The sequence below is a fragment of the Pseudomonas sp. NPDC077451 genome, from assembly GCF_044543345.1.
Classification (GTDB): Bacteria; Pseudomonadota; Gammaproteobacteria; order Pseudomonadales; family Pseudomonadaceae; genus Stutzerimonas.
Genome location: NZ_JBITVX010000006.1, coordinates 115,343 through 173,013, shown reverse-complemented (window position 1 = coordinate 173,013; position 57,671 = coordinate 115,343). Strand labels below are relative to the sequence as shown.

Below are 57,671 nucleotides of genomic sequence, written 5' to 3'. Positions count from 1 at the left end.
ACTTCCGCCTCGATCAGCGTCGAGTCCATGTCGAACACCGCCAGCCGGCGATTGCGGCGGAAAACCGAGTCACGCTGAAAAGCGATGTCGACGTTGAGCTCCTGCGCCACGCTGAGAAACTCAGCGCGCAACGCTGCGGTATCGGCAGGCTCGCCGCGAACCGAAAACTCGATGCAACCCTTGCCCAGCTCTTCCGGCATGTCCAGTGGCTGGCGACCCGAAAGACGATCTATGTGATCGATGTTCAGGCCGTACTTGGCGGTGATCGAGCTGACCCGCTGCAACTGCTCGGCAGTCACCTTACGGGTCAACAGGGTAACGATGTGCCGGGGCTTACCCTGCCCGGCCACCCACTGCTGGTAATCCGCCTCCGCAACGGGTGTGAAGCGCACCTGCTGGTCATGTTTGTAACCCATGAACAGCACATCCTTGAGTACAGAAGAAGCACGTTCGGTATCAGGTATTTCCACCAGAATGCCGAACGACAGGGTATCGTGGATCACGGCCTGACCGATATCCAGGATATTCACACCACCTTGAGCGAGTACGCCGGTGATTGCCGCGGTCAACCCAGGGCGGTCTTCCCCAGTGATGTTAATCAGGACGATTTCGCGCAAGGCGTAGCTCCTATGCAAAGAAGACGGGCATTCTATATCAGCAGGACGCCCGCTGAACGCAGCAGCGACACACCGGTTTCCAATCCATATCTGCTTTGGCGCGCCTGCAATTCGTCTGCTTTGACCGAGCGACCTTTAGCCCCCACAGCGCTTTCCGTATACTGCGCGCCACTTTCCTAAAGAGTAGAGCCGCGCTCTGTGAACCGGCCCGCATCCGTCAAGCCCGACAATTTCTTCCTGCTGATCTATCGTGCATTGCGCCAGCGTCGTGTTCCGCTGGTTCTGCGGGTAGCCAGCCACACGCTGCTGCTCGTCGCGCTGGCCTTGATCATCTACGCCTGGGTCATGGGCATGCAATTCAAGCATGCGATGGAGCAGCAGGCCGATGCCCTTGGCCAAAGCCTGATTACCCAAACGGCCGCCTCGGCGACGGATCTACTGGTGGCTAACGATATTCTTAGCCTCAATGTCTTGCTGAGCAACCTGGTGAAGAACCCGCTGGTGGCGCACGCGGCGATCTACAGTGTCGACAACCGCGTGCTGGCGGAATCGGGTACCCGCCCGCAGCGAAGTCTGTTGGGCGACGAGGAAGGCCTCTATTCCACTCCCATCAGTTTTCAGGAGGTGATCGCCGGACATCTGCGCATCAGCCTCGACATGCAGCAGTTCCAGCAGCCAATGACTATCAGCCTGCAAAGCATGGGGTTGCTCAGTCTTATCCTGCTAGCGCTAACCCTGACGCTTAGCATGCGCCTGGGGCGGCAGCTGTCCCTGCCTCTGATGCAGTTGCGACTGTGGTTGCGCGATCCCGATGACCCAGCGCCCGGCGCAGGCCGGCAAGATGAGATCGGCGAATTGGCGCGGCAGCTTCAGGCACGCCTGGTGCCCGAAAAGCCAGAGCCGGAAATCGAGCTAGACGACAGCATGCAGGATCTCTATTCGGCACATTTCGAGGTGCCTGCCCCGGCTGCGGTCAAAGACTACGACCGTTCCGATGTGGATCTTCGGGACCATCTCGACGAATCGACTGAGAGTTTGGTCACCGTTGATCATGCTTCCGATGAGTCATTCGACGATGACTTCGATGACGACCCTCCATTCGATGAGCCCAAGCCTGCGCCTGCCCAAGCTCCGGCAACCATCATTCCCGCAGCCCCAGCGATCTCGGGCAAAAGTGGCGTGCTGGCGATTCAGCTCGGCGCCCAAGAGCAATTGCGCCGTCTGCCACGCGCGCGGCTTACCGAGCTCCTGCAGCGCTATAGCGATTGCCTGCAGCAGGCCGCGACCCTGTATCAGGCCGAACTGCATACGCTCAACGATGGCAGCAGCCTGATGTTGTTTCACAGCCAGGACGATGAGCAGAACTACCTGACCCACGCGCTCTGCTGTGGCGAACTGATGCGCGCGCTTGGGCACGCGTTGCAAATCGAAGTGGCCGATAGCGGTATCACGCTACAGCTGCAGCTCGGATTGACCCAAGGTGAAGGGCTGTACGACCTCAGCCAGGGCGACCTTCTACTGAGTGAGCCCGCGCAAGCAGCGCTGGCCATGTCTCAACATAGCCGCAACCTGCTGCTGGTCGAACGAGGGATTGGCGAAGACAGTCTGATTCGCCAGCGTGCGCGTATCCGTCCCATTGCGAGCCCAGAAGGCGCCTGTTGCGTCGAGCGACTGCTCGAGCCTTACCCGTCGCTATTGGAGCGCCAGCTCGCTCGCATGCATGAGCTGCGCAACCGCATCAGCTGACACCGGCAATCATAACTCGGGCCCGTTTCGCTGCAGTGAGTCCGTACCTGACAACCGTGGTCGGCATCCGCGCGTCGGCGGGACCGATTGCCGGCAAGCTGCCCAGTGGCTCGATGGTAGCCGCGGTCAACGGACATGCAAGCCTCAGCCATGCTGGTCTGATATACGCCCGCGCGGCTCCTGGCCGCGAAAGATCTTCGAAATTGTGGGAACCGCGCGCTGCCACTAGGAAACGCCCCGGTCAGCGCAAGGGTATGCAAACAGACACTTTCAGCAAATCGCTTAGAAGCGAAACACTTCCAGGTCAGTCCTGATCGGTTCCACCGCCGGGATTGCCGGAGCGGCGGGCTTGCTCGGCGCTTTGTTGACGCTGTGTTTGGTGCGAGCCTTGGCCACCATCATCGGCTCAACCGCGCCCGCCATCATCTCGCTAAGTCGCTGCAGCAGCAGGCTCTGCGCCCGCACCTGGTCGGTTGCGCTGCCTTGATGCGCCTCTTGCAAGCGAACCAGTCGGCTGCTCTTGCGCTTACCCTGCCCGTCCAACAGGCGCCACTGAGCCTCCAGCACAGCAGGATGCTGAGGGCCGGAATCCAGGCGGGTGATCTCGAGTTCGACCTGTACCTCAGGGATGAACCCCTTGCTGCCAGGGCTCAGCTCCAGGCTCTGAGTCTTCAAGCGCGAGGCCAACTGGCGCAACAACAGCTGACTGACGTCGCCTTGCAGGCTTCCAGCCCAGCGCGCCTGCTGGCCGTCTGCAGCCAGGCTGCCGTCCGGCAGCCGCTGCAGCAAGGCGTCGTGTTGCAGATAATCGGCCAACTTGATCGGCCCTAGCAGAACTGCCGCGCCATCTGCTGCTTGCGCTGGCATTTCGACGCTGCCGTTGTCGAGTCGATACATTGGCACAGGCTGGGTGACACAGCCGGCCAGGCTGGCACAGGCAAGTAGCAAAACAGTTGTGAAGCGTTGCACGTTCATCTCTACCTTTGCACTGGGCTTGGGCGACGCGAAAAGCGGCTGGCGTCTGTCTGCGCCGCTGCCATCGTTTACCGTCAGCCACCGTGCTGATTGTCTTTGGCAGGCGACGTGGTCGGCAATTACCGGCGCCGCATTGCAAAATCGGAGAAATCGGAAGGCCGCTATCTTCCGCGAAACGCCCAGCAGAATCCAGCCTCTACGACCTATCCGGCCAAGCAACTTACTCGACTAACAGCGCGTCCACTCGCTGAAAGCCGCGCGGCAGCTTGTTGCCCCGCCGCCCGCGCTCACCCTTATAGTGTTCCAGATCATCGCTCTTCAGCGAAAGGGTACGTTTGCCAGCTTGCAAGACCAGCGTCGCCCCTTCCGGCAGGACGGCGAGATCTGTTAGATACTCCTCACGGCTGGCGACCCGGTCACCCGGAATGCCAATGATCTTGTTGCCTTTGCCCTTGCCCAGCTGTGGCAGGTCTCGAATCGGGAACACCAGCAAACGCCCCTCCGTCGTAACGGCGGCCAGCCAATCCTGGTCGCGGCTTTTCAGCGGCCGCGGCGCGACGACTCGCGCACCGGCTGGTAGCGACAACAGTGCCTTGCCTGCCTTGTTCTTGGCTTGCAGATCCTCACCCTTGACCACGAAACCATAGCCAGCATCCGACGCGATCACGTACAGCGACTCGTCATCGGGCAACAGGACGCATTCGAAACCGGCACCGGGTGGCGGCGTCAGGCGGCCAGTCAACGGCTCGCCCTGGCCGCGCGCTGAGGGCAGCGAATGGGCCGCGAGCGAATAGCTGCGCCCAGTCGAGTCGATGAACACAGCGTACTGGTTGGAACGGCCTGCTGCGGCGGCCTTGAAGCCGTCACCCGCCTTGTAGGACAGACCGGTGGCGTCGATATCGTGGCCCTTGGCGCAGCGTGCCCAACCCTTCTCCGAGATCACCACGGTGACGGGCTCGGAAGGCAGCAGTTCATTTTCCGACAGCGCGCGGGCTTCGGCTCGCGCAACAATGGGCGAGCGACGGTCATCGCCATAGGTCTCGGCGTCGGCGATCAGCTCCTTGCGCACAAGCTTTTTCAGCTTGGCTTCGCTGCCAAGCAGTGCCAGCAGCTTCTCGCGCTCCTTGGCCAACTCGTCCTGCTCGCCGCGGATCTTCATTTCCTCCAGCCGAGCCAACTGGCGCAGGCGGGTGTCGAGGATGTAATCGGCCTGTAGCTCAGACAGCTCGAAGCGCGCCATCAAGACAGGCCTGGGCTGATCCTCGGTCCGGATGATGTGGATCACCTCGTCGAGGTTGAGAAAGGCGACCAGCAAACCTTCCAACAGGTGCAGGCGGCGTTCGACCTTGTCCAGGCGGAACTGCAGGCGACGGCGCACGGTGCCGATGCGATAAGTCAGCCACTCGCTGAGCAGCACCTTGAGATTTTTCACCTGCGGTCGGCCATCGAGGCCGATGACGTTGGTGTTGACCCGGTAGCTGGATTCAAGCTCGGTGGTGGCGAACAAATGCTGCATCAGCTCGTCGGCATCGACCCGATTGGAGCGCGGGATGATGACGATCCGGCAAGGATGCTCATGATCCGACTCATCGCGCAGGTCAGCCACCATTGGCAGCTTCTTCGCCTGCATCTGTGCGGCAATCTGCTCCAGCACCTTGGAGCCGGACACCTGATGCGGCAGCGAGGTGACCACGATATCGCCGTCCTCGACGCGATAAACCGCTCGCATGCGCACCGAACCGCGGCCGGTTTCATAGATTTTCAGCAGGTCAGCACGCGGCGTGACGATCTCTGCCTCGGTCGGGTAGTCCGGTCCCTGCACATGCTCGCAGAGCTCTTCGACGGTGGTCTTCGGATCATCCAGCAAACGCACGCAGGCGGCGGCTACTTCACGCAGGTTGTGCGGCGGTACGTCCGTCGCCATGCCGACGGCGATACCGGTGGTGCCATTGAGCAAGAGGTTGGGCAGGCGCGCCGGAAGAGTCGCTGGCTCGTTGAGCGTGCCATCGAAGTTCGGCACCCAGTCCACAGTGCCCTGCCCCAGTTCGGTGAGCAGCACTTCCGAATAGCGTGACAGCCGTGCTTCGGTGTAACGCATGGCGGCAAAGGACTTGGGATCGTCCGGCGCGCCCCAGTTACCCTGACCGTCGACCAGCGTGTAGCGATAGCTGAACGGCTGGGCCATCAGCACCATGGCCTCATAGCAGGCCGAATCACCGTGAGGGTGGAATTTGCCGAGCACGTCACCCACAGTACGGGCCGACTTCTTGTGCTTCGAATCGGCGTTCAGACCCAGCTCGCTCATCGCATAGATGATGCGCCGCTGCACCGGCTTGAGGCCGTCACCGATATGAGGCAGTGCGCGATCCATGATCACGTACATCGAATAATTCAGGTAGGCCTGCTCGGTGAAGTCGGCAAGGGAGCGACGCTCCACGCCGTCCAGGCTCAGGTCGATAGTTTCGCTCATGGTCGATCCGTGGCGTGTTGGCGCAGCACCAGGGTGCCGGCGCGCTGGGTGAATTCGAGTTGTTTCAGGGCGCTCATGCCAAGCAATATCTGCTCACCGCCAAATCCGGGCGCCACGATGGCACGTACGTCGTGCAGCCGGATGTCGCCAAGGGCCAGGCTGTCCAGCACGGTGCGGTAACCGGTGGTCTGCCCATTGGCGGTCTGCAGCATCACCGGAGCACCGCGAGGCAGGCCGAGGCGGTCGCCCACTTTGGCGGGAACTGCAACATCGGTGGCGCCGGTATCCAGCAGAAAGGTCACTGTCTCGCCATTGATTCGGCCATCGGCCACAAAATGCCCCTGCGGGTTGCTATCCAGGAGTACCTCGATCTGCTCGCCTTGGATGACCGACACCGGCTCGCGGTTGGGGTTGAAACGGCTCTGCTCCCAATCAGAGAAAAACTGCGTGGCCAGAAACAGCCCCGCCCCCCACGCCAGGACCAGCATGATGCGCCCGGCACGACGCCCGGCAGGCTGGCTCACTGCTTGGCACTCCACCCACCCTTGGGCGCGGCAAAGCGCCAGACGACGGGACGCTTTTCGCCATCTGCACGGGTAAGCTCATTGTTGTCGATCCCGACCCATGCACCTTCCGCATCGACCCAGAGCGCTTCGGCATTGCCATACGGGGTGTCGTAGCGGCGCGGTTCAGCCATCGCCGTGTCCGCGTAGGACCAGCATGCCTCACGCTCCCCGTTTTCCAACTTGCGGCGACAGATCTGATGCGCCACTGGCTCGAGCGTGAACAATTTATCGCTATAAAACGTGAGCCCGGAAAAACGCCGCGGCTGGGTGGCTTCATCCATCGCGGGCGGGGTTGAATCGCGTCCGCCGCCGACCATCAATACGCAGCCACCGGTACAGCGCCAGCTGTTCTGATTGCGATGGGTCACCATCAGACCTCGGCGACTGTGCTCTGCCGCCAGCCACAGCCGATCGGCGCTAGGATCGACCGCCACGCCTTCGAACATGGCGTTGAACTTGAGCAGCATTCCGCTGGCCCGCGCTTGACGCACCACTGCAACAGGCAAGTTGAGCCACTCGGCGGTGCCTGCCGGGCTAACGCGCAGCACCGCCGCATGCGCTTCGCTGACCAGGTAGCGATTGCCCAGGCTGTCGCAGCTCAGGCCTTCGAAATCCATCTCTCCACCGCGCAACATGCCAGTGAAGGCGGAGCGCACACGTACGCCCCACGAAAGCCCGGTATTCGGCACGGGAGGCAACTCGAAACGCTCGGCCTCGGCCTGCCAGACGGTATCGCTGGCATCGAGGCGGTAGAGCACATTGTCCTCTCGGTCGGATACCGCCCAGAGCGCATCACCGCACCAGGCCAGCCCGGAGAGATTACCCGCAGCGATCCCTTCGACGGGATGCTCGCTGACCATTGTCAGTTCGGGCGCGGCGGCTGCCGAAAACGGCACTGCCAGAGCGACCAGCAGCGCCATCCAGCGAGCACTCAAAGCAGCACCTCCGCGAGATTGCCCTTGGACTCCAGCCAGCTCTTGCGATCACCTGCGCGCTTCTTGGCCAACAGCATGTCCATGATTTCGCGCGTGCCGTCGAAGTCATCCAGCGTCAACTGCACCAGCCGGCGGGTGTTAGGGTCCATGGTGGTCTCTCGCAGCTGAGGCGGGTTCATCTCACCCAAACCTTTGAAGCGCGTGACCTGCGGCTTGCCGCGGCGCTTTTCCGCCAGCAGGCGATCCAGAATGCCGTCACGCTCGGCTTCGTCGAGCGCATAAAAAATATCCTTGCCGAGATCGATGCGGTACAGCGGCGGCATGGCCACATAGACATGACCAGAATCCACCAGCGGGCGGAAATGACGAACGAACAGCGCGCAGAGCAGCGTCGCGATATGCAGACCGTCCGAGTCAGCATCAGCGAGGATGCAAATCTTGCCGTAGCGCAGCTGGGAGATGTCGGCCGCGCCCGGATCGACCCCGATGGCCACGGCGATGTCGTGCACCTCCTGGCTGGCCAGCACCTCACCGCCGTCGACTTCCCAGGTATTCAGGATCTTGCCGCGCAACGGCATGATTGCCTGAAATTCCTTGTCGCGCGCCTGCTTGGCGGATCCGCCGGCGGAATCACCCTCGACTAGGAACAACTCGGAGCGCGCCGGATCCTGCCCGGCGCAGTCGGCCAGTTTGCCAGGCAGTGCCGGTCCCTGTGTGACACGCTTGCGTTCGACCTTCTTGCTTGCCTTGAGCCGTCGTCCGGCGTTACTGATAGCCAGCTCGGCCAGCTGCAAGCCCAGCTCGGGATGGGCGTTGAGCCATAGACTGAAGGCATCCTTGACCACGCCGGAGACGAACGCCGCCGACTCTCGCGAAGACAAACGCTCTTTGGTCTGGCCGGAAAACTGCGGTTCCTGCATCTTCGTCGAGAGCACGAATGCGATCCGCTCCCAGACGTCCTCGGGCGCGAGCTTGACGCCGCGCGGCAGAAGATTTCGGAACTCGCAGAATTCGCGCATCGCATCCAGCAACCCCTGGCGCAGGCCGTTGACATGGGTGCCGCCTTGCGCGGTGGGGATCAGGTTGACGTAGCTTTCCTGAACGCTGTCGCCGCCCTCGGGCAGCCACAGCAGTGCCCAGTCCACGGCTTCCTTGCTGCCGGCCAGACTGCCGCAGAAGGGCTCATCCGGCAGCCGGGCAAATTCACTGACAGCATCGACGAGATAGGAGCGCAGGCCGTCTTCGTAATGCCACTCGACCTTCTCGCCAGTGCTTTTGTCTTCGAAGCTGACGTTCAGCCCCGGACAAAGCACGGCTTTCGCCTTGAGCACATGCTTGAGCCGGCTGATGGAAAACTTCGGCGAGTCGAAATACTTGGGGTCGGCCCAGAAATGCACGCTGGTGCCGGTGTTGCGCTTGCCAACGGTTCCGATGATGTCCAGCTCACTGGCCTTGAAGCCATCGGCGAACGCCATGCGGTACTCACTGCCCTCACGCTTGACGGTCACCTCGACACGGGTCGACAACGCGTTAACCACGGAAATACCGACGCCGTGCAAACCGCCGGAAAACTGATAGTTCTTGTTCGAGAACTTGCCGCCGGCGTGCAGCTTGGTGAGGATCAGCTCGACACCCGAAACCCCCTCTTCCGGATGGATGTCCACCGGCATGCCACGACCATCGTCGATCACCTGTAGCGAATTATCCTGGTGCAGAATCACCTGGACCGAGCTGGCGTGGCCCGCCAAGGCTTCATCGACACTGTTGTCGATGACTTCCTGGGCGAGGTGGTTGGGCCTCGAGGTGTCGGTGTACATGCCTGGTCGCTTGCGCACCGGATCCAGGCCGGAGAGGACTTCAATGGCTTCGGCGGTATAAGACATGTGCGTCTCGTGATGTCCTTATAAATCGGAAAAATCGACGTCTGCAAACAGCACCGGATCGAAGCCGGCAAACGCCAGCAAGGCAGGAAGCCGCTCGGAGAATCCCTGGAAACCGTGATCACCGCCGGCCTGGATGCGCACGGCACAGCCCCTATAGAAATCGGCCGCATGGCGGTAATCCAGCGTCTCGTCGCCTGTCTGCAACCAGACCTGATAGCGTTCGGCATCTTGCGGCGACGGCACTTCCAGCTCAGCTAGCGCCGTGACATGGTCTTCAGTCAGCTCCCAGACCTCACCGCTATAGAGGTTGGTCTGAGGCCCGAGATAGCCATCGAAACGGCAATGAGGCGTCACGGCCGGATTAATCAGCAGGGCCTTCAGCCTGTAGCGTTCGGCGAGATGGGTTGCATAGTATCCGCCGAGGGAGCTGCCGACCAGCAGTGGCCGCCCCAACTCGGCGATGGCCTTCTCGAGCTGCGCAATCGCCTGACGGGGGCGATGATGCAGCGCCGGCACCTGCAGCGAGGCGGCCAGGCCCAGGCGACTCAGCGCCGCCGTCAACTGGCTGGCCTTTTGCGACAGCGGTGAACTGTTGAGGCCATGCATATAGAGAATGGTGGGCTGGTCGCGGGTCATGCTGATTCGCTGGGCTGACAAAGGATGGGAAGGCTACTAGGCGAGGCGCGCAAGCTGCAAGCTGCAAGCTGCCAGAGAAGCGGGAGGCCGCCTGGGAAACCGGAAGCAGATGAGTATGGGGTTGATTCAGCGCCAAATGCCTTAGGGCTTTGAACTATCAATACCCTTTAACGCTGTAGTCGACTACGAAGTCGGTGCCGACCACTCGCGAGACACCCGTCTCGAGCTTGCCGTCGGCATACAGCCGCAGCCAGCGGTATCCCGGTGCGAGTGTATCGACCTGAAAGTCCTCGCTGCCGGGCGTGAACTGCACCCCTGTCGACGGGGTGGCTAGCAAGCGAACACCACGACGCTCGCTATCGAATGCCTGGTGAATATGCCCCCAGAGCAACGCTTTGACGCAGCTGAAACGATCCAGCACTTCGAACAGCGCCTCACGGTTGTGCAACCCAATGCTGTCCATCCAGCGACTGCCAATCGAAACGGGGTGATGATGCAGGCAGACCAGGTGAGGCCGTTCCGGTGACTGCTGCAGGGTTCGCTCCAGCAAGTCCAATTGATCGTCACGCAGCATGCCGAAAACCGCGCCCGGGACCAGCGTATCGAGCATGACGACCCGCCAAGCACCGATATCAAGCACAGGCATCATCATTTCGCTGCCACGGACGGCCTCTTGCATCGAGGTCAATTCATCATGGTTGCCCGGGCACCAGCGCACCGGCGCATCGATACGCTCGGACAACTGGCGAAAACGCTTATAGGAGGCAAGTGAGCCGTCCTGAGAAAGATCCCCTGTCGCCAACATCAGGTCGATACGAGGGTGCTCATCGAGAACCAGATCGACGACACGCTGCAGACTCTCAGCCGTATCCATGCCCAACAGCTTGCCGCCTGATTCTGCGAACAGGTGGCTATCGGTCAGTTGTACGAGCAATACCGAGTCGTTTTCAACAGTGAGCGGCGCAGCAGCCAAGACCCGTCTCCTTTGGCGAAATCGCATCAGAATTATGGTGGCTGGGAGTTGCAGGGGTAAACCGCGCGATGCGGGCATGCATCACAGAACCGCTTGGGAGCACCATCGATGCATAGCACAACGCCAGCACGCATTCAGACGTGCGCTGCTTCGCTTAAAGCACAGACTCCAGCTCATGGCCACAGGCCAGGCAGTGGCCGAGCCATTCCCCGAGGAACAGATTGAGCTGATTCTTCTCGTCAGGCTGATGCATCTGCGCGTTGGGATAGCTGTAAATTCCGCGGAAACGCCGAGCGTTTTCGGCGCCGATCACCTCAGCCATACGCGCATCGTGATAGACCCGCACGTCCATCTGCGGCACTGGTAACCAAGGCAGGCAGTCCTGCTGGCTGATGTGGACTGTGGTGGTGTATGGGCAGCTCTCGGTCACTGTCAACACCAGCACGCCGAGCAGCCGGTCGCCCTGGCTCATGGCGATCCGGCGTGTATCCGGGTGGTTGCGCATCGCAGGCAGCAAGCGCATCAGACGCATGTAGTTCGCCTCGCAGGCCGCCTGCAACTCCAACAGGTCGACGCGGTATCGCTCGCGGGTTCGCCTCATATCCACGCCTCCCTGATCTCGCTGCGGTTCAAGGCCAGCCACTGCAGGGCAATGATCGTAGCCGCGTTATCAATCCGGCCGTCGCGCAGCGCCTCCATTGCATTATCAAGAGACCACACTGCGGCACGGATATCTTCCCCCTCTTCTTCCAGCCCGAACACACCGCCCGCACCGACACTGCTGCAGCGTCCAACGTAGAGATGGATGCGCTCGGTGCTGCCCCCCGGGGACGGATAGTAAACAGACACCGGCCAAAGCTCGCCGAGCTCCAGGCCTGCTTCCTCGATCGACTCTCGGCGCGCCACCTCTTCAGGCTGCTCGTCCTTATCGATCAGGCCGGCCACCGTTTCCACCAGCCAGGGGTTATCGCCATGCGCCATGGCGCCGACACGAAACTGCTCGATCAATACAACCTCGTCGCGCTGAGGATCATACGGAAGCACGCAGACGGCATCGTGACGAACAAACAGCTCGCGCTCGATCTCAGCACCCATGCCGCCTCGGAACAGACGATGGCGAAGGCGGAAGCGGTCAAGGTTGTAAAAGCCACTGAAGCAGCGCTCGCGGCTGATGATCTCGACATCGTCGGCGCCGGCTTTGAAAATATCGTTCATGCACTACTCACATATCGGTTTGTTCCAGCACCTGCCGGCGTCGGAAAAAGGCTGCAACCGTCACTGCGTGAGCGGTCTTTCTGCTGCCATCCTAGCGCGCCGCTTGCTCAGGCGCAGCCCTTAGCAGACCATTCGCACGACGGAAGATGCCCAGCTGGCAATTCTCGAACTTCGCTCCGCTCATGCACTCGAACCCGCACTGAAACCGCCGCAGGAGCCAACCCATTGATGCCAATCCGCAATGCCATCGCGTTAATAGCATTCAGCCTGCTCATTGGAGGCTGCCAACACTTCGGTGGCGAACCGCCTGTGGAGGTTCGACAGATTCTCAGCGAGCAACGTCCAGCCGGCTGTCCTGCACAAGACGATAGCTGCCCATTGGTGAACATAGATACTCAGCTGTTTGAAAACGAGCCCGCACTGAACGCGCTGATCGACCAACGGTTGCGCGAGATGACGGTAAACAGCCCGGATGTAGAGGTCCCAGCCTCCCTCGAGGGCTATCAACAGACCTTCCTGCGAGACGCGAAACCAGGGTGGAGCAGCTATCTTCAAGCCAAACTGCGTGAACAACATGGGCCGCTACTGGTGGTAGAGCTGTCCAGCTATATCCACACGGGCGGCGCTCACGGAATGCCCGGACGCGGCTTCATCAATTTCGACCGAGCGCAGGACCGTGAGCTGAAGCTCGCCGATGTACTGCTGCCGGGCAAGGAAGGCGCCTTCTGGCGCGTTGCCGCGAAGGCGCATCAGCAATGGCTACTAGCCAACGAGCACGATGCCGCTTTCAGCCGCCAATGGCCGTTTCAGCAGACCTCAAACATCGCCTTCCTGCGCGACAAGGTCTTGCTCAAATACGACGTTTACAGCATCGCACCGTATTCGAGCGGTCACCCTGAGCTGGAAATTCCGCATGAGGCGCTGAAAGGCATAATCCAACCTGATTACCTTTAAGCCCCGGCACGCAGATCTGACCTAACCCGCAATATATGCTCAATCCTCGCACCTGCATGTGCACCCAATAGATTCGCGTGAGCTATCGGAAACGTAGGCTAAGTGAGTGGTTTGCCTTCCCGTTGTCGGTAGACCCAGTCGACGATCTCCTCGCGCGGGGAATAGCCATCAACGGTCGCACGCATCACCCCTCGGACTTGCTCGAAGTCATCGCGTTGTAAACCGTGAATCAATCTGTCCAGCACATCGCAGAAATCTCCCCAGGGAAGGCAGGCTTCGTTGGCAGAAAGGATCATCGGATGCTGCGTCGGCGTGACGTTATCGCCAATAAGCAGCTCCTCGTAGAGCTTCTCGCCTGGCCGTAGGCCAGTGAACTGTATGGCAATATCGCCACCAGGATTTCGTTCACTGCGAACTGACAGCCCGGAAAGATGGATCATCTTCTCGGCAAGCTCAGCAATTCTCACGGGGGCGCCCATGTCCAGCACGAAGACATCCCCGCCCACTCCCATAGACCCCGCTTGCAGCACTAGCTGGGCGGCCTCCGGGATGGTCATGAAATAGCGGGTGATCTGGGGGTGAGTGACTGTCACGGGCCCGCCACGGCGTATTTGCTCACGAAACAGCGGTATCACCGAACCGGAGGAACCCAGCACATTACCAAATCTGACCATCGTAAAACGGGTGCGGTTGACCTGATTGACGCTAGCCGGTTGGCCATACAGCACCGGAGCCGCTTCCTGACTGAGCGCCTGCAAGGCCATTTCAGCGAGGCGCTTGGTACTGCCCATGATGTTAGTCGGGCGCACCGCCTTATCAGTCGAGATTAGGACGAAATGCGCAACACCAGCCTGGATCGCCGCTTGAGCGCAATGCAGCGTACCCATCACGTTGTTCGTGACGCCTTCGGCAATGTTGTGCTCCACCATCGGCACATGCTTATAGGCTGCGGCATGGTAGACGCTGTCGACATTCCAGGTCCGCATGACGTCCAGCAACCGATGCGGGTTTCCGACCGACCCCAGGATCGGAATCAGATCAAGTCGAAGCGCCTGTTCACTCACTTGTTGCGCCAATTCGCGGTGGATTGCGTAAAGGCTATATTCGCTGTGATCTAGCAGAATCAGTATCGCTGGCGCTAGCTGCACAATCTGCCGGCTTAGCTCAGAGCCAATCGAACCGCCAGCGCCAGTCACCAGAACCACCTTCCCCTGAATGCATCGCGCTAAAAGGGTTTCATCCGGGGCCACACTGTCACGCCCCAATAGATCGGCGATATCAACTTCCTGCAGATCCTCGACCTTGACTCGACCACTGGCCAGATCCATAAAGCCGGGCACCGAACGAATATGCAGCGGATGGGATTCCAGATCGGCCAGAACCTCGCGCCGACGCGCCCGAGTCGCTGAGGGAATCGCCAGCAGTATTTCGCTGGCGCCCGTATCGGAAATCATCTGGGCGATATGCTTGGGCTTGTACACCTTAAGCCCTGCGATGACCCGGTTGGTGATGTCCGAATCATCGTCGATAAACGCGACAGGCCGCATCGCACGACCCATCCGCAGCGCTGCAGCCAACTGGTTACCCGCGGCACCCGCGCCGTAAATAGCTACGCGCGGTAGACCATCATCGCGCCCAAACGGAGCAGCCAGCATCCCGCGGTACCAATCGCCCAGCACGTACTGCCTCAGCAGCAGGCGCAGACCGCCGAGCAACATCAGGCTGATCCACCAATAGTTGAACACCAGTGAACGCGGAACCAGCGCCGGCGCGTCGCGGTACCAGTAGATCGCCAGAGCCAACAGCAACGAAGAGAGCGTGACCGCCTTAGCGATAGTCATCAGCGCATCGTTGCCCAAGTAACGCATGACGGCGCGGTACATGCCGATACGGATGAACAGCGGGATCGCCAGCACCGGGGCGAGCGCAAACAGCCAGGCGTGGCCGCTGAGCGGATCCACCTCGTCGAAGGAACCCAGGCGGACCACGAACGCCAGCCACAACGACACCCAAACGAGAAACACATCAGCCAAGACCTGTAACAGGCGCTTGTAGCGTCTCGGCAGCCTTAATAGATAGTCACGCAGCATCAAAAAACCTGCCTGATTGCAAACCGTAGGAGCGGGCCACGCCCGCGAACCCATACCCCAATTCGCGGCCACGGGCCGCTCCTACAAAGATCCACCACACCCTCGTAGGGACGGGCCATGGCCGCGAACACTGCACCTACCACCATCACTCCGCTGCGCCTGCACGAAGCCAAACGCAGAGGCCTACCAATGGTGTATAGGCGACGACCAACGCCAAGCCCCCATCGACCAGGCTAGCAGCCACACCGACCGCCCAGGGCAGAAGCCAACCCAACGTGATAAGCGCCACCGCGACAGTTACCGGAACATGCCCGGCCACTCGCCGTGCGGCCGACTGATAGGCATGACTGCGATGCGCCTGATATGCCGCCTCGCCACGCAGCAGACGGTGTAACAGCGTGAAAGTTGCATCGACAATGAACGCCCCGAGTAATATCAGCCAGCTCCACAGCAATTGTGGCGCTACCCAGGCGGCATTCAGCGTAAGAATCGCAACGGTGATACCCAGGAAGCCGCTTCCTGCGTCGCCCATGAATATCCGTGCGCGAGGAAAATTCCAGCAGCCAAACCCGGCCACCGCGGCGACCAACAACCACTCGACCTGACCCAACGCATTCGGGCCGCTCTCGGGCATCGCGATGACATAACACAGCAGCGCGCCAAGACAGGTGCCTATCGCCTCTGCACTGGCGATTCCATCGATGCCATCCATGAAGTTATAGAGGTTAAGCATCCACACCAGAAACAGCAGCGCCAACAGATGCCCCAGCCAGCCCAGATCCAGCGTCGAACCGAAGACGGTTAACCCAGGCAGCCCGCCCAGCCAAAACAAGGCCCAACCCGAAGCCAGAAAATGTCCCAACAACCGCCAGCGAGCAGCGATATGCCTATGGTCGTCGGCGAAGCCAACCGCTGCGACCAACAGCCCTGCCCCAATAACAGCGCACATAAGCGATATGCTTGCCAGCCCTGCAACTGACAGCACGGGCAATACAATGGTGACTACCGCAACGATCGCCACGCCGCCGCCCCGTGGCGTCGGCACGGTATGGGAGCTACGTGCGTTGGGCACGTCGATCAGACTTCGGCGCAGCGCATAACTCCGCAACCCAGCGGTGAGTACAAAAGACGCGACGAATGCCAGCGGCAATATCCACCAGAGCATCACGGTCTGCTCTGATATAGATAGTCCCGAGCCGTTTCCGCCAAAGCATCGTCCACCCGTACAGGCGGCGTCCAACCGAGCAGTTCCCAGGTCTTGCTCATGTCCACCTGCAACGATCCACAGAGCCGCGCATGGACATCCTCGCGCCCCAGCAACCGCGCCACCATAGCTAGCCAGCCATTGGGAATCGCCAGCAATCTCGCTGGACGCCCCAGGGCAGCTGCCAGGCGGCGCAATAGCTCGCTGATCGACAGATCTTCCCCGTCACAGACCATCAATGTTTGATTGGCCGCTGCCGGATGATCAATGCAGGTATCGATCAAATCGACCAGATTGCCCAGCGCCACCAGGCTGCGCTTGTTATCCAGGCCTCCTAGCGGCAGCGGCAGTCCCAACGAAAGCCAACGCATCATGCTGCGGAAATTTGCTCGCACCCCAGGCCCGTACACCAGCGGCAAACGGATGATCACCACCTCGAGACCGGTTTCGGCGCTGATCTTGCGCAACCCGACCTCCGCCTCGTACTTGCTCAACGCATACGGCCCGATTGGCGCGGGAAGATCAGCAGCAGTAAAAGGCCGCCCGGGTGCCGTGGCTTCGCCATTGACCTTTATGGAACTAATGAAAATGAACCGTCGCGCACCCGCTTCGACAGCGCTACGCGCTAGGTCCAGGGTCAGGTCGACATTGACCTTGCGAAACTCCGTCAACGGATCGTTGGCCTTGTCATCCATCACATGGACCCGTGCCGCGCAGTGGATGACTGAGTGAAGCTCCTCTGCCTGTGCTCCCGCAGCGAATGTACGGCTGTGTGAGAGTGGAACAGGAATGACCCCGACCGGGAGCAGCGCATCCACCCGACGCACCCACGCTAGGGCCCGAACGTCGGGCCGGCAGGCTAGACGCGCCAAAAGCGCGCGCCCTACAAGGCCTGTCCCGCCAGTTACTAGAATCTTTTTCTTCGCGCTCAACATAGCCTCCGACATACGCAGCCCTCCATAGCCGCCCGAACGCAGATTCTACGCGCCCAGTCATTGATCGTGCTCAGATTCCTCCGCCCACAACGATGCCGCCAAGCCCGGACCGAAACGAAGCGGCAGTTATTTGGCTGAGGGCAGCGATCCGGTTCGCCTTTCATTCAAGGAGCAAACGTTGATCATTCGTCACGGCATGCTGACCAGCGAGAATGACCACATTGGCGTTATCGAGACGTTGTCTGACATAAACTGGGCAGTGAACGGCAGCGCAACCAGGCCATTGAGATGTGCGTTCATCGATTGGCAAAAGCTATTGATGAAACCGAACTGACCCTGCGGCACGGGCAATGCGAGGAAGCTTGACCAGGTCGATTCAGGGCCGATTAATGTGCCTCTGAGCGATAAGGACGACGTCACCGAGCGGCCGTATCAGGTACTGGTCAGGCCTCCCACCGCGCGAAGACATGAAACTGAGCGCTCAGCGAAAAAGGTCTCGGGACTCGCCCGCTTGCTCTGCAACCGGACAGCATGAGCGAGTCAGTCAGACATCAGCCGACCAGCAATCTCAACCCGCTTGCAGCAAGCAGACAGCCGATCGCCATGTTGAGCCACTGAACCGCTAGTCGCTGACTCAGCCAGACACCAATCAGCACGCCCGGTATCGACCCGGTGAGCAAAGCGGCCAGAAGCGCCCAATCAACTGCCCCCGTCATCCAGTGCATTGCTCCAGCCACAAGCGCCAGCGGTATGGCATGCGCCAAGTCTGTCGCCACCAGCCGAGCACCTTGCAAACGAAAGGGATATAGATAAAGCAAAACAACGGCACCCAGAGCACCGGCGCCAACGGAGGTCAGGCTCACGGAAACGCCAATGAATGCCCCGGCAGCCACCGTGAGCCCACCCTGCCAGCGCTTGAACTGCTCGGCGTGCGCCAAGCGCAATGAAGTCCCCAGCCGGTGCAGCTGATCACGGCAAAATATCCCTAACGCTGACAGTAGAAGCAGCCAGGCCATCGCGTCACGTATCAACAGGTCCAGCGCACCTGGCCCCCCCTCCCTCCAGTAGCCCAGGCTCACTCCGACGAGCAGCGCCGACGGCAAGCTTCCGATCAACAAGCGGCGCAGCACCACGCGGTCGATCGTTCCGGCGCGGTAATGAACCGCGACGCCGCACGTCTTGGTCACAGCGGCGAACAGCAGGTCGGTCGCCACGGCGACACCTGGGGCGTAGCCGAACAGCAGGACCAGCAGCGGTGTCATCATCGCTCCACCGCCTACCCCGGTCAGCCCGACGAGAATACCGACGCCCAGCCCTGCGAGCATCAAAGGATCAAGCATTCACACCCACCGCTGCACACGCAGAGACACATGCCAGTTCAATGGCCGACGACGCGATTGTCCAGATACTCAAGAATCTCGTTGACCACCTCCGGAAGGCTTCGGTCCAGTGTCTCCAACCGGATCTCCGGATTCAGCGGCGCCTCGTAGGCGGAGTCGATCCCCGTGAAGTTCTTGATCAGCCCCGCGCGCGCCTTGCCATAAAGGCCCTTGGGGTCTCGACGCTCGCATTCGGCCAGTGGTGTATCGACGAATACTTCGATAAAGGCATCACCACCAATGATGGTGCGCGCCATGTCTCGATCAGCTCGAAACGGCGAAATAAACGCGGTGATCACAATCAGCCCGGCATCGACAAATAGCCGTCCCAGTTCGGCTATCCTGCGAATATTCTCCTCTCGGTCCGCATCGCTGAAGTCCAGGTCGCGACACAATCCCATCCGCACGTTATCCCCATCTAGCAGATAGGTATGCCGTCCGCGCTCGACAAGCGCGACCTCCAACGCATTGGCAATGCTGGATTTACCTGCCGCGCTGAGCCCGGTGAGCCAGATGGCGACGGGCGTCTGCCCCTTCAGCCGCGCACGCGTCGTGGCGTCGACATCTACCCGCTGCTGCACGACGTGCGAATTCCCGTTTTTCATGTTCATTCCATATCCTGCTCAACGTAAGCGACACGCATGACCTCTTCGATGCTGGTCAGGCCTCGGCTAGCCTTGATCAGTCCATCCTCAAGCAGGCCGCGATGGCCTTGCTTGCGGATCAAAGCCTTCATTTCCTGCAGCGGAGCCTGTCGGTTGACCAATTGCTGCAACGCACCAGTCAACGGAATCAACTCGTAGATCCCCATCCGGCCGCGATAACCTGTGTTATGGCAATGAGAGCAACCGACCGCACGCCTCCAGTCGCCCTGCCCACCGCCGCCCAGCGCATGCCACTCGGCCGGCAGCACTGGCGCCTCGTCCGGCTCTGCACAGTGCCCGCACAGCTTGCGCACCAGCCGCTGAGCCTGAACACCGCGAACCGAAGCGGCCACCAGAAACGGCTCGAGCCCCATGTCGACCAGACGAGTGAAGGCCGATGCTGCGTCGTTGGTGTGCAAGGTCGACAGAACCAAGTGACCAGTCAACGCTGACTGGATCGCGATTTGCGCCGTGTCCAGGTCACGAATCTCGCCGATCATGATGGTGTCCGGATCCTGGCGGAGAATGGCGCGCAACGCCCGTGAAAAGGTATAGCCGATCTCGGCGTGGGCCTGGATCTGCGTCACGCCTGGCACCTGATACTCGACCGGGTCCTCGACCGTGATGATCTTGTTGCTACCGTCGCGCATCTCGCCGAGTGCGGCATACAGAGTCGTGGACTTACCCGAACCAGTAGGGCCGGTCACCAGCACAATGCCGTTCGGAAAGCCCAGCCACTGCTTGAGCATCTCCAGATGATCGGTTTCGAACCCAAGCCCCCCCAGCGACAGCTCTTCCCGATTCTTGGGCAACAAACGCATCACGATCGACTCGCCAAAAATGCCCGGAGCGGTTGAGACACGAATGTCCATGTCCTTGCCGCTCAAGCGCAGCGTGATACGCCCGTCCTGAGGGAGGCGCTTTTCTGCAATGTCCAACCCAGCGATTAACTTGATACGCGAGCCAACCGCGGGGTAACGCTCGAACGGCTGGACCATCCGCGTATGCAGCACGCCATCCACCCGCATGCGCACCGTGAAACGGATTTCCTCCGGCTCCACATGAATATCCGACGCGCCCGAATCCACCGCCTGCGCCAGCAGGTTGTTCACCAACTCGACGACGGGGGCCTCTTCGATAAGGCTCTTGAGTGTCTGGCTATCGTCACGAAACAGATCGGACACCGCACTCTCGCGACGGATCTGCCCGACCAGGTTATCGATGTCCTGAGCTCTTGCCAGGTGTTGCTTGTGGGATCGATCGGGAAAGGTATAGGTCACCAGATCGATGACGCGCGAATCAGCCAGGTCCCGGGCGATCATGTGCAGATCGCCCTCGGCCTCCCATAGCACCAGATTGTTATCCAACAGCCAATCCAGCCGAACCGGAAGCTGAGCCATGAAGGCATAGGCATCACTGGGCGCAGGCATGGCGGCGGCGGCCATCAATGGCAGCCCGGACTGCTCGGCGAGTACGGCCAGCAGCGCATCTTCGGACAAGGCACCCATACGGATGAGAATCGAGCCCAGCCGGCCGCCAGTCTGCCGCTGCAAGTTCAGCGCTCGCTGCACGTCATCTTCACTGACCATGCCCGCCAGGACCAGACGCTCCCCCAACCTCATCGCAACTCCTCGGATCGCCGGCGCAGCGCGCCGAACGATCAAACGTTCTCAGAGGGCGCATTCTAGCGACCATGCCAGTGCTTTCACACAAAAGCTCATGACCGGGTGAAAACAAATACGGACAGCCGGCACTGAAGAATGAAACGGCCGAGCCGACAACATCCGAATTAATCCCTACAATGCGCCGCTTGCCTGCACTAACTGAAACAGGTTTTACACGATGAAATTCGCCTATGACGGTTTCGATGCTCAGGGTGAGCGCCAGACCGGCCTGCTGGAAGCCGCCAACAAGGTCGACGCCTTGCGCGAGCTGCAACGCAAGGCGATCACGCCCATCGACCTCAAGGCAGATGAAGGCAAAAAGGCCCCCGGCCTGTTCACGCCTCGATTGACGCGACAGCACATCACCCAGGCGCTGCATGAACTGACGCGCCTGATCGAATCCGATGTGTCGATTGCTGAATCGATCGAGGCCATGACCGACGCCGGTCATCACGAACGGATCGACCACGCGTTCGCAGGCATAGCGCGCGCTCTGCAACATGGCGAATCCTTTTCCGAAGCGCTTGCAGGCAGTGGCCTGCCACTGCCCGACTACCTTCTCCACTTGGTGCGTGCCGGAGAGCTCACCGGCGATCTCGCCGGAGCGCTCAAGCGCGCCCAGGAAAAAATGGAATATGACGATCGCACGGCGAACGAGCTCCGCAACGCCTTGACCTACCCCATCATTCTGGTGATCGCCGGCATCGCGGCGGTGCTCCTGATGTTCATTGTGGTGGTCCCGAAATTCAGCGGCATGCTGGACAAAAACAGCGCCACGGACATGCCATGGCTGGCGACCGCCGTGCTGAGCAGCGGCACCTGGTTTAACGCCAACTGGGAGGTGCTCCTCGGCGGGATCGCCCTCGCCGTATTTGCGGGCCTTGCGGCGCTTCGCCAGCCAGCCATGCGCGCCAGCCTTACCAACTGGCTGACACGGCTGCCCGTGATCGGCAGCTGGCTCACTGAAACCGACATGGCGAGCTGGTCCTATACCCTGTCCGCCATGCTCGCCTGCAAGGTCGAGTTGCTCGCGGCGCTGAGCCTGTCTACCGCCTCGATGCGCATCCCCCGCCGGCGTGCCGCCATGCAGGAGGTGATCCGCCAGGTGCGCGCAGGCAAGAGCGTCTCCTCTGCCCTGGAGGAAACGCACACCCTCAACCGCACCGGCATCAATTTGATAAAGGTCGGCGAGCGGACAGGCCGGGCGGCGGAGATGCTCGCATCGCTTGCCAACCTCTACGAAGAAAACAGCAAGAACCGGATGAAAAAGCTCATGGCGCTCATCGAGCCCGTGGCCATCCTGCTGATCGGCTCGGTGATCGGCGTTATCATCCTTGGCATCATCCTGGCCATTACCAGCGTCAACGACATGGCCATCTAACCTCGGAACCCCTATGAAGCTGTCATCTTTCGCCACCCGCCGCAGCCGTGGATTTACCCTGATCGAACTGTTGGTCGTCCTGGTCATTCTCGGCATGCTCGCCGGCCTGGTCGGCCCCCGGCTGTTTTCCAACGTCGACAAATCCAAGGTCAAGACGGCCGACACCCAGGTCAAGATGTTGCGCGGCTCGCTTCAGACCTACCGTCTGGATGTGGGCAGCTACCCCAACACCGAACAAGGCCTCGCCGCGCTGATGCACAAACCTGCGGATGTTGCCAATTGGCAAGGCCCTTACCTCGAAGACGAGCTGCCCAAGGACCCGTGGAACAACCCCTACGTCTACAAGAGCCCGGTCGATAATCTTCAGGGCTTCGCGTTGTATTCCCAGGGAGCCGACGGCAAGCCAGGCGGGGACGGCCTGGATGCCGAAGTAGGCTATCTGGAAAAGTAGCCATGCGAATGCCGGTACGCGGCTTTACCCTGATTGAGTTGCTGGTGGTGATCACCATCATCGGCCTGATTGCTGGCGTCGTTGCGCCTCGCTTCATCAACCTGGGCGACAAGCTGACTGTGAAGAACCAGCTGCAGGAGGTCCGACAGAGGGTCAATGGCCTTCCGCTTTTGGCCCTGCGCAACGGCACCCAGTTGCGCATCGGGGCAAAAGGCGCCCCACTGGATCTGCCAGACGGCTGGCGCGTCCTCGCCAAAACGCCGGTGATTTACCAGAGCAACGGCAGCTGCCTGGGCGGCGAGATCGAGATATGGCAAGGCGACAGCAAACGGGACAGCATCAGCCTTCAGGCACCGCTCTGCCAGTGGCGCTCGTGACCGTATGAAACCCATCTACATCCGACAACAGGGCTTCTCGCTGCTCGAAGCCATCGTCGCCCTGGTGATACTTGCTGGCAGCTGCATGGCGCTGTTCGCCTGGATCAACGGCAGTCTGGTGCAACTGCAGCGCGCCGAACTTTACGTAGAAGCCGGCCCGGCAATCGCCAGTGCCAGCCAGTACCTGAAAACCGTGGACCTGGCCCAGCGCCCCGAGGGTGCATTCAATTCCGGCAACATCACTGTCGACTGGCAGGCGAACGCCATTGAGCTTGACGTATCCCGAACCGCATCCTATGGCGGCAGCAATTTCCTGCTGTCGCTGTACGCGGTCACACTGACCCCGCACACAGCCAACCGCTCCCTACCCCCGCTGCATACCCGCATCGTCAACTACCGGCTCAAGCCAGGCCTGCCCGAGCCTACCGATGGCTTTTGAACGACGGCATCGCAACCAGCGAGGCATGACCCTGCTTGAGCTGCTGGTCGTTATGACGATACTTGCGCTGGTGACCAGCCTGCTGATGCAGGGCTTCGGCACCGCGCTGAGTACCTATGAGCGCGTGCAGCGTCGCCAGAGCGAGGGCATGCCGCTCGAACTGGGCTATCGCTGGTTCTCCGAAACGCTAGCCGGCACTCAGGCCGAACTTGACGCTCCGCGCCATTTCAGTGGCGATGCGCAACGACTCGGTGGCGTCACGCACCAGCCGTTGCAAGGGAATAATGGCCGGGTGAGCTTTTTCAGCTGGCAACTGAGCGAGGCAGAAACCGGCGAATTGAAGCTGTCCTACAGCCAGCCAAATGGCATCGACTGGGAGATCGTACGTTGGCCGGCAGGCAGCCGAGGCCGCTTCATCTATCGCGCCCCAAATGGCTCGGCCGCGGAGCGGTGGCCGTTGCCATCGGACAATGCCATGCAAACTGCAGACGACGGCAGCATTCCGGACGCCATCGCATTGGAAGTAACACCTGCCGACGGCCCGACCCTGCGCTGGTATGCCAACCTGCCCGGGCGCACCTATCCTCGCCTCGACTATCGCGACTTCTGATGATTCCCACCCCCCCTTCAACAGAAGCAGGCTATGCCTGCGAATCGCTCCCTCAGAGTGAGCCGATGCTGCGCGGCGGGGCTGCCACCTCGAGTTCGCGGGCATGGCCCGGCCATGCAGCGGGGAAGCGCAGCCAGGGCTTTGCACTGATCGCCGTGCTGGGTCTGTTGATGGTGCTGTCGCTGGTCGCCGCGTTCATCTCCAGTTATGCGGAACAACGCCTGGAGCAGACCTTCCAGCTGCGACAGCAGCTGCAGGGCCGCTTGGACCGGGATGCCACGCTCGCCACGTTGCTGCATGTGGTCGCTACACGCCCCCTGGTCCAGAACGCCTATCTGCTGCGCAGCCCACCACCTGCAGAAAGCAGCTATGACCCTTTTTCCAATACGGCAGCCGACGTTGATATCAGCGCCTACCCGCATCTGTTCGTCGATGGCCGACGCTATCAGGGCATCGGCAACAGCAGCTTCGCCCTTCAGGACGAAGGCTCGCTGTTAAGCCTGCTCGACCCGGATCGCGAACGCTGGACAGCGCTGTTCAGGCAGAACGGTCTGACGCCGCAGCAGGCCGAACGCTTTCTCGACCAGCTCCAGGATTACACCGACCAGGACGATCTGCGTCGCCTCAATGGCGCCACCTCGAGCGACTACCTCAATCAGGGACTGGCGCCGCCTCCGCAGCGCCTGATGATCAGCCCCGGCCAAGTGTTCAACCTGCTCGACAGTACCGCCCTGCATGGCCCGCTGCTGGCGATGCTCCCCTTCGCGACCACACGTAGCGGCCAACTGCACAACCTCAACACCGCGCCCGCCGCGGTGTTGCAGACCATCCCTGGGATCGATGAAAACCTGGCCGAAGCCCTTGTCCAGGCGCGGCAAACCAGGCCTTATGCGGACCTGGCGGATGCCAACGAGCGCCTTGGCCGGATCATTCCGCTCGACCCTCTCGCAGCCCCCAGCCAGGCCTCGCCGTACCTGAGAATTAAGCTATGGACGGTCATGGCCGATTGCAGACAGCCGATATGGCTTGGGCTATCATCCACGCCCACTTCCAGAACCACCCCTTGGGAAATAGATTATCTCTTCTCGCTTGACCACGAGCAGCCTTGCCGCACGCCTCAGCCAGTGGCTTTCCCGCCGCTGCTCGAGTCAGCAATGGACGGTTGACCGACGCGACATCCGGCAACAAGCCCACGCAGGCTTGCGGCCTCGCGTTCTGCTGTCGAGAGAGTTAAGTCTTTTTTTCAATCTGGATTTCAGCAAGATTCCTGCAAGCAAACGCCCCCAAGCGCTCCAGCAACAATTACTGCTGCTATCCCCGTTCAGCGAGCCTGGCCATTACGCGAACTGGCAGGACGGGCGTGCTCAGCTGTGGATCTGGGACCAGGCCGCGCTGCTGCAGCGCGCGCCGCAAGCCGCGCGCTACAGCATCCTGCCGGATTCCGCGCTGAGCCTGACCAACTCGCTCACCGACGGCGAACGCATGGTGTCAGGCATCAATGGGCTTGAATGGCAGCGCTGGCGAGACGGCCAGCTGATCGACAGCCGCTGGACAACCAACGCCACATCCGAGCTGCCGCAACTCGAGCTCGACCTGACCCAACGCAGCCCGCTGCAGGCAGCCGATCGCCAGCTCGTGCAACGCATGGCCCTGGCGGGCGTCGCCGCCATTCTGTTCGCGGCCCTACTGATCCAGGCCGGTGCCTGGCTGGATTTGAGCCGCCAGCAGGAACGGCTCGCCAGCCAACTGTCGGACCTCGAAGAAGGCAGCCAACTCCAGGCGCAAGCGCGGCGGCGCGTCCTACAAAGCCGTGACCGCTGGCTCACCCGTCAAGCACTGTTCAGCCACAGCCAGGGCGAATTGATTGCGCGTATTGGCGAAGCATTACCATCCAGCGCCAGCCTCTGGCAGCGCTACGACTACCAGCCCGGCCGCCTGCAGATTTTCCTCCTCGACCCGAGCCCGGACCCGCGCGACTACGTCCGCCGCCTGGATGAAACCGGGCTGGTCGATAGCGTCCAGGTACAACCCGAGCCGCGTAACAGCATGGTCACGCTGCAGGCCGTCCCCTTTGCTGGCGGAGCCAATCGATGAGCGCCTGGCTGCAGCGTGAATGGGCGCAGGCGCGCGAACAACTCGAGGCCAACCCGCGGCTGCGCCTGGGCGTGTTGGCGATCCCACTGATCGCCCTGCTGTATTTGAACCTGCTGCTGGGCGATGCGCGCAGCGAGCAACAGCAGGCCATTCGCGATCTCCAGGAACAACTCCTTGATGCCGGCCAGCTGGCCGGGCAGGACGAATGGGTCGAGCGCCTTGACCAGGCGCATGCCCGGCTCGACGATCAGGCCAAGCGCCATTTCGGCAGTGCCGACAGTGAAGCCTTTGCCCGCGCCGACATACAGGCCAGCGCCCAGGCGCTACTTGCCGAACAGAACCTCGAACAGATCCGCATCGAGGTTTCGACCGCGGGCAAGGCCGACCCCGCAACCGGACTGATTCCGCTGCAACTGCGCCTGGCGGGCAATGCACAGGGCGAACAGCTCTATGCACTGATCACTGCCATGGAGACCGGCAAACCCACCTATCGCATCGACAACCTGAACGTGCAGGCACAGCGCGACAGCCACTTGGTCTTCTCGTTAATCGGCACCGCTTGGCACCGCCCTTGGAGCAGCGCCGAATGAATGCGCGACTGATCCTGGCTGCACTGACACTGGTGCTCGGCCTGCCGCTGATCGGCTACCTCTGGCCACAGCCGACGCCCAGCGCCCTGCAGGATACCGAAGAAGGCTGGGCTTGGCCTGAGGCCGCCAGCGAGACGCCACGCGCCGAGCTGCCGGAAAACCTTGCCAACTATTGGCCGGGCAAAAAGCCGACCAACAGCACTGAAGCGGACCCGGCGTCAGCCGATAGCCAGCGTGGGGCGACACAGCATGACTGGAAGCTGATCGGCGTGATTCGCCAGGGCAGCAGCCTCAGCGCCCTGGTGCAAGACCCGCAGCAGAATATCGTCACGCTCAGGCCCGGTGACCGGCTGGATGAGCAACGCCGCGTAAGCGAATTGAAGCCGACGTCCCTGCTCTGGCGGGATGACGAAGGCGGCACTGGCGAGTTGCCGCTCTATCCCGAACCCGCCGCAGAATAGAACAACCCCGGAACATACCGGGGCTGCCGACATCATGAGAACTCACATGAAAATCAACGCTCACGGTCAGCTCCGCTGCCGCCTCTCGCGCTTCCCTCTCAGTTTGCTCACGCTGGCCGTAATGCTGAGCGGCTGCGCCATTGACCCCAGCCCCACGCCACTGCCCGAACCCATTCGCCCGCCGCAGCAACTGGAAGCCTACGATGCCAACCTGCAGCAGGGCTCGGTGCGTGACGAACAGACGCTCAAGGCACAACGCTTCCAGACCACCCCCGGTCAGGTGCGAAAGGGGCCGACCTATGTCGAGGCCAGCGCCGATGCCTTGGGCCAGCATCTCACTGGCCCGGCGATCAGCCTCAACCTGAACAACTTTCCGCTGCCGGCCTTCATCAACGAAGTGTTCGGCAACCGCCTGGGGCTGTCCTTCAGCATCGCTCCGGCGCTTCAGAGCAAGAGCGACCTGGTATCGCTGCGCCTGAACGAACCCCAACCCCCAGCGGACATTTTCGCCACTGCTCGCTTTGTGCTGAATGATTATGGCGTTGCCATAACCGAGCGCGAAGGCGTGCTCTATTTCCAGGCAGCCGACAACACCGCCAATGACAGCCTGCCGCTGCTGGTCAGCGGCAGCGCCCTGCCCGATGTCCCTATGTCGCACCGCCCGGTGTTCCAGCAAATCCCGATGCGCGTAGTGCGCAGCGACTCCATGGTGCTCTGGCTGAAAGATATGTTTACCGGCACCAGCCTGCAGATCAGCAGCGACCCACTGCGCAACGCAGTCATGCTGCGCGGCCCGATTGAACTGATACGTCAGGCCAGCCAGGCCGTCGAGCTGTTCGACCAGCCGGCGCTCAAGGGCAGCTACAGCATGGCGATCAGCCCGGTCTACTCGGAGGCCGAGGCCCTTGGCACTGCGCTGGTCAAGGTGCTACAGGCCGAAGGCTATGACGTTTCTGAAAATCCACCGCTTGGGGGCGTTGTCGTGCTCAAGCTCAAGGAACTGCAACGCCTGATCGTTTTTGCCGCCGATCCCGCCATTCTCACGACCGCACGCCACTGGGTCGAACTGCTTGACCGCCAGAGCCAGGAGCAGGTGGAAAGCGGCCTGTTCGTCTATCAGGTACGCAACACCCAGGCCGCCGGCATCGCCACCATGCTCGGCGCGCTCGGTTATAGCGCCAGCATTCCAGACACCGGCCTGAACAACAGCAATACCAGCAGCGCCACCGGCACCAGCGCAGGCAACCTGACCGGCAGCACGGGCTTTGGCAGCTCGGCCAGCAGCGATACTGGCGGCAGCCGCAACAATGGGGCACGGACCATTGAAGGCAACTCAGGCCAAGGCAACGTGGTGGTGGATGCCAATCGCAACGCCATCATCTACAAGGGCAGCGGCCAGCAGTGGCTACAGCTGCGTCCACTACTCGAAGAACTGGACCGCCCCGTGCCCTCGGTGATGATCGACGTATTGCTGGCGGAGGTGAACATCAATGATCGCGAAGGCCTGGGCATCGACTGGCGCAACATCACTGCCAGCATCGGCGCGACGGACCTGATTCTCGGTACGGCCAACGGCATCGGCGCCAGTGGCCTGAACATTAGCGCCCTGAACAGCGCAGGCCAGACCAAGGCAGCGCTCAACGCGTTCTACGAAAACAAGCAAGCGGTGATCCGCTCCAGCCCCAAACTGATGGTTCGCAGCGGCGAAGAAGCCCACATCGAGGTGGGCAACGAGATTCCGGTAGTCACCGGCACAACGCAATCCACCGATACCGCCAGCGCGCCCATCACCCAGACGGTGCAGTACCGCAAAACGGGCGTGCTGCTCAGCATCAAGCCCACGGTGCAGGCCAGCGGCGTGGTTGATTTGCAGGTGAGCCAGGAGTTGTCCGAAAGCACCGACACCGGCACCGGCGCAAGCCTCACGCCCGTTATTAACAACCGCAAGGTTGAAACCACCCTGACCCTGCGCGACGGCGGCTCGGTGATGCTGGCCGGCCTGATCTCCAGCAATAAGGGCCGCGGCGAAACCGGTGTACCGTTACTGGGCGATATCCCCTGGGTGGGCAACCTGTTCAAATCCCAGAGCGCCAGCGAAAACCGCACCGAGCTGATTGTGATGATCATCCCCTACATCATCCGCGACTTTGATGAGGCCCAGAGCTTGACGCGCAGCTACCGCGACCGCTTGCCGCTCAACAGCGCGCCGAACCTGGAGCGCCGGGGCTTCAACCAGCTGCCCGAGGCCAATCCCACCCCGCCAGCAGCCCCGGTCTCGCCTGCAATCATCCCCTGACCCTGCACATGCGCGGCCCGAGGCCGCGCACCGGGGCCTTGCCGTGCGGTACCGCGCTGGCCCCGCCCCCCGACACGCCCCTGCGCCCGCAGGAGCGGCCACACCACACCTGCGAACCAATCCGCCTACCCCTCCAGGCATTACCCAACCCACCTGGACGAGCCCCTCCCGTAACAACCCACCCCAAACGCAGCCCCTTGTAGGAGCGGGCCACCCCCGCGAACTGAGGCGCCTGCCTGCTCCCCTCCGGCCAACCGGCACCGCATATAACGTTCTGCGATGCTCGACCTTGTAGTGGCACAGAGAATTAATCCCAAAACAGCGACAACGAATAACAGGCGTCAATCTACAAGCGGCCGCCCCTGAGTCGCCGACAAACGGCCATAAACTAGGAAAACCCACGTAAAATCAGGGTTTCAAGATATTTCAGCCGCGAAGTTGACGACAAAATCTAGTCGATTAAAGCGCACGGCTAATCCTTGTGCTTGCACTTTGATACCGGATCGATATCATCCACCTCGGCCAACCCTTGGGGGGAGACCCACCCGCCGAATGCCGCTCGTTCCCTTCCGGAAGAGAGCGAGCACCCGTAAACGGCAGGTGAAAGGACGGTTCGAAGGACTTCGAACCAACACAACATTTGGAGTGACTCCGCATCATGAAAAAGACACTACTCGCCCTGGCAGTTTCTGCTCTGAGCGTTAACGCATTCGCAGCTAACGTTGACTTCACCGTTACTACTCCGATCGTAAACACCATCGCGACCGAGTTGTCCCTGCCGGCAAACAACTTGGTTACCACCGCAGAAACCTTGACTTGGGACCTGGGCTTTTCGGTTACCACCGCGACTCAGCGCTACATCAAGGTCTCGCTGACGAACGGTGCCAAGTTCACCGCCGCTCCGACTCTGCAGGTCAATGATGGTGTCAATCCAGCAGTCGACGGCGCACTCTCCCAAGGCGGAGCTGGTCAGAACTTCGTTATCATGGAAGTCACCCCCGGTAACAACCTGGCACCAGCCGCCGACGTAGTATTGTCCCTCAACAATCTGACCCTGACTGGCAAAAACGAAGTCGGCGTTAGCTATCAGCTTTTCGAGACCGCTGTTGATGCCGTCAATGGCACCAATGCACTGGTCAACGTAGCTGCCAAGCCTTACATCAAATTCGGCACTGGCCTGGTTGCTACCTTCCAGCCTTTCAGTGTCCAGCGTGTGATCGATGTTGCTGCCAACCCAACCTCCACCGCCTTCACTGGCGCTCTGGATGCTAACAGCGCCAAGATCGGCGCAGTGGCCATCGACGCAGTTCCTGGCCTGGTTAACTACAGCATGGCGCCCGTTGCTCTGGCCAGCCTCGTTGGTGCAGGCACCGCGCTGGAAGTTGAAGGCGACTTTTCGGCAGGTCTGAAAACTGCTGGCGCGCTGGTCCCAGATGCTGTGAAACTCGGCGGTGGTGCAATCGACATCAATGGCACTTCGGCTAGCTCGCTGACCGCTACCAAAGCAACCTTCGTCATCGACGCAGCAGTGCAAGGCAACCCGGCCACTCCGACTTATGTTGACGTTGTCTACCACGTTGCCGGCGGCGCAGCCAACACCATCGCACCGTCCAGCTACACCGCCAACTACAAGGTCGTTCCGGCTGCTAACACTACTACTGCTGGCGTAAACATCGGCAAGATTGGTGAGCTGGCCAAGAACGGCGCTTCCCAGTACGTTGACCTCGCTCTGAAGCCGGGTGGCGCTTACGAGAACTTCGTTCGCATCTCCAACAAAACCAACGTTGCCGGTAATGTTTACATCACCGTCATCGCTGACAATGGCGCCCAGCAGACCATCAACCTGAGCGACGTCGCTGGCCAGTCCGCCACTCTGGCAGCTCGCTCCTCCACCACTCAGATCAGCGTCAAGCAGATCTTCGACGCTGCCGCCGCCAAAGGGCTGGTACTGGCCGGTGAAGGCAAGCTGCGTCTGCTGGTTGACGGTGAGTTCCCGGCTACCGGTAACACCACCAATGCCAACGATTACGGCCTGAGCGTTCAGAGCTACACCGTTGCCAAAGACGGCAACAGCTTCGCCACTTTCTAAGCTTCATTTGAAAGCGGTTTAGCTGAATGAAAGGGCAGCCCTCGGGCTGCCTTTTCTATTCATCGGTAGTCCATTTCCATCCCCGCTTCACCCCCGCATCGACCAGCCGTCCCGAACAGGGTGACGCCCCTTCGTTCTGCCTCTAGAATCCCGCCATCATTTATTTGCGGCGCGCTGCCGCGTTGTGATCTATGTGATGGATGACTGGCCAGAGGGCCTCCAGCACATTCGTTGAAAGCCATTGCAGTAGTAAATATGGGACAGACCGCGTTTTCCATACCTTCCTTCACGCTAATCTACCGGCCCGCATCCCACGGGCAGTTCCATGCCCCGCCGTCCGCGCCTTACCCTACCTAATTGCCACTCCACCTGACCCAGCGCGGCAGCAATCGGCAGGTCTGCCTCGTTGCAGACGGAGACATCGCGATTTCCCTCGACTTGCTGCATGAATACGCGGGTAAAACCAACTGTGCATCCATGCCTATGTATTGATGGCCAATCATGTTCATCTGCTGATTAGCGCCTAACGTGCCGAGGCGCCGGGAGAACTGATGAAGCACTCGGGCAACGTACGTGCAGTATTTCAATCGCGCCTATCGGCGTAGTGGGACGCTGTGGGAGGGCCTGTATCGCTCCTGCCTGACACAGGCAGAGGGCCATATGCTGGCTAGTCCGCGTTACGTCGAGTCGAATCCGGTACGGGCCGCCATGGTGATGCAGCCTGCGGACTATCGCTGATCGAGCTATCGGGCCGATGCTCAGGGAGAGTTGAGTATGCTGATTCAGCCCCACTAGGTGTACCGGTACTAGGGTTTGATGCCCCTAGTCACCAGGCAGCCTACCGTGAACTGGTTCGCCAGGAGCTGGAGCTTGGCCTGGTGGACGCTGAGATGGCGCTCATGCTTGGCCGGCGAGTAATACCCGGGCAGGCTGGCTGGCCCCGCAAACAAAGCCCGTCAGCGTCGGCGGACTCGTTTGGCTGAGATCCGTCTGGGCGCTCTCATTCCCCAGATGAACATCAGCGTTTCTGCTTCAGCGACCGCAAGACCTGGTGCATAAACAGAGAAAACGGTTGCTGCTATCGGCCTACCGCAGTAAGCGCGCGAGCCCTCTTTGAAGTACGCAATCTCAGTACAGACAGGCGCACAGAGTGATGAAACGGGAGGGATCGTATCTCAGACTCAACCAGACACTGGAGTGCGCATTGGTTACAATCACCGCCCGCCCGCGCGTGTCAGCGCTATCAACTTCCCTGCATCTCGCACGAGCGTGCCATGCCTGCGCAGCCCAGCCCGCCTAGAAACCTGCCCGCCGCCGACGGCATCCGCGGCCTGGCCTGCCTGCTGGTGCTTCTGGTTCATGCGTTCAGCCACTTCTACCCGGCGACCTTTCCACTGACACGCGGAGCCGGAAAATACGGCGTCTGGCTGTTCTTTGTCCTCAGCTCCTTCTTGCTTACGCTGCGCCTGCAACAGCGCGGCTTTGGCTTGTCGAGCCTCGCCGACTACGCGCTCGGGCGCACACTGCGCGTTCTGCCGCTCTATTTTCTGGCCTGTCTGCTGTATTACTGGGCAGGGATCGGCATCACAACAGCCACCGAATTGAAAGCCGCCCTAACTTTCCAGCAAGGCTTCATTCACCTCTGGACGATTCCGGTGGAGTTCAAGTTTTACCTGCTGCTCCCGCCGCTGGCCTGGGCCGGCCTGTGGCTACTACGCCGATATGGCCACGCCACGCTGACCATCGGCGGATTGTCGCTGCTGCTCCTACAGCAGGTGTTATGGCCTTATTGGCAGACGCCCGAGAACTCGGCTGAAACTCGCTGGTATCTGCCTGCATTCCTGTTTGGCATCCTCGCCGCGCTGCTGCTACAACGCCTGCGACAACTGCCTCGGGCACGCGTCGCCACGCCCTACGCACTCGCCACATTGCTGATCCTGCTGCTCGCTCTGCCGGGTACCCGCCTGTGGTTATTTGACACGCCACCGTCAATGGCCCTCATGAACAAACACCTTTACCTGGGCCTACTGTGGGCGATTTTTCTTGTGCTGTTGGTCGACGGCCACGGGCTCGCTGGGCGTTTGCTAATGAGCAGGCCGATGGCATGGCTGGGCGCGATCAGCTATTCGACCTATCTGTTTCATTGGTTGGTCTTCAGTCTTCTGGCAAGATACTGGCAAGGTAGCCTCATCGCCATGCTCGCCGCAGTGATCTTGGCCTTGCTGGCCGGCATGCTGGGTTATCGGCTCCTTGAGCAACCCGCCGAGCAGTTTCGCCACCGTTTGTCCCGAGCCATTCGTAAACTCATCCAACGAGAGCCGGCTGTTCGTTAGCTCATACAACAAGTGGCACGATCTGTTGGCTGCCGCTGCCGCAACGCACATAAAGGTAGTTCAAATTGGCAGTCCAACAGACGACTGCGTTCTCAGCATTGCACCCTGCCTAATTGCCTGGCTATTTGCCCCAGTAGATCGCACTGCGTCGGGTTGACCTTGCCTGGCATGATCGAGCTGCCCGAAGGCTCAAGGATTCATACCCCTCTTTAAACAGCACGTCGCCGAACTGTATTCAGAACGGAAAGTTACTTATAACGTCGCTACACAGCGGCGCAGATGGCCTAATTATCGAGAGAAGGCAAGCTCATGGAACGAAGAATCAATTGGATCGATTCACTGAAATTCGTCGGCATTTTCTACATCTATCTTGGCCACTTGGGCGGCAGCGCTGGCAATTTGTACCCTTTCGTTTTTTCCTTTCACGTCCCTTTGTTCTTTTTCATCTCCGGATGCTTTGCGAGCACCCGCACGCGCACTTCGTTCAGGCAGTTCACGATCGATAAGTTCAAGCAGTTGATGATTCCCTACTTCGTCTATTCGCTGCTGTCCATCGTGGTGTATCTGCTCTGTATTCCGGCAACGGACAGCTTCAGCGTAGTTGCCAGCCTCGCGCTGAAGGCATTGCTTGGGGTACGAAACGAAACCCCCTATGGGCCAAGCCTCTGGTTTCTGCCCTGCATTTTCGTCACTGCGCTGATTTTCCGTGCTGCCTGCACCATCACCACCACCCGAGCCGGGCTGGCGTGCGTCTTCGTCGGTTTGTACCTGGCAAGCCTGTTCGCCCTGGATTCACCACCGGCCCAGACCCCTCGGATGTGGCTGAACGTGGACAGCGCCATGTATTACGGCTTGTTCTACTTTCTGGGCTGGCTGTCTTTCGGTTGGATCAAGCACCTGGACTTGCGCTTGCACATGAACAACCCAAGCGGGTTGCTACTGATCGGCTGCACCGGGGCGGTAGTCCTGATGACGTTCCTGAAAGGCATCAACTATCCCTACTCCGCTCTGGGATGGGATCTAGCCAATCCTGTCCGTCTTATCTTCAATCTGCCGTTGATTCTGGCACTGATCGTCTTTCACTTCTTCGTTGCGTATTCGCTCGCAGGGCTGCGGTACGCCACAGCCCTGGGCAAAGAGACACTGACGTTATGTGGGCTCGAAACCATTACCCGCACGGTGCTGATTTCGTCGATCACGACGGCGGGCCTGACGCTGAGCATAAACAATGCGTTTTCGGCGATCATCTTCACCGTCGTGACATTGTCGTTTTCGCTCTATGTGGTGATCCCCTTCAAGAACACGATAGTGAAGCACTACGCCAATGAAGCCAGGCGTCGCGAAGTAGACGAAATGCAACCGGTCATGGAACCGGCGTTGTCAGGCTTGGCCACTGAAGAGCCGCTGACAGCGAGAGCGCCCGGCTTGCCCCCTCGAACAGAGTAACGCTCTCAGAGCAGCACAATAGCCAGGGCAGGAACAGACAGCGCTCGCCTGGCCTTACTTACCATCGATTGATGGCAAGGCCGGCGCGGAGAGCCGCTATCTTGCGGTCTCCGCCATCGGAGCGGCGGGCGGTCAGACGACCGTTAGATCCTCAGCGGCAGCGCCGGTCACCGTTCTGCCGGCATCGGCGCTCAGCACGGCGGTCATCGCGGTGCTGGACGCCTCCCAGCTCCAGTTACGCACCGTTTCGTAACCGGCCAGTTGCAGACGCTTGCGCAACGACTCATCCGCCATCAGCCGCGCAACGGCTTGCCGCGCCTGATCGACGCTCCCCGCCCCAACCTTTAGCAGGTTGACGTTGTCTTCGGCATATTCGACGCCACCTTTGACCTCACCCAGGACAACGGCACAACCGCAGGCCATGGCTTCCAGCGGCGGGTAGGCGAAACTCTCCACGCGACTCATCTTCAGCAGGATGTCGCATGAGGAGTAGATGTGCCGCATTCCGGCGTGGTTGACGCTCTGGAAGAATCGGTCATACCGCCAATGAGCCTCTGGGCGACCGCTGGAGCTGACAATCCAGATTTCACAATCCAAGTCCTTGATGGCCTCGTAGGCCTCCGCCATGCCTTTGAAGGGTACGGAAATAGGGCCCTCGATCAGCACACGCGGGCGCTCGGGATTCTTCTCCTGCAGCGGGCTGTCAGGATAGAACATCTCCTGATCAAGCCCATTGGGCACGTAATGCACGGCTTGCTGCCCGTACTCGTCGCGCAGCATGTTGCAGATCCATTGCGCAATCGCGACGTACTCATGCGACCCCTGGTAGGTCGCGGCTACCTGGGCCTTGACAGCATCCTCTTCATAGAACAGGCGCTCGTCCGACTGCACGAAGTAGAGCTTGCGGCGGGCGGGAATCCGCTCCAGCCAATCGACGGTGGTCCAGAAGGTGGCGAACAGGAGATCGATGTTGTCCGCCCCACAACGCGACAGCTCATCCAGGCGGTAGACACGGATGGCCGGGTTGCCGAACCATTCGATGGAGCCCTCGTTGCTCAAGCTGATAATGAAGGCATCATGGCCCTGCTCGATCAGCATGCTCACGTGACGCAGGACGACTGCCGCCCCCCCGGATATGCCAAGGCAGGCCAGAATGAAGGCAATCTTTTTCGGCCGCGGGCCCTGTACCCGGTACTCACGCGCCAACAGCGCTTCCCAGTGGCCATCGTTGTCCTTGAAGTTCAGTTCGTTGTTGCCCGCATGCAGACGCAGGTCGGTCAGCACGTGCTCTATGGTCTTGAAGCGGGCTCCGTAGAAGGCCAGACGAGCCCATAGCTCATGGTCTTCGCGGTATTCCATGCGCGGCTTGAGAAAACCGGCCTTCAACAGCGAATCGCGCCGCACCATCACGGTGCTTTGGCAGGGCACGCAGACCTTGAGCAGCATATCCAGATCGCAGTTCGGGCTGTGCACCACCTGACCATCGACCAGGCCGTCTATCTCCCGGGTACCGTCAAGCTTTGCACGCCAGGAACCGTACACCACATCGGCTTGGCCCGATTCGAGCAGTGGCAGACACACCTCAAGCCGATCAGGCGCTGCTAGGTCATCGCTGTCGAGGAAAGCGATATAGCGACCGCGAGCCTCAAGGATGCCTTTGTTGCGCCCGCGTACTGCGTTACCGGAACTGACCGGGTAGCTGAAAATGCGTACCCGCGGATCATTTCGGAACTCTTCGACCACTGCCATGGTAGGAGTGGGTGAGCCGTCGGTCACCAGAATCACCTCGAACACTGGCAGGGTCTGCGCTAGCGCTGACTGGATAGTCTGGCGAAGCACATCGGTGCGGTCATAGATCGGCGTAACAAATGACACCAACGGCGGCGTTCCGGTGTTTGCTGCAGCCATCGGCAAATAACGTTCAGCCTCCTTGATCGCCAGACGCCGGCGTACGCTGCGGCTGACATACCCTACCGTTCTGCGGCAAAAGGATATCGGGCCTTCCTGTCTCAGGATAAAACCGGACCGCGCCAGGAGCTGGTCGACCTTGGCTAATCCGATACGCAGCGACGTTTTAGCTTGATGCGGTGACGCCGTGCGGCCCAGCAGACGAACCAACGCCCGAGCCGGGGCGGTGATACGCATGGAATTGGAGTCACGGAAGATGCGCAGCTCGTTTTCTGCGTGAGACAGCTGCGCTTGCAGTCGATTTATCTCGTTCTGACTCGCCTGTACTGCCTCAACTTTTTCACGCGCAGCCTGGGTGCGCAAATCGTCCAATTCGCGAGCCGCCTTGTCGCGAAATTCGCCGAAACGGTCCCTCTCAACCGCCAACAGTTCGTTCAGGCGCGTCGTTTCGGCCATAAGACGCTGCTCTAGCCTGTTGTGCGCCTCCTGATGCTCCAGACGCTCGCGCTCCGACTGTTGAGCACTGGACTCCAATTGCTGAGAGGCCGCTTGCAGCTCGGTATTCAGCTGCTGGCAGAGTCGGTCGTAGTCTTGGAGAAAGTCCAGCATGCCGTGCTGCTGCTCAAGGGCTTTGCCCACCGCTTGCCAGTCAGCCGCAAAATCTACGCTTTCGGCATCCGCTGCGGCTGCCAGTAAAGACCGGTAGGCCTGGACGACAGGCTCCGGCATTCCCTGAAACAACTGGACGTCTTCCGGTGTGTAGGCAGCGTGGCGCAGCTCCGAGCTGAGAAAATTATCGATGTAGTCGCGGATGGCCGCGTCGTTGTCGGCGGCCAGCTCCAAGCGTGAGGCAATCCGTTGCAACTGCTGCTGTGGCGCGGCCAGCAGTTGGTCATAGTCGATGAACAGGCGTGGCGCATCCTGGGTGTTATTGATTGCCGCAGCGTAGTGTTGCAGCCAGAGCCACAGAGACTTGCGCTTAGGAAACTGATTCCTGGCGCTCAGGGAATCCGCAACACTGAGCGGATGGCGGACGGCGACCACGTAAGTTACCGACAGCTCCAGGTGCTGGAATACAGGCTGCCAGAAAGGCAGCAGGCGGCAGGTCCGTGGGTCCTTGATGGCAAAGAGGTCGTTCCCCTGCAGTTTTTCACGGAGCATCAGCACAGCTTCGAGCTGCAACTCCCTCACATCGGTACGCCGCTCAAAACCCTCGGGCAGCAATGCCAGGGAATCGAAACCGGCGTTCAGCATCGCCAGCAGGCGGTCATTGAACGTGACGAAATCCTTGTCTTCCCAGAAGCCTCTGGGGTTGTCATGACCGGCCGGGAGCAGGTTGTCGCCAACACCGGCACCTATGGCGACCAGCGCGCGGGTCAGTGCACTGGTACCGCTGCGATGCATGCCCAACACGACGACAATGCGTTTCTGATTCTGCGAATTCATACCAACTCTATGCTCGTAAAGAAGCAACCGCATCAGCGTACTCAGCGATGCAATTGAAATCGATCACGCCCGTTGCGGTGTTTTCCTCGCTGGGCAAAACCTTGAAGAGACAGACATCCATGATGCGGTGAAGGAAGGATTCCTCTTCGCCAACCATTCCGGTCACGCCTGCATTGAGGAAATAGGTTCCCTCGTTGAGCATGCAATCGAAACGGAACTCGACCTCCATAATCTGGCCGTCTTTGACGTGTGCGATGCCCGCACCGGCGGTTCGAGAGGCAGCCCCACCCAGTTCGAAGCCTGTAGTGGTCTTGATCATCATCCCGAAGCGGACGTTGGTCGCCCAGCAATCGAATCGAACCCTGTAGCGGTAGAGGTAACTACGGCCCCTGACCAAGCAATTCGCCTGTTCACCGGCAAGCGTGAATATGGCGGGGGCTTCGATACGAGCACCGGAGCTTTCATATTCGATAGTGCTTTGCGGCTTGAGATGCGGGTCGAAGAATTCGCCATCATGTTGCCTACCTCGCCGCCCTTCCGATTCAGCATGTGAAATGGCCCCTGCAGCCTTCGCCTCACCTGCCTCCAGGGTTCGCTGCCCGGCCCGAATCTCTTCGCGGATCGCAACGCGCTTATCTGCGGGCGCGTAGATAAGCCGTTGATACTTTCCGACGATGTCCTTGGGCTTGCCGATAGCGAGCTGCTCCCCGCTGTCGAGCAGAATGGCACGGTCACAGAACTCGATAATCGTGCCGCCCGAATGCGAAACGAACAGGATCGTCGCGCCTCCTTGTTTCAAGGCCTCGATGCGGCCGTAGCACTTGCGCTGAAAAAGCTCGTCTCCTACAGCAAGCGCTTCATCGATGATGAGTATCTGGGCGTCTACATTGATTGCCACGGCAAATGCGAGGCGAATCATCATGCCGCTGGAGTAAGTCTTCACCGGCTGGTCGATGAACTCACCGATTTCAGCGAAGGCTTCGATATCAGCAAAGCGTGCCTCTGTTTCGCTCCGCGTCAGGCCCAGTACCGCCGCGTTCATGTAGACGTTTTCGCGGCCGCTGAACTCGGGGTTGAAGCCCGAGCCCAGCTCAAGCAGCGCAGCGATCCGACCTTCGGTGCGGATTTCGCCTCCCGTCGGGTTGAGCGTCCCGCAGATCAGCTGAAGCAGCGTTGACTTACCGCTGCCGTTGCGCCCTACGATGCCAACCGTCTCGCCCCGCCCCACCGTAAAGGAGGTGTTCTGCAACGCCCAGAATTCCTTGTAATACGTGCGGCGCCCTCGCAACAGCATCTGCTTCAGGCGATCACGCGGGGTATCGTAGATGTGAAAGCACTTGCTGAGGCTTTCAACCTTGATCGCGATTTCAGAGGACATCGGCAAACCCCTTTCGCGTCTTCTGGAACCAAGCAAAACCAAGCCAGAAAACCACAAGTGAAACCAAGCCGTGAACAGCAAGCTGTGCAAAGTCTGGTAGCTGGCCAAGGAACATCACAGCACGTGCCTGCTCAATGACCGGCGTCAACGGGTTCATCCTCAAATATCCCTGGTAGGCTTCCGGCAGCGCCGTTACCGGATAGAAAATCGGCGACATGAACATCAATACAGGGATAAGCACACCTATCACTTGCCCAACGTCACGTAAAAACACACCCAGAGACGCTAGAAACCAAGTGATACCAAGCGTGAGCAAGACAAGCGGAAACACCACGAATGGCAACAACAGTACTGTGATGTTCGGCGTTCCGAAGAGAATTGCATAGGCAATCAACCAGACGCTCAGGCTGACCAGAAAATGGAAGAAAGCCGAACCAAGGGCGACCCAAGGCAGCACATCCAACGGAAAGACTACTTTTTTTACGTAGTTGGTATTGCCGATGATTAACCCTGGCGCGCGATTCAAGCACTCGGAAAACAGACTGAAAATCATCAGACCGGCAAATAACATCAGCGCGAATTCGGTTTTGGAATCACTGCCGACGTTCCAACGGGCCTTGAACACCACACTAAAAACGAAGGTATAAATGGCGAGCATGAAGATCGGATTGAACAGCGACCACAACATACCCATGATCGAGCCTCGGTAGCGGCCCGCCACCTCCCGCTGGACCAAGGCCCAGACCAGACCTCGGTTACGCCAGAGGCTGGCTGCCATTTCCCGAGGGGTAACCGAAAAATGTTGCATCAGGCGAACACCTCTGCGCCAGCGAGGCTGGCACCCTGAGCATCTTTCTCAGACAAAGTTGGCTCTTCACAAAATTGCCAATCGATATCCAGCTCCGCATCGTTCCAGACGATGCAACGCTCATGCTCCGGGGCGTAGTAACTGGTCGTCTTGTAGAGAAATTCGGCGGTTTCCGAAAGCACGACGAAGCCGTGAGCAAAGCCTTCCGGCATCCATAGTTGATGCTTGTTCTCAGCGCTGAGAATTGCGCCTACCCATTGACCAAAGGTCGGAGAGCTGCGGCGGATATCCACGGCCACATCGAATACTTCGCCCTGGACGACACGCACCAGCTTGCCCTGGGGCTGTTGTACCTGGTAATGCAGCCCGCGTAGCACGTTTTTCACCGAGCGGGAGTGGTTGTCCTGAACAAAGGAGACGGACCGACCCACCGCCTCCTCGAACTGGCGGTGGTTGAAGCTCTCGTAAAAAAAGCCCCGCTCGTCCCCGAACACACGCGGTTCCAGCAGAAGTACCTCGGGTATCGCCTGGGGAATCGCCTTCATCAATACACCCGCTCCGTCAGCAACCGCTTGAGATATTTGCCATAGCCGTTCTTTGACAGCGGCTCGGCGAGTCGTTCGAGCTGCTGGGCATCGATCCACTGATTGCGGTAGGCGATCTCTTCGGGACACGCAACCTTCAGCCCCTGACGTCGTTCCAGCGTTTCGATGAACTGTCCAGCCTCAAGCAGGGATTCGTGCGTGCCGGTATCGAGCCAGGCGTAGCCGCGCCCCATGATCTCTACGCTAAGCGTGCCCTGTTCCAGATAGGCCCGGTTCACGTCGGTGATTTCCAGTTCGCCCCGAGCCGAGGGCTTGATGCCCTTGGCAATTTCGACCACCTGGTTGTCGTAGAAGTACAGCCCAGTTACGGCATAGCTGGACTTGGGCCGCACCGGTTTTTCTTCGAGGCTGACCGCACGGGCCTGATCATCGAACTCGACCACGCCGTAACGCTCAGGGTCATGCACGTGATAGGCGAAAACGCTCGCACCCTGTTCCCGCAGCGTGGCGTTGTGCAGCAGGTCGGCGAAATCATGCCCGTGGAAGATATTGTCGCCGAGCACCAGCGCGCAGTGATGCCCATCGAGGAATGTCTCCCCGATGAGGAAGGCTTGCGCGAGACCATCCGGCGAGTCCTGCACGGCATATGAGAGCTCCAGCCCCCACTGCGTGCCATCACCCAGTAGCTGCTGGAAGCGCGGCGTGTCCTGTGGAGTGGAGATGATGAGGATTTCCCTGATACCGGCAAGCATTAACGTGCTCAACGGGTAATAAACCATCGGCTTGTCGAACACGGGCAGTAGCTGCTTGGAAACCGCGAGGGTCGCAGGGTGCAGACGGGTGCCGGAGCCACCGGCCAGAATGATGCCTTTGCGCTTCATAAGTCCTCAGGGCCGTCGGGTGGCCAGTGCAATATGGGAAGGGGATTCGGAACGCTGTAGCGCCTGGTCGAGATGCTCGTTCGCTACTCGGGCGGCCACCTCTACCGGTACGACTTCATGCAGCATGCGCTCGGCATGCTCCTGCCAATGGGGCAGTTGAAGATCAAAGGTGGATCGCAGCTTGCGTGTGTCCAGTAACGAACTGGCCGGACGCGCCGCAGCCGCCGGGAACTCGGCGGCACGGATCGGCAGAATACGCGCATCCTCGACCCTGAACTTCATACCCAGGCCTCGCGCCGTGCGGATGATGAAACGGGTGAACTCATGCCAGCTGGTCTGCCCGCCCGCCACCAGGTGATAGGTGCCATAGGCCTGTACTGCGAAGTCGGGATCATGCCGCAGGCGCTGGATCATCAGTGCGCTGACGTCAGCAATCAGCTCGGCGCTGGTGGGCGCACCGACCTGATCGACCACGACCTTCAGCTCGTCGCGCTCACAGGCAAGGCGCAGCATGGTCTTGGCGAAGTTACGTCCACGGCAGGCGTATACCCAACTGGTCCGCAATATCAGATGGCGGCATCCCGAGGCCTTGATCAGCCGCTCGCCCTGCAGCTTGGTTCTGCCGTATACATTCAAAGGCGCGGTTGGCCCGTCCTCACGCTGAAACCCAATCGCGGTGCCATCGAATACATAGTCAGTCGAGTAATGGACCAGCAGTGCATCCAGTTCCTTGGCGAGTGCGGCCAGCTCGCCAACGGACGTGGCGTTGACCAACGCTGCACCCGCCTCGTCGGTTTCCGCCTTGTCCACAGCCGTGTAGGCTGCGGCATTGACGATGACATCAGGTCGGCACTGGCGCAGCAGCGGTGCCAGGGTTTCCGGTCGTGACAGATCGGCTCGCTGGCGATCGCAGGCAATGACTTCACCCAGCGGCGCCAGCGCACGTCGTAGCTCCCAGCCCACCTGGCCGTTTGCGCCAAGCAAAAGGATCTTCATTGGTACTGCCTGCTGACCCACTCTCGGTAGGCGCCACTAGTGATGTGAGTGACCCAGTCCTGGTTGTCCAGGTACCAACGCACGGTTTTGCGGATGCCGCTCTCGAAGGTTTCAGCCGGCGACCAACCCAGTTCCCTGCAGATCTTGCTCGCGTCCACTGCGTAGCGGCGGTCATGCCCGGGCCGGTCCTTGATGAACACGATGGCATCACGATAACTCTGTCCGTCCGCTCGCGGACTTTCCTGGTCGAGGATGTCACACAGGGTGGTCACCACTTGCAGGTTCGTTTTCTCGTTGCAGCCACCCACGTTGTAAGTTTCGCCCGGTGTGCCTGCTTCGAGCACGCGGCGAATGGCCGCGCAGTGATCCTTGACATAGAGCCAGTCCCGCACTTGCTGGCCGTCTCCATAAATTGGCAGCGGTTTGCCGGAGAGCGCGTTATGGATGACGAGTGGAATAAGCTTTTCGGGGAAATGATAAGGGCCGTAATTATTCGAGCAGTTGGTGGTCAGCACTGGCAGCCCGTAGGTGTGGTGATAGGCACGGACGAAATGGTCCGACGCGGCCTTCGAGGCCGAATAGGGGCTGTTCGGCTCGTACTTTTTTTCTTCGCAGAATGCTGGGTCGGTGGGCTCGAGCGAGCCATAGACCTCATCGGTCGAGACGTGCAGGAAGCGAAAGGCGCTTGCCTGGTCTTCCGACAGGGATCGGTAGTACCCAAGCGCGGCTTCCAACAGGCGGAAAGTGCCGACGACGTTGGTCTGCACGAATTCCTCCGGGCCGTCGATCGACCGGTCTACATGGGATTCGGCAGCGAAGTTGATGATCGCGCGGGGCCTGTGCTCCTGCAGGAGATCAGCAAGCTGCTGCTTGTCCGTGATATCACCCTGGACGAACTGATGGCGACTGTCGCTTTCGAGGCCCTTCAGGTTTGCCAGGTTACCGGCATAGGTCAGCTTGTCGAGGCTGATGACAGGCTCATCGCCAACAGCCAGCCAGTCCAGGACAAAATTCGCCCCGATGAAGCCGGCGCTGCCGGTCACAAGAATGGTCATGAATCAGATTCTCCGGATGCTGGCAGCGATGATCAGGCCAACGGTACCAAAGCCCGTCTGGCGATAAACTCCAGCTTTCTTGAGCAAATAGAGGCGCCGCAACAGGTTTGCGTCTCGCGCCGCCTCGAAACGGGCGAGCGCAACCCCGCTGCGTTCGTCAAGCAGCCCTGCGCAAGTGCGCAACGCCGTAAGATTTTTCTCAGTCCATTCGCGAAACGTTCCGCCGAACATCATGCGTACCCGGGTAAGCCGATCGCGCATGGAGTTGTTCGAGCCAATCAGGTTTCCACCATGCTGGCGATAGTTCAGCGTCGGCTCAGCATCGTAGAACACGTGACCACCGCAGCCGCTAACCAGCAAGTAGCAAAGCCAGTCATGGGATACGACCGGAGCTGTCGGCGGGACCGTGGCCAACAGAGTACGGGCCGCCTTGTTCAGCACCATGGTGTTAGCGCCGGCCAGGCTTTGAACAAGCGCGTTCTTGAAGCTAGGTGCCCGTGCGAACAGCGGCGAATGGCCAATAAAGCTACCCCCTTCGTCGATCAGCCGCGTTCTGGAGCAATAAACTGCTGGACTTTTTGCACTCGTGCAGGCAATCCGAGTGATCGCCCTTTGAAGCTTGTCCGGGAACCAGACATCGTCTTGGTCGCAGAAGGAGAAGAAATCCGCTTCGATCTCGGGGTTGCGCACCAGTGAGAGGAAGTTCTGTGCAAAGCCGATACGAGGCCCGTGAAGCAAGCGCACCCGATCCGACCCCAGGCGTTGCTGAAACCGCTTGATTATGACCAGCGTGGAATCCGACGATCCATCGTCCGAAATATAAAGCGTCCACTGGCGATGAGTCTGTTGGGCGATCGAGCTCAGCTGCTCGTCGAGGAAGCGCGCACCGTTATAAGTGGTGAGCAGGATCGCCACATGCAGGCCGGCCTCACCTGCGGGCAGGGAGCTCGGCGGACTGACATTGGTGGAACTCATTAAAGGAAAGCTACCTCGCAAACATCCGTGTTGTTAGTCATAGGCAATGCATCGCACCGATCGAATCGACTCAAGCCAGCATCGACACGTGCCTTGCAGGCTTGGCCTACCCCGAGGCTCTCGGACTATCGAAAGCTGTCTGATGCCATCTCCAACCCATACAGGCTGCCCGCTAAAGGAGTAGAAGCGCACTACCCGAAAGCCCTTAGGCTAAGGGCGGCTATTAGAGGGCGCGTATTCTACAAAAGTTTCTGCAAATTGCTGCGCTTTATCGTGGGTGAGGTATATATCCGACGGGCGACAACTGGGGCCTGGCTTCGACAGACAGCAAGTAGCTGCTTTGTGCTCGGCAGCCCGGCTTGGCCAGGAAAACTCGATGTGGGCGTCAACACCCTTACGCAGGTATGGGGGTTCCAACACTCGACGCGATTACCCTTTGGAATGGGCCTTCGCCACGTATCAAGCGAATCTTGCCACCCATCCTGGTCGGCATATACCGAGTAGCCTCCTAACGAGTTGGCTTTCGTCCGCATTTAATAGCGTCGACCGGCAAGCTCAACGTAACCTCCCGAACGGCCTGTGTTGCTGAATCTATGCGCATGGTTTGCATCGCACCACCATACGACCGCATCAGGCGTAACTGGCGATGAATCGCCATCGCTACAGCAACGAGACAATGCCCTGGAGTCTGTAAAGCAATCCTGGAACCGATCGATGCTGAAGGCCCAGATCAGAACCGTGCCTTATCCCGCAACGCGCCTACGATAAGTTGCTGCCGACCCTGGCGGCTGTTGGTGCGACTCGGATGATTAGGCTCGCCGCACAAGGCGCACAAGGCGCGCAAGACCGCGAACAGAGCGCAGAATCCCCAGGTTAACGGGATGCTGATGACAGCGTATCTACCTTAGCGCGTGCAAAGCGGCTCAATATCAGCAGCAGCCCGCCGGAGAGGAACAGCGCCGGCAGGCTGGCGCCAACCTCGGGCCAGGCATTAGCCAGCAAATGGTAGACAGCCGCACCGCAGCCCCACGCCAACAATGTCTCCCAGCGCAACATCGTCCCGGCGATTTGCAGCCGGCCACGCCTCCTGAGCAGGTAGTGATCCACCAGCACGACACCAAACAGTGGGGCGAATACCGAGCCGATCAGCAGCAGAAAGTTCTGGTATTCCGCCAGTGGTGCGAACCAGGCGATCAAGGTGCACAGCGCACCGATGACCAAAGCCAGCCGCTCGACCTTGAACGGCAGCAGTATGCCAACCGAGACTGCAGCCGAATGGATGTCGGCAAAAGCATTCTCGGACTCGTCCAGCAGGATCAGCAGCAGCGGGATGCCAAGCCCGGCACCCGCCAACGCCAACAACAGCGCGTTCACTTCGCCGCTGTCGGCAAAGGCGAGGGTATAGGCGACACCGAGGCTCATCAGCCAGACGTTGCCTACGAAGAAGCCCAGCACCGTACCGCCGAAAACACGCCGCGCCGCCTTGCCAAAGCGCGAGTAGTCTGCGATCAGCGGTAACCAGGACAACGGCATGGCGATGGCGATATCGAAGCCCAGCGCGAAGGGCAGCGAGCCGTCGCCCTGACGTGCCCATAGAGCCCGGAGATCGGCCTTATCGAACAGGTTCCAGGTCAGCCAGACGCAGGCGCCGAGCAGCAGCCAGATGCCCCACTTGCGCAAGATCCGACGGACGAAGGTCAGCGGGCCGGTGATCGCCAGCAACGTCGCCAGCGCACCGAAGAACAACGTCCAGAGCGCGGGGCTGACCCATCCGCTCTGCTCACCAAACGCACGCGTCGCCAGCAAGCTCGCCGCGTCGCGCATGATGATGATCTCGAAGGCGCCCCAGCCGACTAACTGGACCAGATTCAACAGCGCCGGCAACACCGCGCCGCGGTCGCCCAGTGTGCGCTTCAGATTCGCCATTGAGGACAAGCCGGTGTCGCTGCCGATCACCGCGACCGCACCGAGCAGTATTACGCCTACTGCGGTGCCGCTGACGATGGCCAGCAAGGCACCGCTCATGCCCAGACCCGGCGCCAGCAAGGCGCCAAGCTGCAATACCATAAGGCCGACGCCGAGGGAGAACCACAGAGAAAACAGATCACGCCCACCGAATACACGGTGCTCAGCGGCGATCATCTGATGCGGAGAATAACGACCTGCATTGTTCACGTTGTTTTTCTCGAAGAAGCCGGTTGCCCGGCACAACCGTGAGCACGAGTGTTTCGCCTCACGGAAGGAACATCAGCAGCGACCTGAAGAACGGATAACGCCGAAGGCTTACCCGCCTTAAACGAAATGTCCCGATTGGCCGCCGAATCATTTCGACAGAAGTGGCTGGTCGACGCGTGGAAAAGGCTCCGCCGTTTTCCACCCTACAGTCGGGCCACGCAGCTGCCCCTGGCTGTTTCGTAGGGTGGATCACGCTTCATCGATCCACCGAACGGCGGAACGGTGGATGTAAAAAAGCGACATCCACCCTACGACGTAGTGGCCGATCCCAGCCGCTACACCTGCTTGTAGATCACCGACCCTTCATCCTTGAAGCGCGAGGATTGTTCCTTAAAGCCCGCCTCGATCGCTTTTTGTTCATCGGTCAACCCGTTCTGCGCGGCGTACTCCCGGACTTCCTGAGTGATCTTCATCGAGCAGAACTTAGGCCCGCACATCGAGCAGAAATGCGCAACCTTGGCCGAATCCTTCGGCAAAGTCTCGTCGTGGTAACTGCGTGCGGTGTCCGGGTCCAGGCCGAGGTTGAACTGGTCTTCCCAGCGGAATTCGAAGCGTGCCTTGGACAGAGCGTTGTCGCGGATCTGTGCGCCCGGATGACCCTTGGCCAGGTCAGCGGCGTGCGCGGCGATTTTGTAGGTGATGATCCCGGTCTTGACGTCATCCTTGTTCGGCAAGCCCAGGTGCTCCTTGGGCGTGACGTAGCAGAGCATGGCGCAACCGAACCAGCCGATCATGGCCGCACCGATGCCGCTGGTGATGTGGTCGTAGCCCGGCGCGATATCGGTAGTCAGCGGGCCGAGGGTGTAGAACGGCGCCTCGTCGCAGCATTCCAGCTGCTTGTCCATGTTCTCCTTGATCAACTGCATCGGGACGTGACCGGGACCTTCGATCATGCACTGCACGTCGTGCTTCCAGGCGATCTTGGTCAGCTCGCCGAGGGTTTCCAGTTCGCCGAATTGGGCGGCATCGTTGGCGTCGGCGATCGAACCCGGGCGCAGGCCATCGCCCAGCGAGAAGCTGACGTCGTAGGCCTTCATGATTTCGCAGATTTCCTCGAAGTGGGTGTAGAGGAAATTCTCCTGGTGATGCGCCAGGCACCACTTGGCCATGATCGAGCCGCCGCGCGAGACGATACCGGTGACGCGCTTGGCCGTCAGCGGCACATAGCGCAGCAGCACGCCAGCGTGGATGGTGAAGTAGTCCACGCCCTGCTCGGCCTGCTCGATCAGCGTGTCGCGGAACAGCTCCCAGGTCAGGTCTTCGGCGACGCCGTTGACCTTTTCCAGCGCCTGGTAGATCGGCACGGTACCGATCGGCACCGGCGAGTTGCGGATGATCCACTCGCGGGTTTCATGGATGTGCCTGCCGGTGGACAGGTCCATCACCGTGTCCGAGCCCCAGCGAATGCCCCAGGTCAGCTTGGCCACTTCTTCTTCGATTGAGGACCCCAGCGCCGAGTTTCCGATGTTGCCGTTAATCTTCACCAGGAAGTTGCGGCCGATGATCATCGGCTCGAGCTCGGTGTGGTTGATGTTGGCGGGAATGATGGCGCGGCCGCGTGCCACTTCGTCACGCACGAATTCGGCGGTAATTTCCTTCGGGATTGACGCTCCAAAACTCTGCCCGGCGTGCTGTTCGGTGAGCAGGCCGGCCGCGCGCGCTTCCTGCAGCTTCAGGTTTTCGCGGATGGCGACGTATTCCATTTCGGGCGTGATGATGCCCTGACGCGCGTAGTGCATCTGGCTGACGTTCTTGCCCGGCTTGGCGCGGCGAGGATTACGTACATGGGCGAAGCGCATCTTGGTCAGCTCGGCATCGGCCAGGCGCTGCTGGCCGAAGTGCGAGGTCAGGCCGTCGAGCAGCTCGGTATCGGCACGGTCGTCGATCCAGGCCGAGCGCACATCGGCCAGGCCTTTGCGCACGTCGATGGTCACGCTCGGGTCGGTGTAAGGGCCGGAGGTGTCATAGACCAGAACCGGCGCGTTGATCTCACCGCCGAAATCGGTGGGCGTAACGTCCAGACTGATCTCACGCATCGGCACGCGGATGTCCGGGCGGGAGCCTTGGACGTAGATTTTCTGCGAACGCGGGAAAGGCTGGATCGATCCCTGATCGACTTGGGCGGATTCACTCAGGTTTTGTTGTTCTGCACGCATCAGGCTAGCTCCTCGAAAGTTGTCGGAGCGAACCTGAAAAACACGGCGGGAAAAGGGCATCGGGGCGCGCCGGGACTGGCGCCGAGAGAGCTGGCCGAAAGACTGGCGAGCACATCTTGTTCCCTACGCAGGCCTTAACCTGATCAGGTTCAACGGGATCCGGAACTTTCCGATCTCAGCCTTCGCTTCAAGGCACCCCGACAAGAACGGGCCGAGTCTAATCAAGAGTGGCTGGGAATACCATGCCGATGGCAGCTGCCACGACCGCCGGGTCATATCCATCCCTGACACCCTGATGCTTGATCGCCTCCAACAAGGGCCCGACCACCCTGTTCAAGCGCCTTGACCGTCTGCATGCCCGCGCATAGCCTTGCCCATCACTTCGCTTCAGGGAAAGACGCACATGCTGCGCAGACTCACGTTGGCACTCGCCGTGTCCGTCGCCTCGTCCGGGCTGACTTGGGCCGAGACAGCACCTCCACTTTCCGCTCGGACCGACCTGGTTAGCGTCTACCGACAGGCTGTTGAAAACAACGCCGACCTCGCCGCGGCACGCGCCCAATTCAAGGCGATCCAGGAAGTCGTGCCGCAAGCGCGCGCTGGCCTGCTACCGAACCTCAGCGGCGGTGCGGAACTCAGCAATACCCGCACCGATGTCGACACGTCCATGGGGTCGCGCTCACTATCACGCAGCGGCACCGTCTATCAGGCGACCCTCAGCCAGCCGATCTTTCGACCTGAACGCTGGTTCCAGTTGCAGGCGGCCGAAGCCATCAGCGAACAGGCCGCGCTGGAGTACTCGATCGCCGAACAGGACTTGATTCGCCTCACGGCGCAAGCTTACTTCGCCGTGTTACGTGCCCAGGACAATCTGGCCGCAGCCAAGGCCGAAGAGTCGGCCTTTCAGCGCCAGCTCGACCAGGCTGACGAGCGCTTCGAAGTTGGTTTGTCCGACCGTACCGATGTGCTCGAAGCTCAGGCGGGTTTCGACACCGCGCGCGCCAACCGACTGCTTACACAACGGCAAGTGGACGATGCGTTCCAGGCGCTGTTCACCCTGACCAACCGTGAGTATCTGGCACTGGAAGGCATCGAGCACAGTTTGCCGGTGCTGCCGCCCATCCCCAATGACGCCAGCGCTTGGGTCAACACCGCCACGCGGCAGAACCTCGACCTGCTGGCCAGTAATCAGGCCGTCAACGCTGCCGAGGAAACGCTGCGCCAGCGTCGTTCTGGGCATGCGCCGACCCTCGACGCTGTGGCGCGCTACAGTAAGGGCGACAACGACAGCCTCGGTTTCACCAACACGGGTAGCGAAGCGGTGACTGGCATCCCCCGCTACACCGGCGACGTCGAGCAACGCAGCATCGGCCTGCAGCTAAACATCCCGCTATACAGCGGCGGACTGATCAGCTCCCAGCGCCGCGAAGCCTTCCACCAGCTGACCCAGACCGAGCAACAGCGTGAAAGCTTGCGTCGTCAGGTGGTCGAAACCACACGCAACCTTTATCGGGCGGTCAATACCGATGTGGAACAGGTGCAGGCACGGCGGCAGTCGATCGTTTCCAACCAGAGCGCCCTGGAGGCGACCGATATCGGCTACCAGGTCGGCACCCGCAACATCGTCGACGTGCTCGACACGCAGCGCCGCCTGTTCGCTTCGGTGCGCGACTACAACAATGCCCGCTACGACTACATCATCGACAGTCTGCGCCTGAAACAGGCGGCCGGAACGCTCAACCCGGGCGACCTGGAAGATCTGCAGCGTTATCTGAAAACCGACTACGACCCGGACACTGACTTCCTGCCGCCAGATCTGTCCGAGAACTTCGCCCGCCCGGTGCGCATCGAGTAGTTGGCATCGCCGGACGGGATACCGCTACGTTCAGCTGGAAGAAATTCCAAGGATAGTCAGGTCTGCAACGGGCCTGGCGGAACACCACTATTTCTGAGGCAGATTTTCGGTCACCAGGAGCGTTCGCAACCAGGCTGATACCCGGCTAACCGAGTAGAGACCCCAGCCCCTGCAGCAAACGGCCCAACGCGCCCTGATTGTTCTTCAGCACTGTCAAGCCTGCGCTGCGCGCTTGCTCGGCGCGCGCGGGATCGACCCAGAATGCCTCTACTGTAGATGCCAGCTCAGGTGCAGTGCTAACTTCGGCAAGCGCACCGGCATCGCGTAGCTGCGCGGCGATATCGAGGAAGTTGAACAGGTGCGGTCCCGTCAGCACGGGTTTGCACAATGCGGCAGGCTCTAACAGGTTGTGCCCGCCGGTCGGCACCAGGCTGCCGCCAACAAAAGCGACATCGGCGAGTGCAAACAGAAACAGCAGTTCACCCATGGTGTCGCCCAGTACTACCTGTATAGCGGACTGCGGCGGCTCCGCTAGCGACCGCCGAACCGTAGCGAAGCCCTGTTTTCGGCACAGCTCATACACCGAGCCGAAGCGCTCCGGGTGGCGCGGCACCAGAATCAGCAACGCGTCAGGGTGCTCTGCTAACAGCAAGCGATGGGCAGCCAGCAGAATTTCGTCCTCCCCCGCGTGCGTACTGGCGCCAATCCAGATCGGCCGGGATACGGCGCCCCATTGCGTACGGAGCTGAGCGGCGCGCTCAAGCAGCGCCGGGTCGATGCTCAGGTCAAACTTGATCGAGCCAGTGACCTGCACGCTGGTCTCACGGGCACCGAGCTGTCGAAAGCGCACGGCCTCGGCTTCGGTCTGCGCCGCGATCAGGCTCAGCTCGGCCAGCATCGGCGCGGTCAGCCGGGCGAAGCGTGCATAGCCGCGTGCCGAGCGCTCGGAGAGCCGAGCATTGGCCAGCGTCACCGGGATGCCGCGACGCGCGCACTGGTGAATGTGGTTGGGCCATAACTCGGTTTCCATCACGACCGCCAGCTTCGGCCGCAGACGCTCTAGAAAGCGCGATGCCGCCCAGGGCAGATCGTAAGGCAGATAGCAGTGCTGCACGGTGTCGCCAAACAACGCCTTGATGCGCTCTGAGCCAGTCGGCGTCATGCAGGTCACGGTGATCGGCAGCTGTGGATAGCGCTCCTTGAGCGCCCGAATCATCGGCGCCGCAGCAATGCTTTCGCCGACCGACACCGCATGCACCCAGATGCCACCCGGCTGAAACTCCGGCAACCCGACAGCGAAGCGCTCGCCGATGCGCGTTCGATAAGCCGGCGCTCGACGGGCGCGCCAAAACAAACGAACCACGATCAGTGGCAAAGTGAGATGAAACAGCAGGGTATAGAGGGCACGATTCATGGGCGCGGAGCTTAGCAAAGGGGCGAATGCAACGGCCACAGCGAAGCGCGAAGCGAAATCCGCTACCGTTGCGCAGAACTTGCCCGTTCCGCGGGAGCCGAATGAACGCAGCGCAGACCGGCACTGCCCGCAACCGGAGACCTTATGACTGGCTATTTCTATCTCGCCATCGCTATCACCGCCGAAGTGATTGCCACCACGTCCATGAAGTCGCTGGCGGGCTTCAGTCGCCCGCTACCGCTGTTTCTGGTGATCGCGGGCTACAGCCTGTCGTTCTGGATGCTTGCCCTGGTGGTCAAGACCATCCCTGTGGGAATCGCCTACGCCATCTGGGCCGGCCTAGGCATCGTCCTGGTAAGCATCGCAGCGGCTGTCATCTACCAGCAGAAGCTCGACCTTCCGGCAGTGCTCGGCATGGCGCTGATCGTGGCTGGCGTCGTGGTGATTCAGCTGTTTTCCGGCAGCACGGGACATTAGCCAGATCGGCTGAAGCCGACAGGTGAGCGGTTATACTGCGCGCCTGATTTCTCTATGAGGCCCGCCCATGTCCGATTCACTCAGCACCGATGTTTTGATCGTTGGCGGCGGAGTCGCCGGCCTGTGGCTGAACGCACGCCTGCGCCGGCGGGGCTATTCGACTCTGCTGGTGGACAAAGGCGTGCTCGGCGGCGGGCAGAGCGTCAAGTCACAGGGCATAATCCACGGCGGAACCAAGTACGCATTGAGCGGCGCGCTGACCGGCGCATCCGAAGCCATCGCCGATATGCCGCGACGCTGGCGCGAGGCGCTTGCCGGCAACGGAGAACTGGACCTTTCCGGCGTACGCCTGCTCTCCGACGCGCATTATCTGTGGTCTCCAGGCACGCTGACCGGCAACCTCACCAGCTTCTTTGCCAGCAAAGCCGTCCGCTCACGCGTTGGTCAGGTCAAGGGGAGCGAACTCCCACCAGCGCTGCAGGATCCTCGCTTCAAAGGCAAGGTTTACCGCCTTAGCGAGCTGGTGCTGGATGTCCCTAGCCTGATCCAGCGACTCGCTGAATTATCTGGCCCGGGCCTGCTTAAAGCCGAACGAATCGAGCCACTACGGGAAAACGGCGAACTGACGGGGCTAGTCGTCGACGGTCGCTCGATACGCGCTCAACGCATTGTGCTGACGGCAGGCGCGGGCAATGCCGAACTGCTGAATGCCTTGGGGCTCGCCCAACCGGCGATGCAGAAGCGTCCGTTGCACATGGTCATCGTCAAGGCGCCTACATTGAAGCCGCTTTACGCACATTGCCTTGGCGGCGGCTCCAAACCTCGCATCACTGTCACCAGCCACCCGGCTGAAGATGGTGAATGGGTGTGGTACCTGGGCGGCGATCTCGCCGAAGCGGGCGGGGTGGCGCGCGATGAGGCGGCGCAGATTGCGGCTGCGAAGAAAGAACTGGCCGAGCTGGTGCCTTGGATCGATCTGTCCGCGGCGAAATGGGCAACGCTGCGCATCGATCGAGCTGAGCCGGCGCAATCGGCATTGGCGAGACCGGACAACGCCTTTCTCGCGGAACAGGGCCGTCTGCTGGTTGGCTGGCCGACCAAATTGGCGTTGTCGCCGGATTTCGCTGATCGCGTCGAAGGCGCATTGGTCCGAGACGGCATCCAACCGCAACCGCTGGCGCCACTGCCTCAGCTGCCCCGCCCTGCGATCACCCGGCCATTCTGGGAAGGTTTGGTCTGATGGAAACGACCCTCCACCACCTGCATCGCCCGCTCGGCAGTACCGGTCTGAATGTATCGCCGCTGGGCCTGGGCACCGTCAAGCTGGGCCGTGACCAGGGCGTGAAGTACCCCAACGGCTTTCGTATTCCCGACGACTCGCAGGCGCGACAACTGCTTGCTCTAGCACGCGATCTCGGGATCAACCTGATCGACACCGCGCCCGCCTACGGGGTCAGTGAGCAGCGCCTGGGCCCGCTGCTGCAAGGCCAGCGCGACCATTGGGTGGTGGTCAGCAAGGTCGGCGAGGAATTCATCGACGGTCGTTCGCATTTCGATTTCTCACCAGCCCATACCCGCCTGTCCGTCGAGCGCAGCCTAAAGCGGCTGAAAACCGACCGTATCGACCTTGTACTGGTGCACTCGGACGGGCGCGACCTGGAGATTCTGCAGCACAGTGGCGTTTACGAAGCGCTCGCGGAGCTCAAGCGCGAGGGCAAGATCCTCGGCTACGGCCTGTCGGGCAAGACCGTGGAAGGCGGATTGTTCGCCCTTGAGCATGGCGACTGTGCGATGGTCACCTACAACCTCAACGAGCAGGCCGAGCGGCCGGTGCTCGACTACGCTCAGGTACACGCCAAGGGCATCCTGGTCAAGAAGGCGCTCGCCAGCGGCCATGTTTGCCTGACGCCAGACGAGGACCCCGTACGGCTCAGCTTCGAACTGCTGTTCGGCCACCCCGGCGTTGGCGCCGCCATCGTTGGCACCATCAACCCGCAACACTTGTCAGATAACGTGCGTACCGCCGCAGCCGTTATATCCCAACAACAATAAACACGGCCAAACGGCCGCCTACTGCCAGGAGGAGCCGATGCCGCGTGTGCTGATCCGCAAGAATCCCACAGCCTTCAAGACGCTGCCGCTGCTCGTCGAAGCGAGCCCGGAAGGCTTGCGTTACCAGAGCCTCGGACGGCCACTCAATTTCAGCGAGATGCTCGAACGCCGCCGGCCAGTGACTGTCGATGATCCCAGCCGCTTCAAGGTCGAACTGGCAAACCTGGGCGTCTCGGTACGCCTGACCCTCTGCTGGCAGGGTCAGGAATACTGGGTATTGGTGCGCCAGCAACGCCAGGACCGGGGCGACGTGGTGCTCAAGTTGATCTCTGGCTACGTCCCCGCCCATGAGCTCAGCCTGCCGCTGCTGACCGCGATCCAGGAAGTCGCTGAAGAGTGCTTGATGGAGACGCCTGAAGGCTGGCTCGCGGGGCGCTTCGGTGATACTTGGCTGCCAGCGCCTTATCAGGGCAGCTTGCGCTATCGCGAGGCGGTGCACTTCAACCTCGCCTCGCTTTCCGGCTCGGCCAGGCCGATTCAATGTGGCCAGATGACCTTGATGGAGCGGCCGCGAGCCTATGTTCATCTGCCTACTGCTTCGCTGCAGCTGGTCTACGACATGCGCCTTGAATTGCCGAAGGAAACCCGCGAGCTCAGCCTGTTCCACGTTGACGAACGCCTGGACGACGGCAAGCTCGTTGCTGAGTTATCCCGCAGCAGACCCGACCTCTATCTGGTTCCGCTGCTTCAGGGCCGCCCGACCGCCGCGCTGTTCACCTTACGCAAGGGTCAGCCCGTTCCGGCCAGCACGCGCGGGTTGTGGCTGTCGGAAAGTTTTGCCAGCCAGGACGAATGGGTCGTGCGAGAAGAGCGGATCAGCTGGCGTGACTGGATCAAGGCCAACACCTTGGCGGCATCCGGTTGAACTGAAGAGATAGCCTGCCCAGCCAGGTTGGCTGGGCGGCAGGCGCTAGTTATCGCTTGCGGATTTTCTCGACAATGGCCGTGGTAGAGCTGTTTTCTACGAGCCCCAGTACCTTGACCTCGCCGCCATAGGCGGTGACCAAGTCCGCTCCCACAACCTGATCGACACCGTAGTCACCGCCCTTGACCAACACGTCCGGCTTGACCTCGGCGAGTAGATTCTCCGGTGTGTCTTCTGCGAAGCACACGACCCAATCGACTGCGCCGAGGCCAGCCAGCACCGCCATGCGCCGATCAACCGAGTTGATTGGCCGACCCGGCCCCTTCAGGCGACTCACCGAACCGTCATCATTCACCGCGACGATCAAGCGATCTCCCTGGGCACGCGCCTGCTCCAGGTAGGACACATGGCCGGCATGCAGAATGTCAAAACAGCCATTGGTGAACACGATCTTTTCGCCTTCGGCGCGAGCATCTTCGATCACCGTCAGCAGCTGCTCCAGTGTCATCACACCTCGCTCGGAACCCTCCTCGCGCTGCACCGCGCGGCGCAGTTCCGGGGCACTGATACAAGCGGTCCCAAGCTTGCCGACGACAATGCCGGCGGCGAGATTGGCGAGGGCTACGGCCTGCGGTAATTCCTCGCCTGCAGCTATAGCGGCGGCCAGGGTAGAAATGACAGTGTCGCCAGCACCAGTGACGTCGAACACTTCGCGAGCCCGAGCAGGCAGGTGCAACGGCGAATGCTCCGGACGCAGCAACGTCATGCCATGCTCGCCGCGAGTCACCAGCAGAGCACCGAGCTCAAGGCTGTGCATCAGCTCGGCCCCCTTGGCCACCAGCTCGGCTTCGTCCGTGCAGTGTCCAACGATGGCCTCGAACTCGCCGAGATTCGGCGTGATCACCGAAGCGCCTCGGTAAATCTCGAAATTCTTTCCCTTGGGATCGGCCAGCACCGGGATACCGCGCTGGCGAGCCGCCTGAATCAATGCCTGGTGGTTACGCAGCGCGCCCTTGCCGTAATCGGACAGAATCAACACTTTGACGCCATCCAGCAGCGCCTCGACCTGCCTAAGCAACGCGGCGGGATCCGTATCGAAGGGCTCCTCGAAA

General features: G+C 60.6%; 49 protein-coding genes and 1 riboswitch (2 of these 50 running past the window's edge). Of the genes, 20 read left to right on the top strand and 29 right to left on the bottom strand.

The window, feature by feature from the left end; all coding sequences use genetic code 11:
* A protein-coding gene (gene serB, locus ACIGHL_RS12125; RefSeq protein WP_019340011.1) for a phosphoserine phosphatase SerB crosses the window boundary here: on the bottom strand, positions 1–617 show its 5' portion. Its footprint begins 598 nt before the window's first position; only the first 617 of its 1,215 coding nucleotides appear in the window; its start codon is at positions 615–617; its stop codon lies beyond the left edge, outside the window.
* 198 nt (positions 618–815) lie between these two features.
* Here serB and ACIGHL_RS12120 point away from each other — a divergent pair, with 198 nt between their 5' ends.
* Positions 816–2,363, top strand: coding sequence for an AhpA/YtjB family protein (locus ACIGHL_RS12120; protein ID WP_216707121.1), 1,548 nt, complete (start codon positions 816–818; stop codon positions 2,361–2,363).
* Between the two features lie 282 nt (positions 2,364–2,645).
* Here the strand turns inward: ACIGHL_RS12120 and ACIGHL_RS12115 are convergent, their stop codons facing one another.
* The 9 genes from ACIGHL_RS12115 to ACIGHL_RS12075 form a co-directional block, all read right to left on the bottom strand.
* Positions 2,646–3,338, bottom strand: a complete 693-nt coding sequence (locus ACIGHL_RS12115) for a PqiC family protein (RefSeq protein WP_446697605.1) — start codon at positions 3,336–3,338, stop codon at positions 2,646–2,648.
* A 220-nt stretch (positions 3,339–3,558) separates the two neighbouring features.
* Entirely contained in the window at positions 3,559–5,808 is a 2,250-nt protein-coding gene (parC, locus tag ACIGHL_RS12110) for a DNA topoisomerase IV subunit A (protein ID WP_446697604.1), read from the bottom strand.
* Positions 5,805–6,332 (bottom strand): retropepsin-like aspartic protease family protein, encoded by a 528-nt coding sequence (locus ACIGHL_RS12105; RefSeq protein ID WP_446697603.1) that lies wholly within the window; start codon positions 6,330–6,332, stop codon positions 5,805–5,807. The genes parC and ACIGHL_RS12105 overlap by 4 nt, the downstream gene beginning before the upstream one ends.
* Positions 6,329–7,309: an esterase-like activity of phytase family protein gene (locus ACIGHL_RS12100; RefSeq protein ID WP_446697602.1), complete on the bottom strand. Its 981-nt coding sequence runs from the start codon at positions 7,307–7,309 to the stop codon at positions 6,329–6,331. Before ACIGHL_RS12100 ends, ACIGHL_RS12105 begins: the two co-directional genes overlap by 4 nt.
* Positions 7,306–9,192: a DNA topoisomerase IV subunit B gene (parE, locus tag ACIGHL_RS12095; protein WP_446697601.1), complete on the bottom strand. Its 1,887-nt coding sequence runs from the start codon at positions 9,190–9,192 to the stop codon at positions 7,306–7,308. The genes ACIGHL_RS12100 and parE overlap by 4 nt, the downstream gene beginning before the upstream one ends.
* An 18-nt stretch (positions 9,193–9,210) precedes the next feature.
* Positions 9,211–9,828 (bottom strand): YqiA/YcfP family alpha/beta fold hydrolase, encoded by a 618-nt coding sequence (locus tag ACIGHL_RS12090; protein WP_446697600.1) that lies wholly within the window; start codon positions 9,826–9,828, stop codon positions 9,211–9,213.
* A 157-nt stretch (positions 9,829–9,985) separates the two neighbouring features.
* Entirely contained in the window at positions 9,986–10,801 is an 816-nt protein-coding gene (cpdA, locus tag ACIGHL_RS12085) for a 3',5'-cyclic-AMP phosphodiesterase (RefSeq protein WP_446697599.1), read from the bottom strand.
* A gap of 154 nt (positions 10,802–10,955) precedes the next feature.
* Complete coding sequence (locus tag ACIGHL_RS12080) at positions 10,956–11,402, bottom strand: DUF1249 domain-containing protein (protein WP_046161745.1); 447 nt, start codon at positions 11,400–11,402, stop codon at positions 10,956–10,958.
* Entirely contained in the window at positions 11,399–12,016 is a 618-nt protein-coding gene (locus tag ACIGHL_RS12075) for an NUDIX domain-containing protein (RefSeq protein ID WP_446697598.1), read from the bottom strand. Before ACIGHL_RS12075 ends, ACIGHL_RS12080 begins: the two co-directional genes overlap by 4 nt.
* A gap of 228 nt (positions 12,017–12,244) precedes the next feature.
* Here ACIGHL_RS12075 and ACIGHL_RS12070 point away from each other — a divergent pair, with 228 nt between their 5' ends.
* Positions 12,245–12,970, top strand: coding sequence for an RsiV family protein (locus ACIGHL_RS12070; protein ID WP_446697597.1), 726 nt, complete (start codon positions 12,245–12,247; stop codon positions 12,968–12,970).
* 98 nt (positions 12,971–13,068) lie between these two features.
* Here ACIGHL_RS12070 and ACIGHL_RS12065 read toward each other — a convergent pair whose 3' ends face one another.
* The 6 genes from ACIGHL_RS12065 to ACIGHL_RS12040 all read right to left on the bottom strand — a co-directional run bounded on the left by ACIGHL_RS12065 (position 13,069) and on the right by ACIGHL_RS12040 (position 20,844).
* Complete coding sequence (locus tag ACIGHL_RS12065) at positions 13,069–15,060, bottom strand: polysaccharide biosynthesis protein (RefSeq protein WP_446697596.1); 1,992 nt, start codon at positions 15,058–15,060, stop codon at positions 13,069–13,071.
* A gap of 145 nt (positions 15,061–15,205) precedes the next feature.
* Positions 15,206–16,228 (bottom strand): MraY family glycosyltransferase, encoded by a 1,023-nt coding sequence (locus tag ACIGHL_RS12060; RefSeq protein WP_446697595.1) that lies wholly within the window; start codon positions 16,226–16,228, stop codon positions 15,206–15,208.
* Positions 16,225–17,199: an NAD-dependent epimerase/dehydratase family protein gene (locus tag ACIGHL_RS12055; protein ID WP_446697611.1), complete on the bottom strand. Its 975-nt coding sequence runs from the start codon at positions 17,197–17,199 to the stop codon at positions 16,225–16,227. The genes ACIGHL_RS12060 and ACIGHL_RS12055 overlap by 4 nt, the downstream gene beginning before the upstream one ends.
* Before the next feature lie 551 nt (positions 17,200–17,750).
* Positions 17,751–18,539, bottom strand: a complete 789-nt coding sequence (locus tag ACIGHL_RS12050) for a sulfite exporter TauE/SafE family protein (RefSeq protein ID WP_446697594.1) — start codon at positions 18,537–18,539, stop codon at positions 17,751–17,753.
* 38 nt (positions 18,540–18,577) lie between these two features.
* Entirely contained in the window at positions 18,578–19,189 is a 612-nt protein-coding gene (gene cysC / locus ACIGHL_RS12045; protein WP_446697593.1) for an adenylyl-sulfate kinase, read from the bottom strand.
* Positions 19,186–20,844 (bottom strand): GspE/PulE family protein, encoded by a 1,659-nt coding sequence (locus ACIGHL_RS12040; protein WP_446697592.1) that lies wholly within the window; start codon positions 20,842–20,844, stop codon positions 19,186–19,188. Before ACIGHL_RS12040 ends, cysC begins: the two co-directional genes overlap by 4 nt.
* A gap of 220 nt (positions 20,845–21,064) precedes the next feature.
* Between ACIGHL_RS12040 and ACIGHL_RS12035 the strand changes: the two genes are divergently transcribed.
* The 12 genes from ACIGHL_RS12035 to ACIGHL_RS11980 all read left to right on the top strand — a co-directional run bounded on the left by ACIGHL_RS12035 (position 21,065) and on the right by ACIGHL_RS11980 (position 34,007).
* Positions 21,065–22,267 (top strand): type II secretion system F family protein, encoded by a 1,203-nt coding sequence (locus ACIGHL_RS12035; protein ID WP_127840231.1) that lies wholly within the window; start codon positions 21,065–21,067, stop codon positions 22,265–22,267.
* Positions 22,268–22,280: 13 nt separating this feature from the next.
* Positions 22,281–22,718 (top strand): type II secretion system major pseudopilin GspG, encoded by a 438-nt coding sequence (gene gspG, locus ACIGHL_RS12030; protein ID WP_127840232.1) that lies wholly within the window; start codon positions 22,281–22,283, stop codon positions 22,716–22,718.
* Between the two features lie 2 nt (positions 22,719–22,720).
* Positions 22,721–23,095: a type II secretion system protein gene (locus tag ACIGHL_RS12025; protein WP_127840233.1), complete on the top strand. Its 375-nt coding sequence runs from the start codon at positions 22,721–22,723 to the stop codon at positions 23,093–23,095.
* 4 nt (positions 23,096–23,099) lie between these two features.
* On the top strand, positions 23,100–23,534 hold the full coding sequence (locus ACIGHL_RS12020) for a PulJ/GspJ family protein (protein ID WP_127840234.1): 435 nt from the start codon (positions 23,100–23,102) through the stop codon (positions 23,532–23,534).
* Entirely contained in the window at positions 23,524–24,144 is a 621-nt protein-coding gene (locus ACIGHL_RS12015) for a type II secretion system protein (RefSeq protein ID WP_127840235.1), read from the top strand. Before ACIGHL_RS12020 ends, ACIGHL_RS12015 begins: the two co-directional genes overlap by 11 nt.
* Positions 24,144–25,310 (top strand): type II secretion system minor pseudopilin, encoded by a 1,167-nt coding sequence (locus ACIGHL_RS12010; protein WP_446697590.1) that lies wholly within the window; start codon positions 24,144–24,146, stop codon positions 25,308–25,310. Before ACIGHL_RS12015 ends, ACIGHL_RS12010 begins: the two co-directional genes overlap by 1 nt.
* A 34-nt stretch (positions 25,311–25,344) precedes the next feature.
* The gene (locus ACIGHL_RS12005) at positions 25,345–26,238 is read left to right on the top strand and encodes a hypothetical protein (RefSeq protein WP_446697589.1); all 894 of its coding nucleotides are present in this window, start codon (positions 25,345–25,347) and stop codon (positions 26,236–26,238) included.
* Complete coding sequence (locus ACIGHL_RS12000) at positions 26,235–26,828, top strand: GspMb/PilO family protein (RefSeq protein WP_446697588.1); 594 nt, start codon at positions 26,235–26,237, stop codon at positions 26,826–26,828. Before ACIGHL_RS12005 ends, ACIGHL_RS12000 begins: the two co-directional genes overlap by 4 nt.
* Positions 26,825–27,289: a hypothetical protein gene (locus ACIGHL_RS11995; protein ID WP_446697587.1), complete on the top strand. Its 465-nt coding sequence runs from the start codon at positions 26,825–26,827 to the stop codon at positions 27,287–27,289. The genes ACIGHL_RS12000 and ACIGHL_RS11995 overlap by 4 nt, the downstream gene beginning before the upstream one ends.
* Positions 27,290–27,335: 46 nt before the next feature.
* A complete protein-coding gene (locus tag ACIGHL_RS11990) occupies positions 27,336–29,585 on the top strand; it encodes a secretin GspD/PilQ domain-containing protein (RefSeq protein WP_446697586.1) in 2,250 nt (749 codons plus the stop codon).
* Positions 29,586–30,243: 658 nt separating this feature from the next.
* Positions 30,244–31,674, top strand: a complete 1,431-nt coding sequence (locus ACIGHL_RS11985) for a hypothetical protein (protein WP_446697585.1) — start codon at positions 30,244–30,246, stop codon at positions 31,672–31,674.
* A gap of 1,274 nt (positions 31,675–32,948) precedes the next feature.
* The gene (locus ACIGHL_RS11980) at positions 32,949–34,007 is read left to right on the top strand and encodes an acyltransferase family protein (protein ID WP_446697583.1); all 1,059 of its coding nucleotides are present in this window, start codon (positions 32,949–32,951) and stop codon (positions 34,005–34,007) included.
* Positions 34,008–34,099: 92 nt separating this feature from the next.
* On the opposite strand, the gene ACIGHL_RS11975 is transcribed toward ACIGHL_RS11980, so the two are convergent.
* The gene (locus tag ACIGHL_RS11975) at positions 34,100–34,204 is read right to left on the bottom strand and encodes a lyase family protein (RefSeq protein WP_446697610.1); all 105 of its coding nucleotides are present in this window, start codon (positions 34,202–34,204) and stop codon (positions 34,100–34,102) included.
* Positions 34,205–34,316: 112 nt separating this feature from the next.
* Here ACIGHL_RS11975 and ACIGHL_RS11970 point away from each other — a divergent pair, with 112 nt between their 5' ends.
* Positions 34,317–35,453, top strand: a complete 1,137-nt coding sequence (locus tag ACIGHL_RS11970; protein ID WP_446697582.1) for an acyltransferase family protein — start codon at positions 34,317–34,319, stop codon at positions 35,451–35,453.
* A gap of 132 nt (positions 35,454–35,585) precedes the next feature.
* On the opposite strand, the gene ACIGHL_RS11965 is transcribed toward ACIGHL_RS11970, so the two are convergent.
* The 10 genes from ACIGHL_RS11965 to thiC form a co-directional block, all read right to left on the bottom strand.
* Positions 35,586–38,807, bottom strand: a complete 3,222-nt coding sequence (locus ACIGHL_RS11965; protein ID WP_446697581.1) for a glycosyltransferase — start codon at positions 38,805–38,807, stop codon at positions 35,586–35,588.
* 7 nt (positions 38,808–38,814) lie between these two features.
* Positions 38,815–40,185, bottom strand: a complete 1,371-nt coding sequence (locus tag ACIGHL_RS11960; protein WP_446697580.1) for an ABC transporter ATP-binding protein — start codon at positions 40,183–40,185, stop codon at positions 38,815–38,817.
* Positions 40,175–40,993 (bottom strand): ABC transporter permease, encoded by an 819-nt coding sequence (locus ACIGHL_RS11955; RefSeq protein ID WP_446697579.1) that lies wholly within the window; start codon positions 40,991–40,993, stop codon positions 40,175–40,177. Before ACIGHL_RS11955 ends, ACIGHL_RS11960 begins: the two co-directional genes overlap by 11 nt.
* Positions 40,993–41,538 (bottom strand): dTDP-4-dehydrorhamnose 3,5-epimerase, encoded by a 546-nt coding sequence (gene rfbC, locus ACIGHL_RS11950; protein ID WP_446697578.1) that lies wholly within the window; start codon positions 41,536–41,538, stop codon positions 40,993–40,995. The genes ACIGHL_RS11955 and rfbC overlap by 1 nt, the downstream gene beginning before the upstream one ends.
* Positions 41,538–42,419 carry a glucose-1-phosphate thymidylyltransferase RfbA gene (gene rfbA / locus ACIGHL_RS11945; RefSeq protein WP_446697577.1) on the bottom strand — a complete coding sequence of 294 codons (882 nt, stop codon included), beginning with the start codon at positions 42,417–42,419 and terminating at the stop codon, positions 41,538–41,540. Before rfbA ends, rfbC begins: the two co-directional genes overlap by 1 nt.
* A gap of 6 nt (positions 42,420–42,425) precedes the next feature.
* The gene (rfbD, locus tag ACIGHL_RS11940) at positions 42,426–43,415 is read right to left on the bottom strand and encodes a dTDP-4-dehydrorhamnose reductase (protein WP_446697576.1); all 990 of its coding nucleotides are present in this window, start codon (positions 43,413–43,415) and stop codon (positions 42,426–42,428) included.
* Positions 43,412–44,470 carry a dTDP-glucose 4,6-dehydratase gene (rfbB, locus tag ACIGHL_RS11935; RefSeq protein ID WP_127840249.1) on the bottom strand — a complete coding sequence of 353 codons (1,059 nt, stop codon included), beginning with the start codon at positions 44,468–44,470 and terminating at the stop codon, positions 43,412–43,414. Before rfbB ends, rfbD begins: the two co-directional genes overlap by 4 nt.
* Positions 44,471–44,473: 3 nt before the next feature.
* On the bottom strand, positions 44,474–45,445 hold the full coding sequence (locus ACIGHL_RS11930; protein WP_446697575.1) for a glycosyltransferase family 2 protein: 972 nt from the start codon (positions 45,443–45,445) through the stop codon (positions 44,474–44,476).
* Positions 45,446–46,318: 873 nt separating this feature from the next.
* Positions 46,319–47,587 (bottom strand): putative hydroxymethylpyrimidine transporter CytX, encoded by a 1,269-nt coding sequence (gene cytX / locus ACIGHL_RS11925; protein WP_446697609.1) that lies wholly within the window; start codon positions 47,585–47,587, stop codon positions 46,319–46,321.
* Between the two features lie 368 nt (positions 47,588–47,955).
* Positions 47,956–49,836 carry a phosphomethylpyrimidine synthase ThiC gene (thiC, locus tag ACIGHL_RS11920; RefSeq protein WP_446697574.1) on the bottom strand — a complete coding sequence of 627 codons (1,881 nt, stop codon included), beginning with the start codon at positions 49,834–49,836 and terminating at the stop codon, positions 47,956–47,958.
* Positions 49,837–49,939: 103 nt separating this feature from the next.
* Positions 49,940–50,046: riboswitch (TPP riboswitch) on the bottom strand.
* A 193-nt stretch (positions 50,047–50,239) separates the two neighbouring features.
* Between thiC and ACIGHL_RS11915 the strand changes: the two genes are divergently transcribed.
* The gene (locus tag ACIGHL_RS11915; protein WP_446697573.1) at positions 50,240–51,691 is read left to right on the top strand and encodes a TolC family outer membrane protein; all 1,452 of its coding nucleotides are present in this window, start codon (positions 50,240–50,242) and stop codon (positions 51,689–51,691) included.
* 145 nt (positions 51,692–51,836) lie between these two features.
* Here ACIGHL_RS11915 and waaA read toward each other — a convergent pair whose 3' ends face one another.
* Positions 51,837–53,105 (bottom strand): lipid IV(A) 3-deoxy-D-manno-octulosonic acid transferase, encoded by a 1,269-nt coding sequence (waaA, locus tag ACIGHL_RS11910; protein WP_446697572.1) that lies wholly within the window; start codon positions 53,103–53,105, stop codon positions 51,837–51,839.
* A 144-nt stretch (positions 53,106–53,249) separates the two neighbouring features.
* Between waaA and ACIGHL_RS11905 the strand changes: the two genes are divergently transcribed.
* From ACIGHL_RS11905 to ACIGHL_RS11890, 4 genes are all read left to right on the top strand, one after another.
* Entirely contained in the window at positions 53,250–53,582 is a 333-nt protein-coding gene (locus ACIGHL_RS11905) for a DMT family transporter (protein WP_045423971.1), read from the top strand.
* Positions 53,583–53,649: 67 nt separating this feature from the next.
* On the top strand, positions 53,650–54,822 hold the full coding sequence (locus ACIGHL_RS11900; protein WP_446697571.1) for an NAD(P)/FAD-dependent oxidoreductase: 1,173 nt from the start codon (positions 53,650–53,652) through the stop codon (positions 54,820–54,822).
* On the top strand, positions 54,819–55,634 hold the full coding sequence (locus tag ACIGHL_RS11895; protein WP_499176204.1) for an aldo/keto reductase: 816 nt from the start codon (positions 54,819–54,821) through the stop codon (positions 55,632–55,634). Before ACIGHL_RS11900 ends, ACIGHL_RS11895 begins: the two co-directional genes overlap by 4 nt.
* Before the next feature lie 37 nt (positions 55,635–55,671).
* The gene (locus ACIGHL_RS11890; protein ID WP_446697569.1) at positions 55,672–56,559 is read left to right on the top strand and encodes a metal ABC transporter ATPase; all 888 of its coding nucleotides are present in this window, start codon (positions 55,672–55,674) and stop codon (positions 56,557–56,559) included.
* A gap of 49 nt (positions 56,560–56,608) precedes the next feature.
* Here ACIGHL_RS11890 and hldE read toward each other — a convergent pair whose 3' ends face one another.
* Positions 56,609–57,671 carry the 3' portion of a bifunctional D-glycero-beta-D-manno-heptose-7-phosphate kinase/D-glycero-beta-D-manno-heptose 1-phosphate adenylyltransferase HldE gene (gene hldE, locus ACIGHL_RS11885; protein ID WP_446697568.1) on the bottom strand. 359 nt of this gene lie beyond the right edge of the window, so 1,063 of the gene's 1,422 nt are visible here — the last part of the coding sequence; its start codon lies beyond the right edge, outside the window; it ends in the stop codon at positions 56,609–56,611.

Excerpts from the sequence above, each read along its gene's own strand:
- ACIGHL_RS12075 (WP_446697598.1), bottom strand. The coding sequence starts at position 12,016 with ATGAACGATATTTTCAAAGCCGGCGCCGACGATGTCGAGATCATCAGC.
- cysC (WP_446697593.1), bottom strand. The coding sequence starts at position 19,189 with ATGAACATGAAAAACGGGAATTCGCACGTCGTGCAGCAGCGGGTAGAT.
- ACIGHL_RS11900 (WP_446697571.1), top strand. The coding sequence starts at position 53,650 with ATGTCCGATTCACTCAGCACCGATGTTTTGATCGTTGGCGGCGGAGTC.
- waaA (WP_446697572.1), bottom strand. The coding sequence starts at position 53,105 with ATGAATCGTGCCCTCTATACCCTGCTGTTTCATCTCACTTTGCCACTG.
- ACIGHL_RS12115 (WP_446697605.1), bottom strand. The coding sequence starts at position 3,338 with ATGAACGTGCAACGCTTCACAACTGTTTTGCTACTTGCCTGTGCCAGC.
- ACIGHL_RS12010 (WP_446697590.1), top strand. The coding sequence starts at position 24,144 with ATGATTCCCACCCCCCCTTCAACAGAAGCAGGCTATGCCTGCGAATCG.
- rfbA (WP_446697577.1), bottom strand. The coding sequence starts at position 42,419 with ATGAAGCGCAAAGGCATCATTCTGGCCGGTGGCTCCGGCACCCGTCTG.
- ACIGHL_RS11995 (WP_446697587.1), top strand. The coding sequence starts at position 26,825 with ATGAATGCGCGACTGATCCTGGCTGCACTGACACTGGTGCTCGGCCTG.
- ACIGHL_RS11980 (WP_446697583.1), top strand. The coding sequence starts at position 32,949 with ATGCCTGCGCAGCCCAGCCCGCCTAGAAACCTGCCCGCCGCCGACGGC.
- rfbC (WP_446697578.1), bottom strand. The coding sequence starts at position 41,538 with ATGAAGGCGATTCCCCAGGCGATACCCGAGGTACTTCTGCTGGAACCG.
- ACIGHL_RS11890 (WP_446697569.1), top strand. The coding sequence starts at position 55,672 with ATGCCGCGTGTGCTGATCCGCAAGAATCCCACAGCCTTCAAGACGCTG.
- ACIGHL_RS11960 (WP_446697580.1), bottom strand. The coding sequence starts at position 40,185 with ATGTCCTCTGAAATCGCGATCAAGGTTGAAAGCCTCAGCAAGTGCTTT.
- gspG (WP_127840232.1), top strand. The coding sequence starts at position 22,281 with ATGAAGCTGTCATCTTTCGCCACCCGCCGCAGCCGTGGATTTACCCTG.
- ACIGHL_RS12080 (WP_046161745.1), bottom strand. The coding sequence starts at position 11,402 with ATGAGGCGAACCCGCGAGCGATACCGCGTCGACCTGTTGGAGTTGCAG.
- parC (WP_446697604.1), bottom strand. The coding sequence starts at position 5,808 with ATGAGCGAAACTATCGACCTGAGCCTGGACGGCGTGGAGCGTCGCTCC.
- ACIGHL_RS12070 (WP_446697597.1), top strand. The coding sequence starts at position 12,245 with ATGCCAATCCGCAATGCCATCGCGTTAATAGCATTCAGCCTGCTCATT.
- parE (WP_446697601.1), bottom strand. The coding sequence starts at position 9,192 with ATGTCTTATACCGCCGAAGCCATTGAAGTCCTCTCCGGCCTGGATCCG.
- ACIGHL_RS12015 (WP_127840235.1), top strand. The coding sequence starts at position 23,524 with ATGGCTTTTGAACGACGGCATCGCAACCAGCGAGGCATGACCCTGCTT.
- ACIGHL_RS11955 (WP_446697579.1), bottom strand. The coding sequence starts at position 40,993 with ATGCAACATTTTTCGGTTACCCCTCGGGAAATGGCAGCCAGCCTCTGG.
- ACIGHL_RS12035 (WP_127840231.1), top strand. The coding sequence starts at position 21,065 with ATGAAATTCGCCTATGACGGTTTCGATGCTCAGGGTGAGCGCCAGACC.
- ACIGHL_RS12090 (WP_446697600.1), bottom strand. The coding sequence starts at position 9,828 with ATGACCCGCGACCAGCCCACCATTCTCTATATGCATGGCCTCAACAGT.
- ACIGHL_RS11965 (WP_446697581.1), bottom strand. The coding sequence starts at position 38,807 with ATGAATTCGCAGAATCAGAAACGCATTGTCGTCGTGTTGGGCATGCAT.
- ACIGHL_RS11990 (WP_446697586.1), top strand. The coding sequence starts at position 27,336 with ATGAAAATCAACGCTCACGGTCAGCTCCGCTGCCGCCTCTCGCGCTTC.
- ACIGHL_RS12020 (WP_127840234.1), top strand. The coding sequence starts at position 23,100 with ATGAAACCCATCTACATCCGACAACAGGGCTTCTCGCTGCTCGAAGCC.
- ACIGHL_RS11930 (WP_446697575.1), bottom strand. The coding sequence starts at position 45,445 with ATGAGTTCCACCAATGTCAGTCCGCCGAGCTCCCTGCCCGCAGGTGAG.
- ACIGHL_RS11985 (WP_446697585.1), top strand. The coding sequence starts at position 30,244 with ATGAAAAAGACACTACTCGCCCTGGCAGTTTCTGCTCTGAGCGTTAAC.
- ACIGHL_RS12000 (WP_446697588.1), top strand. The coding sequence starts at position 26,235 with ATGAGCGCCTGGCTGCAGCGTGAATGGGCGCAGGCGCGCGAACAACTC.
- rfbB (WP_127840249.1), bottom strand. The coding sequence starts at position 44,470 with ATGACCATTCTTGTGACCGGCAGCGCCGGCTTCATCGGGGCGAATTTT.
- cytX (WP_446697609.1), bottom strand. The coding sequence starts at position 47,587 with ATGATCGCCGCTGAGCACCGTGTATTCGGTGGGCGTGATCTGTTTTCT.
- ACIGHL_RS11915 (WP_446697573.1), top strand. The coding sequence starts at position 50,240 with ATGCTGCGCAGACTCACGTTGGCACTCGCCGTGTCCGTCGCCTCGTCC.
- ACIGHL_RS12040 (WP_446697592.1), bottom strand. The coding sequence starts at position 20,844 with ATGAGGTTGGGGGAGCGTCTGGTCCTGGCGGGCATGGTCAGTGAAGAT.
- ACIGHL_RS12050 (WP_446697594.1), bottom strand. The coding sequence starts at position 18,539 with ATGCTTGATCCTTTGATGCTCGCAGGGCTGGGCGTCGGTATTCTCGTC.
- ACIGHL_RS12025 (WP_127840233.1), top strand. The coding sequence starts at position 22,721 with ATGCGAATGCCGGTACGCGGCTTTACCCTGATTGAGTTGCTGGTGGTG.
- ACIGHL_RS11905 (WP_045423971.1), top strand. The coding sequence starts at position 53,250 with ATGACTGGCTATTTCTATCTCGCCATCGCTATCACCGCCGAAGTGATT.
- ACIGHL_RS11970 (WP_446697582.1), top strand. The coding sequence starts at position 34,317 with ATGGAACGAAGAATCAATTGGATCGATTCACTGAAATTCGTCGGCATT.
- ACIGHL_RS12055 (WP_446697611.1), bottom strand. The coding sequence starts at position 17,199 with ATGTTGAGCGCGAAGAAAAAGATTCTAGTAACTGGCGGGACAGGCCTT.
- thiC (WP_446697574.1), bottom strand. The coding sequence starts at position 49,836 with ATGCGTGCAGAACAACAAAACCTGAGTGAATCCGCCCAAGTCGATCAG.
- rfbD (WP_446697576.1), bottom strand. The coding sequence starts at position 43,415 with ATGAAGATCCTTTTGCTTGGCGCAAACGGCCAGGTGGGCTGGGAGCTA.
- ACIGHL_RS12065 (WP_446697596.1), bottom strand. The coding sequence starts at position 15,060 with ATGCTGCGTGACTATCTATTAAGGCTGCCGAGACGCTACAAGCGCCTG.